Here is a 55,570-nt window from a genome sequence, read left to right as displayed (position 1 = left end):
ACGCGGATGCCAGAAGTCAGGAACTGCCCTCATCGGCGGTGAAACCGCTGAACACCCTGGCCTACTTGATGAAGATGAGTTTGATATTGCAGGCGCGGCAACCGGTGTGGTCGATGCCGAGAAACAATTAAGTGCCGAGCGAGTTAAAAGTGGAGATTTGATTATCGCAATGCCGGCAAGTGGCTTTCATGCAAATGGGTATTCACTGATTCGCCACATTCTGAGCTCACAGAAACTTGATCTCAATAAGAAATATGAAGGATTACCTGCCACGCTAGGAGAAGTCCTGCTGAATCCTACTGAAATTTACACACTTGATTGTTTAGCGCTGATTAAGGCTCAAGGAGAAAAGCTACGCACTTTTAGCCACATCACTGGTGGGGGAATAGCCGATAACACTGCGCGCGTTATTCCGGCTGGGTTACGTGCGCGATATGACCGTTCTACTTGGTCGCTACCGATAGCAACACGGTTTTTAGCAGAATCTGCATCGGTGCCCCAAGCAGATATGGAACGCACCTGGAATTGTGGCATTGGCATGAGCGCCATCGTTGATCCAACCATTGGTGACCTGGTTATTCGCTCGCTCGCAGCTCGTGGAATGTCGGCCTGGATTGCGGGAATCGTTGAGCCTGCTCAAGATAATGATGCCCCACGTTCATACTTGGTCTCTGAGTACAAAGGATAAATTCAATGGCAAGTAAGTCAAAGATGGCCCGTCAACAACAAGTGAAGAAAAGTAAGAACGTTAATTTCTACATCATTGCGATTCCGGTTCTTGGATTTCTCATCAAGTTAATCACGATGATTAACACCCCTAATGGTGGGTGGCTTGGCGCAGATGGTGAAAATTACTTCAGCGGCGTTGATGGACTTCTTGCAGATGGTTATCTATCGGATAAGAGCATTCTTTCCTACTGGCCAGCCGGATATCCCATACTGCTGTGGGGCTTAGCGAAGATATCAGTCACACAAATAATTTGGCTCATTTCAATTACGCAGACCCTCTTCTATGCCTATGCCAGCTACTACTTTGTTAAGCAACTTCGCGATACTAAATTGCGCCCTTATCTATTTCTCATCGGAATCATTCTCGCCATTAATCCCACTCTTTCCCTAAGTTCGATGGCAGTGGGTTATGAGAGCCCTATTGCAGCATGCATGTTGATGGTTGTGGGTCTGATTATCAAATCTTTGCAGAGTCCTAATGATCGCCGTTTGGTAATTCGAGTTCTAGGCGTGGGTGGCTTTTCAGCCCTTGCAACATTTATGCAACCGCGTTGGCTTCTGACCTCAATTGTTATCGCAGTGGTGTGGGCGCTGATGTCTAAGAGCCGCAAAGTGCAGGCCCTAATTCTTGTGGGCGTTATTGGAGTAATGGCAATTGCGCCAGCAATCCTTATTCAACGCAACATTGCATCTATTGATAAAGCTGTCATCTCAACAAACTTAGGTGTGACCATGAGGATTGGTGCTGGTCCACAAACAACGGGTGGATATTCCCATACTGGCCCAGATGTGCCATGTGATCCAGTTCCACCGGCAACAACGGTTTCAGATAACGATGTCGTTAAGTGTGTGATCAAGTGGTATGCCGCAAATCCAGTAAAGGCTGGAAAGCTATTTGTGAAGAAGGGTTGGTACTACTGGACTCCGTGGTCTGGTCCACTTGGAAATGGAACGATGGCGCGCAACCCTTGGCTCAAGGTCAATCCAATTATGGATATCGCACGCGGTAGCCAATCGGGAAATGATCTGGTCTACAAATCTGTCGGCAAAGGTATTTCATTCTTCTGGGTAGTCGGCTGCATCTCACTCTTCTTTATTGGTTTCTTCTGGCTGCGTTCCATGAAGGGCATCTATGCCAATATCGCCTGGCTCACCGGTATCCCGGTCGTCATCTCTTGGCTCATCTCCATGGGCACCATTGGAGATCACCGTTTCCGTATCCCGACAATGTCTTTGAGCCTGTTCTTACAGGTAATGGGCTACTTCGCCCTGCGCCACAAGGCTAAAACGCGCTCATTTGCGGTGGCTTTGGAGTCAAGTGCCAAGGCGCGATAACCTACGCGTCTGACACGCTAGATATTCGTAAGGAGGTCGCCCATGGGTCGCGGCCGTGCAAAAGCAAAGCAGACCAAAGTCGCTCGCGATTTAAAGTACAACTCTCAGGAGATGGACCTCGATCGCCTTGCCAAAGAACTTCATGGCGATACTCCGAGCCAGCAAAATCAAGAGGATGACGATCCGTTTGCTGAAGGAAATTACATCCCTCGCGCATAAGTAGTTTTTCTACATAGACTCTTCTATGTGAGACCAACACCGTATGTCGCATCCCTGCGCATCTACGAACCTCTTTCCGCATTTGATTCCCTCGACCGTCTTCGTTGGCAGAGCATTGATGCAAATACCGATACTCGCAAAGAAGAGCAAGCGCTCGCACTTCGCCGACTAGTATTTCCAGAACCACCAGCAGGTCGCCCCGATGGTGCGCATGTATTAGATATCAAAGACATTCGATATGTATCACCATGGTCAACTGCAACCCGTTGCTGGGCAGCACTTGATGACTTTAAAGAATCACTGCCATCCTCAATTACTCCATTTTTTATCTCATCGGCCCTGGAAGAAGTAATCACAACAGGTGTAGATCTCATTGAAGATCGAGTTCCGCATATCATCACCGAGACATGGGTAATCCCACCGCGCTGGTTCTCACTTTTTACGCCAGAAGAACGGGTGCGCGGGGAAGATGATGATGGACCATTCTCATTTGCGCGAACAACAATGGCTAAAGCTCGCGAACGCGCAATGAGTTCGCATGAAATTGTCTTGGGTGCATTTGGCCAAGGCCCAGTTGAAGGAGAGATAGAGAATTTACTCGATTGGCTCGAACTCTTTCACCCAGAGTCACTGGTGGAGTTAGATTACGGAGGCTTGGCCGCATACCTTGATACTTCACTTCGAGCACAAGGTAAAGATGGTCTTGATGACGATACTTCGATCGAAGATGTTGCGCACAGTTTGTCTGGATTGGCAGCAGCCGACGGCTCCATCGCCGGACAAGGCTATGAAAAGCTTGTTTCGCGCTGGAGATTGGTGCAAGGGTTCGAATCAGCAACCTAATCTTCATATTTCGGTAAGAAGTTCGGTATTGCCACCAGCGTGGTGGTGGGGAATACTTCGCGACATAACGGCCCAAATCGGACACTCGAATAAGGCCAAGTTTTTTGGAGGAAATACATGAGTCGTCTGCCTGATGCAGAAGTGCTTCTGACTCCGCGCGAGGTTGCCGACTTATTTGGCGTTGATCCCAAGACCGTTACTCGTTGGGCGAAAGCCGGAAAACTCACTTCGATTCGCACGCTAGGTGGACATCGCAGATATCGTAAATCTGAAGTCGATGATCTTCGCCAAAATTACTTCAAGGCACAGAATTAGCTAACCATTTACTTTATGAGTTATTCAATCGCGCAATTTTTCTTATTAGGTTTTCTCACCTTCGCACTCGTTGGTCTGATTACGCCACCAATCAGATATCTTGCGCTGCGCTTTGATGCCGTTGATGCACCGACACTTGAACGTAAGGCGCAGAAAGAACCCGTTCCATATTTAGGTGGAGTAGCCATTGCTATTGGAATTATTTCTGCATCCTACGGTGCTCTCATTGCAACTGATTTCTCACTGGCAGCTCTCAAACTGGCTAGCTCGGTATTAGTTCCAGCAATTGCAATTTCAGCGATGGGTTTATGGGATGACTTACGTGGTTTAGCTCCATGGCCACGGCTAGTTGCGCAGACATTTACCGGAATCATCGTTGCCGTCATTCTTACCGTCACCGACACGATGGGTTTTGCCTTCAGTAATCACATCGTCAATTACGCAATCACAGTGCTCTGGATAGTTGGCGTCTGTAACTCCATTAATTTCTTTGATAATCATGATGGCGGGGCCGCCGGCACAGTTGCCGTCATTACCTTCTTCCTCTTCTTTATCGCCTATGACCGCCAGCAGGTGCTGGTGAGCGCCCTTGCGATTGTGACCGCCGGTGCCACAGCTGGATTTCTCATCTGGAATCGCACTCCAGCAAAGATTTATATGGGCGACGCCGGCTCACTCTTTCTAGGCATCATCGTTTCGGTGTTAACAATTCGTTTAAGCCCAGGAGTTATTCCTACCTATAAGTCACTCGCTATTCCGCTATTTCTTATGGCAACGCCCATTCTTGATACAACAGTGGCAGTAACATCGCGTCTTTATCGCGGCATCTCACCTTTCCAAGGAGGCCGTGATCACCTTTCTCATCGCCTAATGCGCGTCGGCCTTAATCGTCGCATCACCGCATTTACCTTGTGGGCCTTTGCTGGCTTTTATGGATTTGTTGCTCTCGCGATCTATATCTGGCCCGATACGTGGGGCACGCAAGTGATTGTCCTAGGCGCCATTGCATGGGTGGCACAGTTGATTTATTTCTTAAGAATTCCTTCTGAGGGGTAGACTGCGAACATGTCAGATAAAAACGAAGATATGAAAGCAAAAATGCTTGCTGCCCTAGAAGCGAAGAAGAATAAGAAGGGCGCACCTGGTTCCCAGACTCACTCTGAATCAGGATCAAAGATTCGCGGTGGACAACGCAGTGGTGGGGCACCTCAGGTGCAACGAAAAGCAGGCCCTTCTGGTTCAGGTTCTGCAGGTTAATAAAGAAAAATAGAAGTGGCTCGGGACAGGATCGAACTGTCGACCTCACGATTTTCAGTCGCGCGCTCGTACCAACTGAGCTACCGAGCCATTATTTAGTTTTAGTTATCACGTTGCGGCAGTACTTTAAAAAAAGAAGAGAGCGTGTGGACACTCTCTTCTTTCGCGACCCGGACGGGACTTGAACCCGCGACCTCCGCCGTGACAGGGCGGCGCGCTAACCAACTGCGCTACCGGGCCTTGATAAATCAAAGCCTTTACTTCGTACTGCTTCTTGCCTCTTGTGCCCCCAACGGGATTCGAACCCGTGTTACCGCCGTGAAAGGGCGATGTCCTAGGCCCCTAGACGATGGGGACGTTTGAGGCTCGCAAATCGTACCGGCTTACGGGTGCACGACCAAACTCGATTAAAAAGCCCCTATAAATATGGGATTTAGAGCAGTGACCACTGCACTGTGACAGAGACAGTGACATCTTGTTCGCCAAGATCAACGACTGTCGCATCTGATTCTGCTTTTGCAACTGCCATCACTGGAATGTAAGGAGTTGGCGCAGAGTTTTCTACCAGGTAATTAACTTTCCCAAGTTTTACACCTAGAAGTGATGCATATGATGCTGCTTTTGCACGAGCATTTTTGACTGCAACTGTGCGAGCCGCCGTTGCCGCCTTTGTGTTATCTAGCACAAAAGGAGTAGCGCCATTGAGTTGAAGGCTATCGCCACCAGCGGAAACTATTGCATCAATGACATCGCCGGCAGTAGCTGCCGCTCGCACAGTAATTGTCAATGATTGCGATGCACGGTATCCCACGAGAACAGTGGTGTTGTTATCGTATTTGTATTCTGGATATACCGAAACACTTGTACTTGCAATGTCTTTCTTATCAATTTTGGCCAAAGTCAGAGCAGCGCGGACCGCAGCAGAAGTCTTCGCTGTTGCCGCCAGAGCTTCTTTGCTAGTCGTAGCAATATTTGTAGAAGTCGCGTTGATGCGCACTGCATCGGGAACAACCTTGACACTGCCTTGTGAACTAATGGTGATATATCGAGTGGCGGCGGCATTGGCAGATGGAACTACTAAAGCTGCAATGGCTAGTGTTAACACGGCAAGAGTTGAGATACGGCTACGAGTTGTCATGACTCTATTATCCCTTACTTCTTGTGGGGTGCGTTATAGATTCCTGTGTGATCTCGGAGCATTCGCTCTAATGAGAAGTATGTATGTGCTCGCTCTCTGCCTGCGGCGCCCAACTGATTTCGTAACTGCGAATCAGCGGCTAATTCAATGACACGCGCTGCCATAGCGCTAGCAGTGGGGGCGGTAAGAAAGCCTGTCTTTGAATCTTCGACGATATCTGAAATAGAACCGACAGCTGGAGCAACAATTGGTAACCCAGCTTGTGCCCCTTGGATCAGTGTCAGTGGGATTCCCTCGTTGTCACTTGTCAGAATTGCAATATCACTAGCTGCAAATAGTTGGTCAATATCTTTGCGCCACCCTAAGAAAGTTATCGGTAGTTTCTTCGCAGTAGCTCGCGCACGAGAGCTTTCAAATAACTCTCCCTCACCGGCCACCAAAAAGTGCACGGCCACGTTCTGTTTTGCAATCTCGGCGGCAACATCGACTAGCCGGTCAGGTCTTTTAATCTGTGTGAGTCGACCGACAAATGTGCAATAAATAGTTGCGGGATCAAGTTCTAACTCTTTACGTAGTTCGGCCCTTTCGAACCTCTTTGGCTCCGGTAATCCAGGAAAGAAGACGCTGTATTGCGCTGGCTTGCCAATACCGGCAGCTAGCAGGTCGTTCTTCACCACCGTGCCGATTGCTATTAAGTGGTGGGTGCGCCCAGCAAGTGCTTTCTCGATTGCAATAACTAATTGGGTTTTCCATCCAGAAAAATATCCGTGCAGTAGGTGGCCATGAAATGTGTGAATTCGTATTGCGCCTTGGCCCGCAATCATTGAGGCAAGCCGGCCCAGGACGCCAGCTTTCGCAGTATGAGTATGAATTACATCAGGCTGAATTTTCTTGATCATTGCAACCAGACCGATAAATGCTCTGAGGTCAGTCACTAGTGATATTGATCTACCAAGGCCGGCAATCCGAGTTGCCTTGATATCTGTGGCTACTTCTTCCAAATAATCTGCTTCATTGACATCGCAATAGCCGGTGACAAGCACTTGCTCAAACTTGGATGCATCAAGGCCTCGCATTAATTCGGCCACGATGACGGCAGGTCCACCCACATTCATGCGGGCGATAATCTGCATCACTTTTATGCGCTCGGCCATGTGGTTATCTTCTCGCAAAAAGGCTGGATAATTGAACTCATGAGCAGCGGGCAATTCGTATCTGAGTGCACAGCAGATGCAATTACGCGCGCTGCCCAGCAACTCAAAGCGGGTTCACTGGTCGCACTACCGACAGAGACTGTCTATGGGCTGGGCGCCGATGCTACAAATGCTGCTGCCGTTGCCAGAATTTATGAAGCAAAGGGACGTCCTGCCGATCACCCGCTGATTGTGCATGTGAGTGAAATGGCAGATATCTCTGAATGGGCCGATGAAATCCCGGAATATGCAATTTCACTGGGACGTAAATATTGGCCAGGACCCATGACACTTATCTTCATACGTTCATCACTAGCGCAGGATTTTATTACTGGGGGACAAGACAGCATCGGGCTACGCGTCCCAGACCATGTTGTGGCACTTGCGCTGCTTGCAGAATTTAAGGAGCTTGGCGGTAAAGGTATTGCCGCCCCGAGCGCTAATCGCTTTGGACATGTCTCACCAACATCTGCAGCAGCTGTCAACGCCGAACTTGCAGACTATCTAGTTGACGGTGATCTCATTCTTGATGGCGGCCCATCGCAGGTCGGCGTTGAATCAACAATCATTGATTGCACGGGTATTGCTCCAAGAATTTTAAGACCTGGTGCAATCACGGCAGAGATGATTGAGCAGGTAACTGGATTACACCTTGAAGAATCCGAGACAGATATTCGAGTAAGTGGATCACTTGAAAATCATTACTCACCGGAAGCCAGAGTGGCACTTGATTGCCAGCCACAACCAGGTGATGGATTTATTGCACTTGCAAGTGTTCACACACCGCAGGGTGTTGTTCGCTTGGCATCACCTGCAAACAATGAAGAGTTTGCGCGCGTTCTTTATGCCGCGCTACGAAGTGCAGATGAGCGCTCATTAACCCGTGTTGTTGTGCACCAGCCAGCAGGAGATGACATCTCAGTAGCCATCCGCGACCGATTACTGCGTGCCAGCCGCGGTCGCTAAGGTGATAAAGTTCAGCTTCTAGCGCGCAGTTGGCGCTAGTTGTATGTGGGGCCTATAGCTCAGCCGGTAGAGCAACGGACTTTTAATCCGTGGGTCGACAGTTCGAGCCTGTCTGGGCCCACTCTTAAGTAAAGTCACACCATGAACACCCCCGTGCAGCGTCAGAGTTCTTGGATCCCTGCATACATCACACTAGGAATTGTCTGGGGCTGTTCCTTTATCTTCATCAAGTTAGGTCTTGAATTCTTGACACCCTTCGGAGTCGCCTTTGTGCGCTGCGCACTAGGCGCACTGGCACTTCTCACCTATGCAAAGTTAAGAGGAATCTCCCTACCTAAAGATCGCATGGTGCGATTTCATCTGTGGGTTGTTGCAATCTTTATTAACGTCATTCCTGGAATTTTCTTTGCACTTGCTGAAACCGCAGTGACCTCAATTTTGGCAGGAATCATCAATGCCGTGACACCATTGATGACAATCATTGCAATTTTGGTTATCAACCGAGAGGAAAAACCGAAGCCATCACAACTGCTGGGTCTATTACTTGGATTTCTTGGAGTCCTTACCGTTCTGGGTGCATGGAGAGGCCTCGGTGATAATCCGCTCTGGGCAATACTTGCCTTACTCCTTGCCGTCAGTTGCTATGGAATTTCATTTCCTTACACCCGCAAATATGTAATTCCACTTAAGATTCAAACCGAGTCCCTCATGGCTATGCAGCTCACGTTGGCTGCCTTCACACTCTTACCTTTCTTTCTTTTCGATGGAATTTCTAAGTACGAATATCGAATTGGACCAGTACTGGCAATGATTGGCCTGGGTGTCTTTGGCAGTGGCTTTGCCTACTTATGGAACTACAAAGTAATGCAACTAGCTGGTAGCGCGATTGCAAGCTCAGTTACTTACCTGACTCCACTAGTTGCAATTATCGTGGGAATCATCTTTCTCAACGAATCAATTACCTGGAATGAGCCGGTGGGCGCGCTCATTGTTTTGTTTGGTGCAGCAATTGCGCAGGAGAGAATTTCGTTAGGAAAGCGTAAAACCGACCGGTAATTCAAGGCGATGAGTCGCAAGCAACACTTCATTTTTTAAAATCGATTCAGTTTTGTCATCAGCCACAATAATTCCACCAGAGAGAATGACTGCCCGCTCACAGAGTTCGTGGGCATAGGGAAGATCGTGGGTCACCATCACGATAGTGACATCGAGTGAGCGCAAGATGTCTGCAAGTTCACGGCGACTAGCTGGGTCAAGATTTGAAGATGGTTCATCCATCACCAAGATTTCTGGTTTCATGGCGAGCACCGTGGCAACAGCAACTCGTCTGCGTTGTCCAAAGGAGAGATGGTGTGGTGGGCGATCTTTAAATTCGCTCATACCGACTAAATTCAGCGCATAGTCAACTACTGCATCAAGTTCGGCTCCGCGCACGCCCATGTTGTAGGGACCAAAAGCAACATCTTCACCGACGGTAGGCATAAATAATTGGTCATCTGGATCTTGAAAAACAATCCCTACTTTTGAGCGGACTGCCCGGATGGATTCCTTATTTTTTGAATCTACTTTCTCACCTGCGATAAATACTTCGCCCTGCATTGTCTGGTGGATGCCATTCATATGCAGAACAAGGGTTGTCTTTCCGGCGCCATTAGGACCAAGTAGAGCTACCCGCTCACCCTTTTCAACGCGGAGATTTACACCATAGAGAGCCTGATTGCCATCAGGGTAAGCAAATGCCAAATTGTTAATCAATAAACTTGGTTGATTGCTCATGTTTTAACCAATCATCCTGACAAAGATAGATGTAATTAAGGCGAAGGTAGGAATAGTAAGGGCTGTTAACCATGCTCGGGCACCGACAGATTTCACTTCCGTATGTGGTAGCTCGCCATCAAATCCACGAGAGAGCATGGCAAGGTGTACTCGTTCTCCTCGTTCATAGGAACGAATAAAGAGCGCAGCAGCCGAAGTGGCGATTACTTTCCAATGTTTCACGCCAGTTGCATCAAAGCCGCGTGATTGACGAGCGATTTTCATCCGCTCCATCTCGTCGCTGATCACATTTACATATCGCAACATGAAGGAAGCAATCTGAACCATGATTGTTGGCAGGCGAAGTCGCTCGAGCCCTCGTAAAATCTCGCGAGCTGTTGTGGTCGTAGAGAGAATGACGGCACTTAAAACACCTAAAGTTCCCTTGGCAACGATTGAGAGACCGGCAAGTAGCCCTTCACGATAGAGATTAAATGGACCTAATTCAAAGCGTTCGCCGGTGCCGAAGAAGGGCATGAGCACGGCAAAGAATATAAATGGGACTTCGATTAGTGCGCGCTTGGAGAGAGTGAAGATTGAGATCTTCCCAGCTGTTGCCGCCGCAATAACCAACGCTAAGAAGATAACAAAAGCGGGCCAGTAGGTAATGGGGGTGGATACAACAACTAGAACGAAGAGAAGTACTGCAATTATTTTTAGATGTGACGGCAGCGAGTGAGCCACAGAGTGACGGTGAATATAAAGGCGCTCACCTACATCATGGCCGTGGTGATGGCCGTGTGAGTGAACCTGACTTTTTTCGGAAGTTGAAGTGTTTATCTACTCGCGCCGTTCTTGCGTCGCAAGACCAAGAAAAGTCCAGTTGAAACTCCAGCAGTGGCGATTACGCCAATTACTCCTGCGGCACCAGTTGAAAGGCGTTCATTTTCAATACCTTTGACGCCGTAGTCAGCTAGCAGCCCATCTGCATTCGTATGCTCCTTAGCGCTATCCAGGAATCCGATATCTTCAGCAACCTTTTCAAGCCCATCTGGGTTCGAGGAGGCATAGTTTGAAACGACGCCTGCTAAAAAGAGTGAGAGCACAAATCCAGCGATGAGGAATTTACTTTGTTTATTCATTCTTTCACTCTCGTTTCTAGAAGTTGAGTGGATCCTTTATATCCGTAGACCAAGTCAGAGCGACTTGCCATAACGGCTCCGACGGCGAGTGCGGAGATAACGCCTTCGCCAATTCCAATCAGAACATGGGTACCAATCATTGCGGTAAGGACTTGTGTGATTGAAAACGTTGCTGTTCCGCCAATTGCATACTGAAGAACAAATCCGGCGGCAGCACATGGCACCGAGATCAATCCGGCGACAAAGGCTGCAATTGAAATCGATGATTTATTTTTTGGAAGAATTTTCTTCACCAGAACGAAGATTGCGTAGCCAACCCAGACTCCGATGAGTGACATGTTAAAGACGCTCAAACCAAGTGCGGTCAGCCCGCCGTCTGCGAAGAGCAGAGCTTGCATCACCAGCACGACTGTCAGCGCGAGCGAGGCAACCCAAGGTCCGACCAGAATCGCAGCCAGTGCGCCTCCGAGTAAGTGGCCACTTGTTCCAGCAGCAACGGGAAAATTGAGCATCTGTACGGCGAAGATAAAGGTCGCGGTAAGGCCAGCAAGTGGCGCAGTCTTCTCATCAAGGCTTGACTTGGCGCCTTTGAGGGAGAGTGCCACTCCGGCGGCGGCGATGCCGGCAAAAGCAACAGAGGTAGGGATATCGATGAATCCATCAGGGATATGCATGGGTTGAGCCTCCTAGATGCAAACGATTTGCAACAGGAAAAGGTTAATGGAGAATTTACCGTTGTGCCAGTCGAAATAACCGCGGGGCGGCCAGCGTTAGGTCTAAAGTGCAGGAATCTGCCAAGCACGGCGCAAGCCACCGGGAGGTCACATATGAGCGAAGATTACGGCCAGGAAGAGCTCGTCACTGAGGAAATGCTCTGGGATCGAATCCCTGAGGTTCAAGGTGAAGAACGTGCCAACACTTTCTACGAACTCTCCGCTCGCATCTTTGCTCGTGGCCAATATGACGAAGCGTTAGCGCTCGCCGAAACTGCGCGAGATATTTTCTCAGAACTTGGCGCATCGGCACCCAGTGAAGGTTTAGCCCAGGCATATTCTGCAATTGGTTACAACCTTAATCAATTAAAGCGCATGGATGAAGCTGCAACTGCCATGAGCAAGGCCGTTGCCATTTTGCGCGATAACAAATCTCCGATTGCACTTGAACTTGCTTGCACCTTGGGCGAGTGGTGGTACTCATCTAAGAATTACGAAAAAGTCATTGAGACCATGTATGAGTGCTCGCAAGAACACCTCGTCGATGGAAACACAATTGGCGCGGCAAATGACATGCACCTCATCGGATGTGCTCATCGCGAGCTAAAGAACTTTAATGAAGCAATAATTTGTTTCCAAGAAGCGCGCAAGATGTTTAAAATTGAAAAGGAAGTAATCAACGTTGCTCGTTGTGATCAGAAAATTGCATCGTGCTATGTTGAAATTGGCGAAGGCGAAAAAGCGCTAGATGCGGCACGTAAATCAATCGATGTCTTTGAAACTGCCCATGATCATCGCCGGGAAACCTTTGCCCTCTTTGAATACGGCAAGGCCGAAATTCTGCTTGGAAAGCTAGAAGATGGGCTTTCTACACTTGATAACGTGCTTCAAATCATTGCTGAAGATGAGCCAAAAGACTTTGAATTCATTCTAGATATTGAAACTCGGATGGTGGCTGTCATGCGCCAACTTGGGCGAATGGAAGAAGCCGATGAAGTTGATCGTCGTCTTGCCACAGTAAGAGAAGCGCTAGAAAGTGAAGAAGCTCCGAAAGAAGACGGCTTCTAAAACAACTCTAAGTCTTACGCGGTAAGTGCTGCAGGGCCCAGTGATACATCGCAATAGCACCGGCGGCAGATGCGTTCATAGAACGCGTTGATCCGTATTGTTCAATGGCGTAAAGCACTTCACATACTGCAATGCCCTCATCTGACATTCCAGCGCCTTCTTGCCCAAAGAGCAGGACGCACCTTTCGGGAAGTGCTGAACCCTCTAGATGTTTTGAAGAAGGAACGTTATCGATTCCAATGATGGGAACTTCATTCTCCTTACACCACGTCGCAAAGTCAGCAACAGTGGGGTGATGCATGACTGTCAGGTAGCGATCGGTGACCATTGCTCCGCGTTTATTCCAATCGCGCTTGCCGATGATGTGGACCAATGAAACATTAAAAGCATTAGCGGTGCGCACAACGGATCCAATGTTTAAATCATGTTGCCAGTTCTCGATCGCAATTTGTAGCTTATGACGTTTACTGTCGAGGTCAGCAACAATGGCTGCAACCGACCAATACCTGTAATGATCGAGGACATTCCTGCGGTCGCCGTTTTCCAGTAACTCCGGGTCGTATTGAGCACCCGTTGGCCATGGCTTCTCATGTGGGCCAACGCCAACAACTGGGAAGAATTCACCCGGTCCGATGACGGCAGGTGTGTTGATTTCCATGGATGCACTCTAAACTTACTTTACGGCTAATACCAAGGAGCATCATGAATATCGTCTACCAGATTGCATTTGGGATACATCTACTCTGCATCGTTGCCATTTTGGTGCTGCTTCTTCTGCAAGTAAATAAGAGCCCACGCACTCTCAACCCTGGTGTAGTTCACGCAACACTGACTGCACTTATTGCTGGAGTTGTCATGGTGGGGCTATATGAAACGGTAAAAGTTGATGAGGTTGCCAATCACACAAAGTTTGGCGTTAAAGGATTGATTATTGCGGTGTTATTGACCTTGGGCTACAAGAATTTCAAGAAAGCTGAACTCAAGAGTTCTGTCTGGGCGGCTATGTTGGTGCTCACGCTTTCTAATGTGCTCATTGCATATATCTGGTAACCAATTTAGTAATGAAACGTAAAGTTAGCCTATTCTGCAGCGCCCTGCTCCTACTTACCTTTCTTAGCCCTGCTTCTGCAACAGCGCTGGAGCCAAACTCTGTGGCATCTGTATTTAGTAGATATATTGAAAATAAGTACCTAGCAAACCCTTCTGTTGTTGTGATTGACCAGCAAGATGGTGCTGTTGTCTATGAGAAGGGTGCGAATTCACTACGCAAGCCAGCATCTATTCAAAAGATTTTCATGGGTGTAGCAGCGGTCATGCATCTGCCCATGGATCAGGTCTTTCCCACTTCGCTCTGGGTTGGCACAGAACCAAATAGTTTGGTGATTCAAGGGAGTTACGACCCATGGATTAGTACTAGTGCCAAGCTTGCCGAAAAGATGGGCCGAACATCTTTACCGCGGATTGAATTCAACTCACTCAAAGCACTTAAGGACCTAAACCCAGATTTAAATTCGAACTTCACCCTTTTCTATTCAAGTCTTTTTACTCCCGAAACTGAACATATTAAGAAGTTTTTTCGAACCAAGGGCTTAAATGTAAAAATGAAGAGAGTGAGCAACCAGACTGCTCTTGATTTTTCAGGCACACGAATTCTTGGCTCAGAGTCTCCCGTACTTGAGGAAATGCTTGCTTATGCAATTGCATGGAGTGATAACACGCTCTCGGAGCGGATAGCCCGACTTGCCTCTGTAGCCGCAGGCAATACCTTTGATCAAGCTGGTGTTGCAGATACTTTCTCAAATGCATTGGCAGAACTTGGAATCGAATCTTCAAAGATGATTATCAAAGATGCCAGCGGGTTATCTAAAGAAAATCGCGTCACCGCAAATCTGGTCGGTCAATTACTTGTGAAAATTAGAACAGATGAACGATTCGTGCCACTAATAAACGGTTTTCCGATAAGTGGTATTTCTGGCACCCTACGAAACCGATTTACTGAAACTGCCCCAGATGCAGTCGGTTTAGTTAAAGCAAAGACTGGAACGCTGAGCAATACAACTAATTTAGCGGGGTATGTTGAATCCGGAGACCGCGAATATGCATTTGTCATCATTTCCGATAGACATGTAAAGACTTATTCTGTCGCTAGCCGAATACGAGATCTAGTTGATCGGATTCTGGGAAAGATTGCGGCGCCCTTCATGCCTCGCGTTCAACCAGAACCAGAACCGGTACCAGCGTCAGAACTAGAACCAGAATTAGAGATTGCTAGTTCTGAAATACCTTTATAGAACCTTCATAACAAGCAACCCAGGCTTGTTCAGTTTCATTATCGTAGGTAACACCGATAGGTTCTTTGCATACCTTAACGTTTTGGATAATCGAAAGATCGGCAGCCCGCAACTTCGTCATGGTTCCGCTTCTGAAATTGACTACGAAGAGCGCCGTTCCATCACCATTAAGTGCCAGGCTGCGTGCAGAAAGTCCAGTCTTTACACTTTTGATGACCTTGTTCCGCTCTAAATTCCAAGCTATAACTTTTCCTGAGATATTAAGGGTGGCGTAGAGAGTTTTGTCATCTGGCGATAATTGAATAGCACGCGGGTTAGATCCAATTGGAATCGATGACTTAGTAAAGTCAGTTAAATCAATTCGATGAATACTATTCCCACCCATCTCAGCGACGTAGGCATATCTACTATCTGATGAGATTGCTATACCTCTGGGATATCGACCAATTTTCATGGTCTTGATTACTTTTTGTTTTTCAACCGAGATTACCGAAACTGTATATGAACACCAGTTACTGACTAGAACATATTTGTTATCAGGTGTAACACTTACTACTTTGGGAACTGAACCCACTGGATACACAGCATCGATCTCATAGTTCTCTAGATTGATTCGAGAAACAAAACTGGTATCAAAGCCAGATGATGGCGAACACACATCGTGTCCCTCTTTAGTAAACCCTTTTCCATACATCGCATAGTTAGTGAAGTAGAGATACTGTGAATCTGGCGAGAATGCCCCTTCTACTGGAGCACCTCGATAAGTGCCCGAAAATCCTGGAATCCCTAGCGATGAAAGTGAGACTGAATCTTTGACTGTCGTAATCAATTCAAGAGAACGGGAATCAAAGATGGTGACGCTATGTTGATACATCATGTTATGCGCACTGACCAAACCGCTCTGTGATGCAGCTACCGACTTAGGGCTCAAGGATCCAGTGAAAGTCTTAACCAACTGCATCTTGGATTCAGCTGGCTCACTTGCTTGTAATGGGCTGGCAAAAACCAGGGGAGTTAAAGCGGCAATACAGAGGGCAACTGTGACTTTGATCTTACGCATGCCGGCAAGAGTACTAGTGCAAAAAGGTAGGCTATCCATATGAAGTCGGTGCGCGCATATGTAGACCTGATGAAATTACGCGTGGTTGAACTCTTGATTATTACAACTCTGCCAGCGATGGTTCTAGCAGAGAAAGGGTTACCAAGTTTTGGCTTAGTTGCGGCAACGCTGATTGGTGGCACGTTAGCTGCAGGTGCATCTAACGCCTTTAACATGGTGCTTGAAGCTGAAACCGATAAGTTAATGGCTCGAACTTCACAGCGTCCTTTGGTAACAGGATCCATTACTCGAACCCAAGCAATTATCTTCGCTTCTATATTGACAGTTCTATCTCTCCTCATTTTTGAAATCTTTACCACCGAGCTGGCAACACTTCTCGCAGCGCTAGCAATTTTCTACTACGTGGTCATTTACACAATCATTCTTAAGCCCAACACTTCACAGAATATTGTTTGGGGTGGTGCAGCTGGTTGCATGCCAGTTCTAATTGGTTGGGCTGCTGTCACAGGATCACTGACTCTCGTTCCGGTTGCGTTCTTTCTAGTTGTATTCTTTTGGACGCCACCACATTTCTGGGCTCTTGCAATTAAATATAAAGATGATTATTCGGCGGCTGGAATTCCAATGTTGCCTTCGGTTTCAACACAATCTAACGTCATTAACCAGATGTGGTTTCACACAATTGCCATGGTCGTTTCTTCTGCAGCCATGATTCAATTGGCAGGGCTACCCGTGTGGGTTCTATGCGCCACAGTATTTCTTGGAGCAGTATTTACATTCCAACTATTTGCACTCAAAGAGAATTCAGATAACTACAACAAGGTTGCTGCTGGAATTTTCCATTGGTCAATCACTTATTTGAGTTTATTCTCTGTATTACTGGTTGTGGCTCAGTTACTCAGTGCTTGATCTAGATCTTTAATTAAATCGCCAACGTGTTCTAAACCGACGGAAAGTCTGAGTACCGAAGGAGTAATACCCATCTTGAGCTGATCTTCAGGGCTCAGGCGTCGCTGGGTAGTAGAAGCAGGATGAGTAATGAGTGATTTGCTATCCCCGAGATTATTTGAAATATCAATGACGCAGAGTGCATCCATAAAGGTAAAGGCTTCCCGTCGTGAGCCGGCGAATTCAATACCTATAGTTGTTCCACCTGCACTCATTTGCTTCTTAGCTAATTCAAAATCCGGATGCGAAGGCAAGCCTGGATAGCGAACACTCTTAATCTTTGGATGCCCTTCAAGAAATTCCGCAATAGCCTGCGCACTTTCTGACATACGAGAAACTCGAAGTTCCATAGTTTCAAGTGATTTCACAAGAACCCACGCGTTAAATGCACTCAGTGTTGGTCCGGTATGTCGAACAAAAGGAATCAATTTTCCATAGATATACGAGAACGATCCAAGAATTGCACCGGCAAGGACGCGACCTTGACCATCAATGTGTTTTGTTGCTGAATACATCACCACATCTGCGCCCAGCTCGAGCGGTTTTTGCAATACCGGCGATGCCATCACGTTATCAACAATCACCGTTGCACCAACTTTGTGAGCTAAATCGGAGACAAATCTGATATCAACAATTTCAAGAAGTGGATTACTTGGTGTTTCAATAAATACTGCCTTTACTTTCTTAGACAGTGCTTTTTCCCAGCCAGCTTTATCATTTGCTTTAACTAACTCGTAGGTCACGCCCCACTTAGGCAAGATTTCGGTAATAACAACATGGCATGAGCTAAACATCGCAGCTGAGGCAACAATGTGGTCACCAGCTTCAAGAATGCAAGCCAAGGATGCAAACATTGCCGCCATTCCAGATGCGGTTGCTACGCAGTGCTCTGCTCCTTCTATGGCTGCCAAACGCTTTTCAAACATGGCAACAGTTGGATTATGAAAGCGGCTATAGAGAAAATGATCAGTTTGGTCGGTAAATGCATCGGCTGCTTCTTGTGAATCGGTGTAGGTAAATCCGCTGTTGAGATAGAGCGCTTCAGATGTCTCACCGAATCCAGAACGAGCGAGTCCTTCGCGAACTGCTGAAGTTTGTGGATGAACTACCCACTCGGGCTCGCGACGTTTTGGGTGTTCGTGATAACCCCAGACCTCTTTACTCATAAGAGCATTCTAAGGTTTGCGTGGTATTTTGCACATATGACGACTATCGCGATATCTGTCAAAGATCTCAGCAAGAAATACGATTCTGGCTTTGCAGTCTCGCACGCAAATTTTGAAGTTCCCTTAGGCACCATCTGTGGGTTCGTTGGTCCTAATGGAGCGGGTAAGACAACAACTATTCGTATGCTGCTCGGCTTGATCTCACCTACGGGTGGAACTGCGGAAATTCTTGGGCAATCCATTAGCCACCCAGATAAATACCTCTCACAAGTGGGCGCGATGATTGAAGGCCCTGCCTTCTATCCGGCGCTGTCAGGTGCGGAAAATCTTAAAGTCCTGGCAACCCTGGGCGGCTTTCCTATCGAACGTGTGGAAGAACTTATTCGCACAGTAGGACTCGAGGGACGAGGCCAATCGAAATATAAAACATATTCACTCGGCATGAAGCAGCGACTGGGTATTGCAGCAGCCCTGCTGCCGAATCCAAAGATTTTGATACTAGATGAACCAACCAATGGATTAGATCCAGAAGGTATTCAAGAAGTTCGCGACTTACTAAAAAAGCTAGCTTCACAGGGCACCACGGTTTTCGTCTCATCACATTTGCTTTCAGAGCTAGAACTCATTAGTGAATACATTGTCATGTTACGAAAAGGTGAAGTTGTATTTGCAGGCCCACTTCTAGAACTTATGCAAGCGCAACAGCCACTGATTTTGGTGAAGACACAAAATCCTTCGGACTTACAGAAGATTATTGAGATTGCCGAGCAAGATGGACATAAGGCCTCAATCCGCTCTGAAGTTGCACATATTGAAGGTCCAGAGGAGTGGGCTGGAACTCTTAATAAAAAAGCATTTGAAGCAGGCATTGTTCTTACCCAACTTGCTCCGCAACTTCCTAACCTAGAAGAGACATTCTTTGAAATGACTGGAGATCGTTCATGATTCGCGTGATTATGGCCGAGTGGCGCAAGCTGCGCAGACCAACTCTCTTCCTTGGCACTTTAGGTGCTGCTCTTTTTTTCACTGGCCTAACGAGCATTTTTCTCTACCTCATGATTGATTCTGAAAGAGGAAACTCAGATCGTGGTCGCCAGGTGAGTCGAGAAGTTCTGGAATTAGCCGGGGGCTCTGTTTTTGGATTTGCCTCAGTGGGTGGGTTACTCGGAGTTATTGCACTCTGTGTTTTTGCCGCACAGACCGCGCAGGAGTACACCTACGGAACTTTAAGAAATCTCCTTGTGCGCCAACCTGGGCGGCTTCGGATTTTGGCCGGCAAATTAATTGCCATGAAACTCTTTGCACTTGTATTAGTGATTATCTCGGCAGTCGTGAGCATCGGGATTTCCGTTGCTTTATCTGGGCGCGCCAAAGTTGCGACAGATTTATGGTTCACAGCATCGGGCTTCCACGCAATTGGTCAAACGCTGCTCAATGTCAGCATCTCAGTCATTTACTTTGGCATCGTAGGAATGGTGTTAGGACTGCTCTTTCGCTCGCCAATTTCTGCGATCTCTATCGGGGTTTTGTGGCTTCTTATTATTGAAAACCTCATCGGCGCTGTGAAGCCAGTGACGCTGGATTGGATGCCTGGAAATCAACTATCAGTAATTGCCCAAGGTGGTAGCTCAGATGTTTCATATTTGCATGCGTTAATTCTGGGAACTCTCTATGTATTTGTTGGATCGATAGTTGCCGCAACACTTTTCTCTCGAAGAGATGTGGCTAACTAACGACACAGGGCCAATAGCCCCAACTAATAACTGTCTCTGATTTATTCTTCTTCAATGCGCCGCAGAAATCGCCTACTTAGCCTTGCAATTATTGCCGGGCTGACTTTGGCATCTACACCTGCTGTGGCAAAACCCAAGCCGACTTTGGCCGAAATTGAAGCCGCCAAGAAAGCAGAAGCGGCGAAGAAGGCGATCGCCGATGCAGCAGCAAAGAAATTATCGGCTGCAAATACAACTCTCAAAGAATTGACGGCAAAGGCAAGTGTTGCGCGAGCTCTCTATCTCAAGGCGCAGAATGAGCTGAATATCGCTACCGCGCAAGCAGTTGCTGCCGCCAAGTATGCAGCTGAGACTGCAGCAGCAGTGCAAGAAGCACATCGCGTGATTGGCAAGTTAGCAGTTGATGCTTACATGCTTGGTGGTGCGATGAGTGATATCGAACCACTGCTCAGTGCAAACGGCCCACAAGATCTGATTGATCAACTTTCAACACTAAATACCTTAGGTGCACAAAACAGCACTGCGTTAGATAGATATAAAGAAGCAGAGATTGTTGCTCGTGCGGCCAAGAAAAAAGCGGAAGAGGCGAAAGCAGTGCAAGAAGTAGCAACTGCAAAAGTTGCAGCAGCTAAGAAAGTTGCCGATGATGCACAAGCACTGCAACAAAAAGAGGTAGATAAACTTCGCGCAGTGCAAGATAAGTTGATTAAAGAACTTGCTACTGCACGAAATGTTCGCATCACACTTGAACAACAGCGACAGCTCGCTCTCCTGGAAGAGAGCCAGGCAGGAACTGCAGCGAACACCATCAACCAAGCAAAAGTTTGGCCAGATATAGGATTTAAAGGAAGATCAACCATTCGCACCACTGAAGCACAACGTGCAGCTGCAGTTGCATTTGCAAAGAAGCAGGTCCTCGCGCGCAAACCATATATTTGGGGTTCAGAGGGTCCTAACTCATTCGACTGTTCCGGGTTGGTTTATGCAGCTTACAAATCTGCTGGCCTTGGATGGCCTAACTGGGATCGCCTTAACTCAGCGCTCTATTCAGGTTATACAAAGCATGTGTCTCTCAATGAGTTGGTACCGGGTGATCTTCTCTTTTACTCATATAAAGGAACCATCTCAACAATTCACCACATCACAATTTATGCAGGTGGCGGCATGATGTGGGAAGCGAATTCCAAGGGCAAAGGCCTGCTCTATTCAAATATTTATAGCGTAAAGGGACTTATGCCATTTGGTGGTCGGGTCTAACCTAGACCCATGGCGCAGGCATCAGTTGCAATTCGTAACGCGGTAAGAGAGCAACTCGAAAGATGTGAAGCTGGCGACTGCATTCTTGTTGCAGTCTCTGGCGGAGCAGATTCACTCGCTCTAGCCCAAGCAACACTTGTTGAGTGCGCCCCGCTAGCAATCAAGGCCGTTGCAGTCACTATCGATCATCAACTGCAAGAGAAATCAGCCGACCAGGCAGCGAAAGTCGAAAAACAATTGAGAGCAATGGGCTTTCAAGATGTGGTGGTTGCCAAAGTAAATGTCTCACTTGAATCTGGATTAGAAGCTGGCGCGCGAAGTGCTCGATACGAAGCGCTACAAAGAATTGCAGCAGAAAAAAATGCGGTCAGGGTTTTACTGGGGCACACCCGAGATGATCAAGCAGAAAGCGTTCTACTCGGATTAGCTCGTGGTTCAGGAACTCGTTCACTTTCCGGGATGGCAATTGAAAATGGAATTTATCTGAGGCCACTTCTCTCACTTACTCGCACGCAGACCGAAGAAGCCTGCACGGAAGCAGGTATCGAATTTTGGAATGATCCTCATAACGAAAACCATGAGTTTTCTAGAGTGAGAGTTCGCCGTGAAGTTCTGCCGGTAATGGAAGAACAGATTGGCCCTGGAATTGCAGCAGCTCTGGCCCGCAGTGCTGCTTTACTTCGAGATGATGCCGATGCCCTCGATGCAATTGCCAGCGCTGAAATTTCAAGTCATAACCTCAAAGATTTGGATTGCTCAGCCCTTGAGCTTTTGCCTCGAGCGATCAGAACTCGCATCCTGCGCAGCGCAATCTATGCAGCGGGTGCACCTTCAGGCTCAATTTCAGCCGACCATATCGGGTCAGTTGAGGCGCTGGTCACTTCTTGGCACGGTCAGGGGCTGGTGAGCCTGCCGGGTGGTGTGAAGGTTGAGCGAATTTCGGGCAGACTTTCGCTCTCAAACCAGTAAGTTCGATTCGAACACATAAGGAGCACACCCGGTGGATCTCGCAGCAGTCGGCACAGATGTTGAAAAAGTAATTGCAACGGAAGCAGAACTGGCTGCAAAGATTAAAGAACTTGCAGCGCTCGTTGATGCCGATTACAAAGATAAGCAAGTTCTTCTTGTCGGAGTTCTTAAAGGTGCGATCATGGCGATGGCAGACCTCACTCGTGCGATGCAAACACATATTGAAATGGACTGGATGGCTGTTTCTTCCTACGGCTCTGGCACAAAATCAAGTGGCGTAGTCCGCATCCTTAAAGATTTAGATCGCGATATCACTGGTCGCCATGTGCTGATTGTGGAAGACATTGTTGATTCTGGTTTGACGCTGTCATGGCTTAAATCAAACTTACTGTCTCGCGGCGCGGCATCTGTTGAAATTCTGGCAATTCTCCGTAAGCCTGAAGCTGCCAAAGTCGACGTTAACGTTAAATACGTCGGCTTTGATATTCCGACAGAGTTCGTTGTCGGATATGGACTCGACTTCGATGAGAAGTATCGCAACCTTTCATTTATTGGTGTGCTTGCCAAGCACATGTACTCATAAGGAGCTCCATGTCTTCCCAAGCACCCCAAACTAAGTCCCCATTGGATAGATTCAAAAAGTCCAAGGAGAAAAGCGCTGCGAAAAAGAATGTGAAAGCGACGCCGCAAACTCGCGCACAGAAACTTTTCCGAGGACCCCTCTTTTGGATCATCGTCGCCATCATTGGTGTGACTATTTTTGGGCAGATCTCCAGCGCCTCGAATAGGTATACCGAGATTAAGACTTCACAAGCAATTGCTGCCATCTCACAATCTGAAGTTGAGTCAGCCGTGCTTATTGATAAGAGTCAGAAGATTCGCCTGATATTAAGTAATGGAAAGACAATTAAAGGTGCAACAAAAGTTGAAGCTTCTTACATTGCGCGCCAAGAACCCACACTTATCGATGAACTCACAGCTAATCCGCCAATAAAAGGCTGGACGGTAGATGTTCCAAAGACATCAGTACTAACGACTATTCTCTTTAGCTTCGGTCCAATACTTATTATCGGTCTGCTCTTCTTCCTGTTGATGAGCCAAGCACAAGGTGGAAATAGAGTATTTTCCTTTGGTAAATCACGGGCAAAGCTGCAAGATAACGATGTACCGCAGAATACTTTTGATGACGTTGCAGGTGCTGATGAAGCAATCGCTGAGCTAGAAGAAATAAAAGATTTCCTGGCAGATCCCGCTAAGTACGCGCTACTCGGTGCCAAGATTCCTAAGGGAGTACTTCTCTACGGCCCGCCAGGAACAGGAAAGACTCTTCTTGCTCGCGCCGTTGCTGGTGAAGCGAAAGTTCCTTTCTACTCAATTTCTGGCTCTGACTTTGTAGAAATGTTTGTGGGAGTTGGCGCCGCCCGAGTTCGTGACTTGTTTAACCAAGCGAAAGCGAACGCACCCGCAATTGTTTTCGTAGATGAAATCGATGCAGTTGGACGCCAGCGTGGTGCTGGTATGGGTGGCGGCCATGATGAACGCGAACAAACTCTGAATCAGCTTCTGGTAGAGATGGATGGCTTTGAAGCTAATGGCCAAGTAATTCTCATTGCTGCCACAAACCGTCCAGATGTTCTTGATCCAGCACTTCTTCGTCCAGGGCGTTTTGATCGTCAGATTCCAGTCGAGCGCCCAGATCTCAAGGGCCGGGGAGATATTCTGAAAGTGCATGCAAAGAACAAGCCAATTTCAAAGGAAGTTGAACTCGTTGCATATGCCCGCAGAACACCAGGATTCACTGGAGCCGATCTAGCAAATGTGCTTAATGAAGCAGCGTTGCTATCTGCGCGCGAAGGCCAAAAGACAATTGGCAATACGCAGATAGATGAAGCCATTGATCGTGTCATGGCCGGACCACAACGCAAGTCACGGTTGATGTCTGAAGAAGAGCGTCGCGTTACTGCATATCACGAAGCAGGTCACGCACTTGTTGCGCATGCTCTTCCGCATACTGATCCAGTTCATAAAATAACTATCATGCCGCGCGGGCGAGCACTTGGTTACACCATGGTTTTGCCTGATGAAGATAGATACTCAACTACACGTAACCAACTTCTTGATCAGTTGGCGTATTCACTGGGTGGTCGCGCCGCCGAAGAACTTATCTTCCATGACCCATCCACTGGTGCCTCAAATGACATTGAAAAGGCAACCGCGCTTGCTCGCGCAATGGTGACCCAATATGGAATGACTGAGGCAATTGGCGCAATTAAATTAGGAACCGATGCATCAGAACCATTTATGGGCCGTGACTATGGACATCAACGAGATTATTCAGAGAACGTTGCTGCAGTAGTCGATGCTGAAATCCGTAAATTAATTGAAACTGCCCACCAAGAGGCTTATGACATTCTTGAAGCAAATAGAACCATTCTTGATGAAATGGTAATTAAACTTCTTGAGATTGAAACGCTCAATAAAGAAGAGATTGCGCAGATATTTGCCAAGGTGAGGTCATGGCCTAATCGTCCGGCATGGACAGGATCAGAAACACGCACACCTTCAGCTACTCCACCGGTTGATATTCCAGAGCGCATCATCACCGCAACACCTGATGCATCGAAAAAAGCACGGCGCGTGAAGAAAGCAACTTCCGAGTGAGTGATATTTCTTCAGTATCAATGGGGCCACATGATGGAGGCGCATCGCATCCATATGATCATGAGCGCGCAGAAAAGGCTGTCCGCGAACTCTTATTGGCCCTTGGTGAAGATCCCGATCGTGAAGGATTAAAGGACACACCAGCTCGCGTTGCTCGTGCATTTGCCGAAAACTTTGAGGGACTCTGGCAGAAGCCAGAAGATGTATTGACAACAACTTTTGATATTGGACATGAAGAGTTAGTCATCATTCGCGATATCGAGGTATTTTCTCATTGCGAGCACCACCTCACTCCATTTCATGGTGTTGCTCACGTTGGATATATCCCCAGTGGAAAAATTACCGGACTTTCTAAAGTTGCTCGGTTAGTTGATCTCTTTGCACATAGACCACAGGTGCAGGAGCGATTAACAACTCAGATTGCCGACGCCCTTGTTGAAATACTTAAGCCAATGGGCGTAATTGTGATTATTGATTGCGAGCACCTATGTATGTCAATGCGTGGGGTGCGTAAGTCTCAAGCGCGAACAACGACATCAGCTGTGCGCGGAGTTCTGCGCGACCCAACAACTCGCGCTGAAGCAATTAGTCTTATTACGAATCGATAAATCTCAATGCTTGTGATGGGAATTCTCAATGTCACACCGGATTCCTTTGCCGATGGTGGAGTAAATTTTGAGACACACATTGCAATCACCCGTGGCTTAGAGATGATTGAAGAAGGTGTCGACATCATCGATATCGGCGGAGAATCAACACGGCCAGGTGCGAAGCGAGTATCGGCAGAAGAAGAACAAGCGCGTGTTATTCCTGTGATTCAAGGACTTGCTGGCCAGGGCGTCACATTGAGCGTTGACACTATGCGAGCAGAGACTGCGCGATTGGCTGTGCAGGCAGGTGCGAGCATTGTTAATGATGTCAGTGGCGGGGCAGCAGATCCAGATATGTTTGCAACTGTTGCCGAATTGGGTTGCAAGTACACGATTATGCATTGGCGAGGTCATTCAGCAGATATGAATTCAAAGGCTATCTATGGTGATGTGGTCAGTGAGGTAATCGAGGAAGTAACGCTGCAACTAGATAAGGCACTCGCTGCTGGCATTAAGCGTGAGAACATTATTCTCGATCCAGGTATTGGTTTTGCAAAAGATGCCGAACATAACTGGGAGATATTAAATCGCATCGATGAATTCATTGCCCTGGGATATCCAGTCCTTATTGGGCATTCTCGTAAGAGGTTCCTTGGCGGTGACACTCCAGACTCACGCGAAGCAGCAACCGTTGCCGTTACTCAATCACTTGTGGGTAAAGGCATTTGGGCAGTTAGAGTTCACGGTGTGAAGGTGAATAAGGATGCGATCAGCGCATGAGTGATGTAATTTCGATTAAGGGCATTCACGGATTTGGCTATCACGGAGTCTTTGACCATGAAGCAAAAAATGGACAAGATTTCTATGTTGATCTCGAGATTGCGTTAGATTTATCAAAGGCGAGCACATCCGATGATTTAAAAGACACCATCGATTACGGTGCTCTCGCTGATCTTGTAGTGGAAGAAATTACTGGCGCTCGAGTGCAATTGATTGAAAAACTCGCTGGAAGAATTGCAGATCGAATTAAGGCATCTCATCAGCAGATTGAACGCGTGAGCGTAACCGTGCATAAGCCTAAAGCGCCTGTTTCGGCAGAGGTTGCAGATATCGCAGTAACGATCTCGCGATGAAAGCAGTCGTTGCACTCGGTGCCAATATTGGTAATCCCCACGAACAGATTGAGTTAGCGCTGACTATGTTGCGAGCTGCAACCGAAGTTATTGCCGTCTCTTCCTTGCACACCACTAAACCTGTGGGGGGTCCAGAGCAACCCGACTACATCAATGCAGTCTGTATTCTAGAAAGTGAATTACCTGCGACAGATCTACTCTCACTCTTACATGGCATTGAAAAAACTCTTGGTCGAGAGCGCCAGGAGCGATGGGGCCCCAGAACTATTGACCTAGATCTCATTCAATATGGCAGTCTGCTCAGCAGCGCCGAAGAGTTAGAACTTCCACATCCACGGGCACATGAAAGACGCTTTGTATTACAACCTTGGAGTGAGATTGAACCCGATGCAATTTTGCTCACCCACGGGAAGATCTCTCACCTTTTGGAGCAATTGCCATAACGCTTTAGACTTAAGTCACTGCCTGCCCGGTACCTGAAAGGACTGGAGCCATGAAAGTAGTAACAGATGTTGGCCAACTTCCTTCAGGCTGCGCATTTGTTCCCACGATGGGCGCACTTCATGCAGGACATGCTTCACTGATGTCTATTGCTAAAGAGCACAGCGAGAACGTGGTGGTCAGTATTTTTGTGAATCCACTTCAATTTGAGAGTGCAGAAGATTTAGCAAAGTACCCAAGAACTCCGGATGCCGACATTGAATTAGCCGCAATGCACGGTGTGACACATGTGTGGTTACCGCCGCACGCAGATATTTATCCGAAAGATCACCCTGTTCTTACCGCTGGTCAAATTTCACAGCTATACGAAGGTAAATCAAGACCAGGGCACTTCGATGGTGTGGTCACCGTAGTTCGTAGATTTTTTGATTTACTCAAACCAGGTACTGCAATATTTGGCGAGAAAGATTTTCAACAACTAAAGCTTGTTGAGGAGATTGCGGGTGATGTAAAAATCATTAGAGCACCCATTATTCGTGAAGCTGATGGCTTGGCGATGTCATCCCGAAATATCCGATTAACCCCCGAAGGCAGAGCAGCAGCGGCAGTGATCTCACAAGCCCTATTTGCATCTGAGACTGAGAGTGAATTACGTAAAGCTCTGGCATCACAGCCACTTCTTACCGTTGATTACGCCGATTTCATCGATGAAGAAAGCTTTCTCCCAGCAGGTGGAGATACAGCACACACTCGTGCAATTGTTGCCGGGTGGATAAATGGGGTCCGTTTGATTGACAATAGGCAGATGGTGCAGCGCTCATGAGATTACTAGCCCCCGCACCTGGCTGGACTGCGCAAGCCGATGTCATAGTCGTTGGCTCTGGTATCGCTGGCCTAACTACGGCGTTGCAATGTCGAACATTTGGTTTATCCGTTCTACTTGTTACGAAAGCAAGCGTTGATGAAGGTTCGACAAAGTGGGCACAAGGTGGAATTGCTGCTGCCCTTGGTGATGGTGATTCACCTGAAGCGCACGAAAAAGACACTTTAGTTGCTGGTGCTGGGCTATGTGATGTCGATGCTGTTCGAGTATTAGTCACAGAAGGACCGGAGGCGGTACGAAAACTTATTGAACGTGGCGCTATTTTTGATAAAGAGGCAAGTGGTGAGATCGCACTTACTCGCGAAGGCGGACATTTACGTAATCGAATTATCCATGCAGGGGGTGATGCAACGGGAGCTGAAGTTTCACGCGCCCTGCTTGCAGCTGTTCACAACGATCCTGAAATCGAAGTTGTTGAGAACGCACTTGTTTTAGACGCGCTTAAAAACGATATTGGAGATATCTGCGGCGTGACTTTGCACGTGATTGGTGCTGGTAGTCGCGATGGAGTTGGTCGCGCAATTGCTAAGGCTGTTGTCTTGGCAACCGGTGGATTAGGACAAGTCTTTGCTCAAACTACCAACCCTTCTGTTTCAACTGGAGATGGCGTTGCCCTAGCACTTCGCGCCGGTGCCAAAGTTGCTGATGTGGAATTTATTCAATTCCACCCCACCGTTTTATGGCTAGGAAATAACTCCGAAGGCCAGCAACCTTTGATTAGCGAAGCAGTACGAGGTGAAGGTGCCTATCTCCTTGATGACCAAGGGAATAGATTTATGAAAGAGATTCATCCACTTGCTGAGCTAGCGCCACGCGATGTTGTGGCAATTTCAATTATGCGAGTAATGAATAAGAATCATGCACAGCATGTGTGGCTTGATGTGCGCCACCTGGAAGGATTTGAGAAGAGATTTCCAACCATTTATACATCCTGTATTGCACATGGAATAAATCCACTCACAGAGTTAATTCCGGTGGCACCGGCTTCTCACTATGCATCCGGTGGCGTGCGCGTGGATCTCAATGGCAGGACGAGTGTCAATGGTCTCTATGCGTGCGGTGAAACAGCATGTTCTGGAGTGCATGGAGCCAATCGATTGGCTTCCAATTCCTTACTCGAGGGCCTTGTTTTCAGTGCGCGTATCGCATCAGATATTGCAGCGAACCTTCCTGAATTTACTGAGCCGGTAGAAAATGTCTCACGAGCCATACTTCTTGACCCATCAGTACGTCACGATATTCAGGTGAGTATGAGCCGAGGTGCTGGCGTATTGCGCTCCTCGGATTCATTAGTGCGCACAAGTTCAGATCTCACACGTATTGAAGATAGAACTAGCGCGCAGCCATGTGTAGAGGCGTGGGAGACAACCAACCTCTTTCAATTAGCGCAAGCTATTCTTAAAGCAGCACTCATTCGCCAAGAGACACGTGGCTCACACTGGCGGGAAGATTTCCCAGAAACAAGTGATCAATGGCGAAAGCGTATTGTGCAACAACTTGATCAAACTGGATACTGGACAACGGGTTATCAGGAGGTAGGCAATCAATGATTGATCGCGAACTCATTAAACGTGCACTTGCTGAAGATCTAGATGGCGGGCAAGACATCACTTCAGTTGCCACAGTTTCTGGAAATGAACGAGTCGTTGCAGATTTTGTCTCCCGTAGTGCGGGTGTTATTGCTGGCATTGATATGGCGCGCGCAGTTCTGGAAGAAGTGGGCCTGAGCGAAATCGCGGTATTGGTTGCCGATGGCGCAAAGGTCGCTAAGGGAACTGTTCTCATGAGCGTTCGCGGAGATACTCGAGCAATCTTGCTGGCAGAACGTACCGCGCTTAATTTTCTCGGACATCTGGGCGGCATTGCCACACTGACCCGCACTTGGGTAGAAACAATTGCAGGAACTACTTGTGCAATCAGAGATACACGAAAGACAACGCCTGGAATGCGAGTCTTGGAAAAGTACGCAGTTCGTATGGGCGGCGGAACCAATCATCGGATGAATTTAAGTGCGGGCGCGCTCATTAAAGATAATCACATTGCCGCAGCTGGCGGAGTCACAGCAGCTTTTAATCGGGTGCGCGAGAAGAACCCGACAGCTGAGATCGAAATTGAAGTCGATACGCTGGATCAATTAGCAGAAGTAATTTCACTGAAACCTGATTGCGTGCTGCTCGATAACATGAGTCCAGAGCTTTGCGCAAAGGCGGTTGCACTAGTAGCGGGTGCATTTAAACTCGAAGCATCTGGTGGAATCTCACTGACGAATGCACGTGCATATGCCGAAACTGGCGTTGACTACTTAGCAATTGGTGCACTAACTCATAGCGCACCTGTTTTAGATATTGGCCTAGATCTGAGAGCGGAGTAATTATGTTGTTAACAATCGATGTCGGAAATACAAATACAGTTCTAGGAATATTTGAGAAAGAAACTCTCATTAGGTCCTGGCGGGTAAAGACTGATCCCCGCACAACAGCTGATGAACTATGGTTGCAATACAGTGCACTTGTTACCGGTTATGAAGTCGCTGCACTTTCCATCTGTTCCTCTGTCCCGGCTACCCTTCGCGAATTGCGGACCATGATTGATACATATTTCAGTGATACCCCCGTGACAATCGTGGAACCAGGAACTAAGACTGGCGTGCAGTTGTTGGTGGATAATCCCAAAGAGATAGGTGCAGACCGAATAGTTAATACGCTAGCTGCCCACACTCTCTATGGTGGACCTGCAATTGTTGTTGATTTTGGAACCTCCACAAATCTTGATGTTGTTTCTCCGAAAGGTGAGTTTTTAGGTGGCGCACTTGCACCCGGTATTGAAATCTCTGTCGATGCACTAGCTGCACGAGCTGCGCAATTACGAAAAGTTGAATTAATCAGACCAAAGAATGTTATTGGCAAGAACACCGTAGAAGCTTTGCAATCAGGAACGATCTATGGATTTGCGGGACAGGTTGATGGCCTTGTCGAACGCATTACTGATGAACTTGCGCAAAGTTATGAGAAAGCACCGATAGTTATTGCAACGGGTGGATTAGCCCCGCTCATTATTGGAGTTTCAGAAACCATTGATGAGCATGAGCCAGACCTGACTTTGATTGGACTTCGCCTTATCCACGAGAAGAACTCTCACTAGTTCTACTGCCAAAAACGATAGACTGTGCGCCACCATGACCACCGATAACTCACCCGCACAAGAGGACGATCTACCGGAGCAACTTCGGATTCGTCGCGAGAAGCGCGCCAGCCTGCTTGAGCGTGGAATTGAGCCATATCCGGTGGCAGTTGCTCGCACAAAATCATTGTCAGAGATTCGTGAAAAATACGTGGGTCTTGAAACCGATATCGCTACCGGAGATATTGAAAGCCTTACCGGGCGAATAATTTTTAAGCGTGACACTGGAAAACTTTGCTTTGCAACGCTGCGCGAAGGTGATGGAACAGAGCTGCAAGCGATGTTATCCCTGGATAAAGTCGGCGAAGTGCAACTCGATGCCTGGAAATCAGATATTGATCTAGGTGACATTGTTTCAGTCACCGGTGAAATCATTACCTCTAAACGAGGTGAGCTATCTATTCTTGCTAATTCTTGGACACTTGCATCAAAATCGCTACGACCACTACCAAATGATCACAAGCCGATGTCGGAAGAGACGCGCGTTCGTATGCGCTATGTCGATCTTATTGTTCGCCCAGAAGCGCGCAGCGCTGCTCGCATGCGCCCCAATGTCATGCGCTCACTTCGCGAAACTTTTCACTCACAGAGCTTTATCGAAGTAGAGACACCCATGCTGCAAGTCATGCATGGTGGGGCAACGGCGCGTCCATTTAAAACATTCAGCAACGCTTATGACATGGATTTATATATGCGTATTGCCCCTGAACTCTTCTTAAAGCGTTGCGTTGTGGGCGGTATTGAACGCGTCTTTGAAATTAATCGAAATTTCCGCAATGAGGGCGCCGACTCTTCTCACTCACCAGAGTTTGCAATGGTCGAGTCATATATGGCATACGGTGATTGGCGCACAATCGCTGATCTCACTCGTTCGCTGGTTCAAAATGCAGCCGTTGCTGTGTCGGGTTCTCACGTTGTTACCCATCACGATGGACGTCAAGCAGACCTTGGCGGCACATGGAAAGAGATTTCGCTCTACGACGCAATTTCGCAAGGTGTTGGCGAGACGGTAACGGCATTGACTTCTATCGATGAGCTAAAGAAATATGCGACAAAACTTGGCATGAAGATTGACCCGAAGTGGGTAACAGGCAAGCTCGCCGAAGAGATCTTTGAACATGTAGCAAAAGATAAGTTAGTTGAGCCAACCTTTGTGATGGGCTATCCAGTAGATACCTCACCTTTGGTGCGTGCTCACCGCGAGTTGCCAGGCATGGTTGAAAAATGGGATCTCTATGTCGATGGATTTGAGTTAGCAACCGGGTACTCAGAACTTATTGACCCAGTCATTCAACGTAATCGCTTAGTGGAGCAGGCTCAGCTTGGAGCTAAAGGTGATTTGGAAGCAATGCAAGTAGATGAAGATTTCTTACGCGCAATGGAGTTTGGCATGCCTCCCATGGGTGGAATGGGAATGGGCGTCGATCGTTTACTCATGGCGCTCACAGGTCTTGGCATTCGTGAAACTATTTTGTTCCCGCTAGTAAAACCGGAAGTTGATTAGCCATGACAATTATTCGTTCGGCAAAGACTTCTGATGTTAAGGCAATTCGTGAACTTGTAGATTCATATGCGGCGCCTGGGCAAATGCTGGCAAAAGAAACTGTCACGCTCTATGAAAGCGTTCAAGAATTTATTGTTGCTGAAGACGATGGTGTCATTATTGGTTGCGGGGCACTGCACGTGCTCTGGGAAGATTTAGCAGAAGTGCGAACAGTTGCGGTTGACAAGAATTGGCATAAAAAAGGTGTCGGACATCTAATTATGGAAGCAATCATTGATAGAGCTCGCAACGTCGGAGTCCAGCGAATTTTCTGTCTCACATTTCAAACTGAATTCTTTGGCCGACATGGTTTTGAAGTGATTCAAGGAACGCCAGTTGATCATGATGTCTACCAACAGCTACTTCGTTCCTACGATGCTGGCGTTGCCGAATTCCTGGATCTCGAATCGGTCAAGCCAAATACCCTGGGCAACACCCGGATGCTGCGCACTCTCTAGAGCCGGCCACCGCTAGTAATCCGAGGGAATATTCACCCCATATTTAGGGTTCTATGAGGCAAGTAGCTTTCTACCTCGCGCCTTGCCCGGGCGGGGTTATAGGCTTACCGCCAGCACATCGAAAGTTAGAAATAAAGGAGTCCGCCAATGTTTGAGCGCTTTACCGATCGAGCTCGACGAGTAGTTGTCCTAGCTCAAGAAGAAGCACGCATGCTCAATCACAATTACATCGGCACTGAACATATCCTCCTTGGCCTGATCCATGAAGGTGAAGGCGTTGCTGCTAAAGGTCTGGAATCACTCGGCATCTCACTCGAAGGTGTTCGCGCGCAGGTAGAAGAAATTATTGGTCAAGGTCAACAAGCACCAAGTGGTCATATTCCATTTACACCTCGTGCAAAGAAAGTTCTTGAGCTCTCACTTCGGGAAGCACTCCAGCTCGGACACAACTACATTGGTACCGAACATATTTTGCTCGGGCTCATTCGCGAAGGCGAAGGCGTTGCCGCACAAGTTCTCGTAAAGCTTGGCGCAGATCTCAACCGAGTCCGCCAACAAGTAATCCAACTTCTCTCCGGCTATCAAGGCAAAGAGACTGTTGCCCAAGGTGGTCCGGCTGAAGGAACACCTTCAACTTCACTTGTACTTGATCAATTTGGTCGCAATCTCACAGCAGCAGCGCGTGAAGGCAAACTCGATCCTGTTATCGGGCGCGAATTAGAAATTGAACGTGTGATGCAGATTCTCTCTCGCCGCACAAAAAATAACCCTGTTCTTATTGGTGAACCTGGAGTTGGAAAGACTGCAGTAGTTGAAGGCCTTGCTCAGGCAATTGCCAAGAACGATGTTCCTGAAACTTTGAAAGATAAGCAGCTCTACTCACTAGATCTTGGTGCACTCGTTGCGGGTTCTCGCTACCGTGGTGATTTCGAAGAACGCCTGAAGAAAGTTCTGAAAGAGATCAAGACACGTGGCGACATCATTATCTTTATCGATGAGATTCATACTCTTGTCGGCGCAGGTGCGGCTGAAGGTGCTATCGATGCCGCAAGTATTTTAAAGCCGATGCTGGCACGTGGTGAGCTCCAGACAATCGGTGCAACCACACTTGATGAATATCGTAAGCACATCGAAAAAGATGCAGCGCTAGAACGCCGCTTCCAACCTATCCAGGTGAAAGAGCCATCAGTTGCGCACACCATCGAAATTCTTAAAGGTCTTCGCGATCGCTATGAAACACACCACCGTGTCTCAATTACTGATGGCGCACTAGCTGCCGCTGCAAATATGGCAGATCGTTATGTTTCAGATCGCTTCCTTCCTGATAAAGCAATTGACCTTATTGATGAGGCGGGATCACGTCTTCGCATCAAGCGCATGACAGCTCCAGCTGAACTTCGCGAATTTGATGACAAGATTGCCGAGGCTCGCAAAGCCAAAGAGTCAGCTATTGATGCGCAAGACTTTGAAGGCGCCGCATCTTTCCGCGATAACGAGAAGACACTTCTGCAAGAGAAGCAAGAAGCGGAAAAGAATTGGAAGGCCACAGACCTCGATAAGGTCACTGAAGTTGATGAAGAGCTGATTGCTCAAGTTCTTTCAGCATCGACTGGTATCCCAGTCTTTAAGTTAACTGAAGAAGAGACTGCTCGCTTGCTTCGCATGGAAGATGAACTCCATCGCCGTGTGATCGGTCAAGATCAAGCAATCAAGGCGCTTTCACAAGCAATCCGCCGCACACGTGCTGGTCTTAAAGATCCAAAGCGCCCGGGTGGATCATTTATCTTCGCTGGACCTTCTGGAGTTGGTAAGACAGAACTTTCTCGCACCCTGGCATCATTTTTGTTCGGTGATGAAACAGCGTTGATTCAACTTGATATGTCTGAATATTCAGAACGTCACACTGCATCACGTTTATTTGGCTCCCCTCCGGGATATGTGGGTTATGACGAAGGCGGTCAGCTCACTGAGAAGGTGCGTCGTCGTCCGTTCTCAGTTGTGCTCTTTGATGAAATCGAAAAGGCACATCCAGATATCTTCAACTCTCTCCTACAAGTCCTTGAAGATGGTCGCCTCACTGATGCGCAAGGTCGCACTGTTGACTTTAAAAACACAGTCATCATCATGACTACCAACCTTGGAACACGTGATATCTCCAAATCACTCGGACTTGGTTTTGCTAATGCCGATGATGACCTCACAAATTACGATCGCATGAAGGGCAAGGTTCAAGACGAACTCAAGAACCATTTCCGCCCAGAGTTCCTTAACCGCATCGATGATGTCATCGTCTTCCACCAGCTCACTAGGGAGCAGATCATTCAGATTGTTGATCTCATGATTGCCAACCTTGATGAGCGCTTGAAGGCAAAAGATATGGGTATCGAACTCACTCAGGCTGCCAAAGACCTCCTTGCAGCTCGAGGTTATGACCCACTTCTCGGTGCACGTCCACTTCGTCGAGTTATTCAACGAGAGATCGAAGATTCACTCTCTGAGCGAATTCTCTTCGGTGAACTTAAAGCTGGCGAGATCATTGTGGTCGATGTTGAAGGCGTTGATGCTGATGCGAAGTTCACTTTCAAGGGTTCGCCAAAGGTATTAATGCCAGATAGCCCAGAGGATTTAGCACAGACACCTACTGCTTAGTTGCACGTGCTTAATTGCGGGGAAGTGAGTAACTACTCTTTCCACGTGCTTCAATCAAGCCATCATCTAATAGCGTAAGAAGCGCCTTCTCTAATTGTGAGGGCACATCCCACAACTGCGCAATCTCGCTCTTCTTTAAGACTTGGTTTTCACGCAGTGCTTGAACAATCGCGCCTCGGCACTGTCTATCTGTGCCATGCCATGTTTGTCGTCTTTTAACGATATCTGATTTTGGGTAATCCAAACTTCGCCAAGTGCAATCCTTTGCCACCGGACAGATTCCACACTTCGGAGTCTGCGATGTGCAGATAAGAGCGCCTAGCTCCATCGTTGCCGCCGCCCACACGTGCGCCTCATTCTTTGGGATTAACTCTTCATAGCGAGATTTCTCAGCCCTGGTTGCCGAAGCTTTGGGAGTTTCTACTCCGTCATAAAGCCTGGCAAAGAGTCTGCGGATATTGATATCAAGAACAAGTGAGCGATCGTTAAATGCGAAGGCAACCATGGCAGCGGCTGTGTATTCACCGATTCCGGGCAAGGCACGTAGCTCTGCCTCCTCGCGCGGAATACGTCCTTTGTATTGACTTGTAATTACCTTGGCACACTCATGTAAACGCAGAGCGCGACGCGGATAGCCAAGTCGTCCCCAGGCAGTAATGACTTCTGCAGGTTTGGCCTTGGCAAGGGATTCGGCAGTGGGCCAGCGCTTAATCCATTCGGTATAGACAGGAAGTACGCGAGTGACTGGAGTTTGCTGCAACATAAATTCAGAAACTAGTACACCCCAGGCATCTGTCTTTCGCCAGGGGAGATCACGCTTATTGCTCTTAAACCAGGAGATGATTTCTTTCTCGTACATTAATCACCAGTGATTTTTACGCGCGCCAGAGCTTGATCAAGACGAGAAACTTCGACAATCTCCATTCCATCAATCTTCACATCAGAGCCAGCTGGAACCAAAGCGCGTTTGAAACCTAGGCGATATGCCTCGGCTAATCTGCGAGAAACACCGCTTACTTTACGAATCTCACCCGCCAGCCCCACTTCGCCAATGGCAACCAGATCAGCGGGCAGTGCTAAGCCTTTAGCAGCTGAAGCAACTGCAAGTGCGAGAGCTAAATCGGCGGCAGGTTCGGACATCTTCATACCGCCAACAGTTGCCGCATAAACATCGCGTCCACCTACTCGAACGTGGGCACGTAACTCAAGAACTGCAAGTGTCATTGAGGTGCGGGCTGCATCGAGTCCACTTGTTACCCGCCGTGCATTTCCAAAATCATTCTCACGCCCAGCACTTACTAGTGCTTGAATCTCGGCAAGAAGTGGGCGACGACCCTCGAGGGTTACGGTGACACACGTTCCAGGTACTGGTTCGGTGTGACGACATGTAAATAGCCCCGTGGGGTCTAGCACGCTCTCTATTCCGGTATCACTGAGATCAAAACAACCAACTTCATCGCTAGCGCCAAAACGATTCTTAATTGCACGAATAAGGCGAAGTCGTGAATGACGCTCGCCTTCGAATTGAAGAACTACATCGACGATATGTTCAAGTAAACGCGGACCAGCAATAGAACCATCTTTTGTCACATGGCCAACTAATAGCAGAGTGATATCTCGATCTTTGCAGATGCGAATGAGCGCCCCTGCTACTTCTCGCACCTGTGTTACCCCACCCGGTGAGCCATCGGCAGTTGATGAACCGATAGTTTGAACCGAGTCGATGATGAGTAATTCAGGCTTGACTGCATCGATATGTGCAATGACGGCACCTAAATCTGTTTCGGACGCCAGAAATAATTGTGGGTCAATCGCGTTGATGCGCTCTGCACGTAAGCGAACTTGGGATGCAGATTCTTCACCGGAAATATAGAGCGCCGGAATTCCTTTTGCCGCACTTTGGGCGGCTACGGAAAGCAGGAGAGTTGATTTGCCAACACCTGGTTCACCGGCAAGCAATATGGCTGCACCCGGTACAAGTCCGCCACCGAGAACTCGATCTAACTCTGATACTCCGGTTGGTCTTGCGTGCGCGGCAGATAGGTCGACATCGCCAATAGCTGTTGCTTTATTTGTTACCGAACCTGCAACGAGAGAGAGCTTCTTTGGTGCAGCAAGTTCTTCAACTGTGCCCCACGCCTGGCATTCTCCGCAGCGACCAACCCACTTCTGTGAACTCCAACCGCATTCAAAACAGCGAAATGGGTCCTTCTCAACTTTGGCCATAGTCCTAGATTAGACCAGAGAACTGACTACTTACCGGCTGCGATTGTTGCTGGGTGTTGAATAACGAAGAGCGGTAGCGAGCGAGCTTGAGCATCTTTAATGCCGGCGATGCGCTTATCGCAATGCTGGGCAAGAACTGCGTATGCATCTTTACCCATGAGTTGTTGCAATTCGGCCTTGTTGGAGATGTAGACAGGTTCACTACCGACATGAGCATCGGTATTACTTGTGCAATACCAATCAAAGTCATCTCCACCATCGCCCCATGCAAGACGTTCATATTCGCCAATGACGGTGATTTGGTATTCACGTTCGCCAACTTCGCGAGTTTCAAAACTACGACGTAAGGGAAGTTGCCAACAGACATCAGGTTTTGTATCTACAAAGTGAATTTCACGCTGCTGTGCCAGGTGATGAAGCACGCAACCAAATGATCCGGTAAATCCTGGTGCTTCATGACCTTTGCGGTTAAGGAATATGCAGGCATTATTGACGGTGCGAGTCTTGCGTTCTTTATCTTCATCTAAATCGGTAATGCGAAGTTTGCCGCCAGGTTTCTTTGGGCGAGCCTCTTCATAGAATTGCCACATTTCAGGAGTCAGATATTCAGCTGCCTTACGAACGCGTTCTTCATCATCCTCATCTGAATACATCGCACCTTCGGTGCAGCATCCATCATTGGGGCGATCCTTAAATACACCTTGGCAGCCATCGCCATAGATACAGGTCCAGAATGAGGTCAACCATGTGAGGTCGCACTTGAATATTTCTTCTTCATCATTTGGATCTGCAAATTCGACCCAATCACGTGCGAAACCTGGCTTTATCTCTGACATAGTCGCAGAGCCTACGCGTACTCTTTCGCCATGGCTAATTACAAAGGCATCTCCAGAGTTGGCATCATCGGTGCCGGAACTATGGGAGAAGCATTTATTGCAGCCCTTATTCGATCTGGATTGCAACCCTCTTCAATTGCCATTGTTGTACGCAGACAAGAGCGCGGCCAAGAGCTGGCAAAGAAGTACGGTGTCACAGTTGTTGGCTTAGCTGAAACCATCTCTTCATCTGATGTTCTGCTTCTAGGAATAAAGCCCCAGGGTCTCTCAGAGTTATTGCCTGCAATTGCGCCGCATCTGCGTCCCCAAACTCTGGTGATCTCCCTCCTTGCTGGTAAAACCATCGCCGCAATCTCAGAAGGTCTAAGTGGCCATACAGCTATCGCCCGTGTGATGCCAAACACCCCAACCCTTCTGGGCAAAGGGATGGCTGGTTACTCACTAGCTACCGGCGTCACTGAAGATCAGAAGAAATTTGTTGATCAATTACTGACCGCAACCGGCAAATCACTTCTTATTCCAGAAGAGTTACAGAATGCGCTCACCGGAACAAGTGGCTCAGGACCTGCCTACTTCTTCCGTTTTGTGGAAGCGATGATTGATGGCGCTATCGCACTGGGTCTCTCCCGTGAAGATGCAACAACACTTACCGTGCAAACAATCGTTGGGTCTGCGGCCATGTTAGAAGAATCAGGTGATAGCCCAACAGTTCTTCGTGAGAAAGTCACCAGCCTGAAAGGTGCAACTGCCGAAGCACTTGGCGTCTTTAATGAAGCAGGAATTTCGAAGATTGTTGCAGATGCGATGGCTGCCTCTGCCAAACGTGCAGCAGAGTTAGCGCAGTAATGAAAAGAATTGCACTACTTCTTGTAATATCCGTAGCGCTGGCTCCATCAGCGCAAGCCGTTCAAAAGAAAGTCGCAGTGAAGAAAGTGACGACGGTTCTTAGCGTTCCTGGCGCGGAGATGCTGGCGGTATCTGGCTCCTCCATCATCACCATTGCAACGGTAGATTCACAAACAACCGATATTGCGCTGAGCGCTGTTAATGGCGCTGGAGTCTCACTCTGGCAGAAGGTCATTGATTCAGGCGTTGATGAAGTGGCGATGGCAACAACTGTTGATGGTGCGGCAAATGTGTGGCTGGCAGGCTTTTCATCGCAAGTAAAGATTGCTTCTACAGAAACAGCATCTGTCATAGCTGAAAACCCCGATGCAATCACTTTAGAAGCCGCTGAAGAATTGCGAGGAGATCTCAACGTACTCACTGTGTGGAAGATTTCCCCCGTAGGTGAACTGCTTGCAACCTATACATCTCAATACGATCTTCCTGGCCTGATCAACTCAATTTCTGTGAACAAATCTGGGTTATCAATCGTTGGCGTTCTTTCAGAGAAACCGTTTCTGCAGAACATGAGCGCTGCTGGTGAATTCTCACAACAAGCAAGTATTGGAACATCTAAGACCACAATTAACACTGTTGTTCGAAATAGTGATGGAAGTTCATCACTATTTGGTTCCAGTACCGAAACTCTAGGCGGAAAGAAGTTAGCTGGGGTTCGAGACGGTGTACTTGTTAAAACCTCCAAGTCCGGAGCAATCGCTTCTGTGGTTCGAAGCTCTGCTATCAAAGGCGATCGCTCCTGGTTAAGTGCCGATTCAAGTTTGCTCTTAAGTGGTTACGTGAAGGTTGGAAAAACTACAGAGACTGCGATTACAAAATTCACTTCGACATTTGTACCCACTTGGACAATAAGATTTGCTTCCACCGGTCAATCACGTGCCATCACTGGGGCTGGAATAAGTTATGCCGCGATGGGTTCAAAATCTGCGATTGCATCCATTACAGGATGGAAGCCAAGTAAGGCACAGCTACTGGTTGTGGTATTTGATGCAAAAGGTGCAATGACAAGTGCATTTGGTTCTAGCGAACTAAGTGAGCCGCTGGCACTTGCGTACTCAAAAGAGTTGGGAATTGTGGGCCTTGCGCTCAACGCAGATCAATCACCGGCCGTATTTCGTATCGCTGCCCGTTAAATCTAGGGACGAAACATTGAAAGTTGGCCTTTATAGCCGGCAACTAAATATCGAACTCCATTTACGACAACCCAGGCTGAGGAAATTCCAGCTGAGTTTTCCTCGGTAGAAACTAACTTAATGGTTGGTGTGCTCTTTGAATGATCTAGAACACATAACCTCTGAGCACAATTAAAGGCCGTTGCATTGCCATCTGTATTAAGGAATTTACTTGGGGCACCAAAGTTTTCAGGGGTAACCACATTTTGTTCAGGAGTGCTCGCTAGTGTGCTCCAACGAATTCGATTAGGGCTCGGCATCGTTGCCGGACTTGCAATCATCCAACTAGCACTGATTCCCGAAAGATTCTTTGCAATAGAAATATCGTAGCCAGTCATCGGAGTAAAGGACCCGGAAGCATCGAGGTTGTAATAACTCCAAGGCACAGTGGATAGTGTGTCGCGTGATGCAACCCGCACTTCACCTGATGTTGCTTCTTTGCGCTGATTAATTGTGAGAACAGAGTCATAAACAACAAAGGTCTTCTTGCCATCAAAGATAGCCTTGAGATGGAATGCCACATCGCCTGTGCTGCGGCCATCAGTCTTACGATCACCATCGACTAACTCATAGCTCCATTTCGTTGCACTCTTTAGCTTTGATGCACCAAGGAGAATGCCTTGGCTCTCATCACGATAGAAGACTTGAATTCCGGCTGCTGTTGCAACGCAGGCGCTTGAAACGCTGACATCACTTGCAGTGCGCACACGAATTGGATCTTTGTAGTCATTTACGGCAGTGCCATTTCCATCGATGATTTCATAGGTAAATGACTTGCCGTCATAACGTGCATAGCGCAGATCTCGATCTACCTTTTCGGAGTAGAAGATATGCAGAGTTTGACTTGTTCCCGACCCATTAACACATGTGGAAATTGGGCTGGTGATTGGGTTCTTAGTGCGCGGAGTGCTTCCACCTGCGCCATCAATGGTGAGCTTCCTCCAACTCTTACCTTCCCAAGTAGCAATCTTCAGACGCCCACTATTGGAATCGGTATAGAGCAGAGTTGGCTTTCTATTGAAGTTAATGCTGGTCACATTTGTAGCATCAGATGAATCATCGATTACAAATCGCTTCCATGCTGCGGTCGGGGCAACTGGTGCGGTAATCACGGCATCAGAAGTTCCATTGGAATTTGAAGCCACAATGCTGAAGGGATAACTGGTGCCATTCTTAAGGCCAGTAAAGGTTATGGGCGATGACATTCCACTTATCACTTGATCTGTCTTGAGGTTACGGACCGAGTAACTCGTTATCTGCGCGGATCGCGCATTCGCTGGTGGGTCGAAGGTAACAATGACAGCGCCATCAGAGATCAGCGCTGTTGCATTTCTTACAGCTTGCGGAATTCCAACAGCCACACCCACCGGAGGTTTGCGACGCATATCTTCCATCATCGCAAGTAGAAGCGGGCCTGGTTCGCGGAAGACTTCACCGGCATCAAGATTCGGTGTCATGATGCGATTGAGTTCAGATTTTGAATAAGTCTCTTCATCTAAATGGCTGACAGAAGATCCTTCTTCATATCGCGCAGGTGTATAAAGAAGTGGTTTCACACCGCCGTTGGCTGCTATTCCCAGAGCTCCAGACCACACAAGAGTTGATGTCAGAGCTTTGCCGAGTTCAAGTGATGGAGATGGAAGGTCGGCAAGTCTTCGACCATCTGGTAACTGTGCATATGCATCGTACGGTGTGGGTTGTTCAATAGTTCCATATCCAAAGAAATTGTCGTAGGAATCAGTTGAGAGAAAACCGAGGCCATGTCCCATTTCGTGCAAGAAGACAGATTGGAGATCATATTCATTAACGCGCGGAGCCCCGTCGTTGCGCGTATTCCAACCTGCAGTTGAATTAACCTGGATAACCATCTCTGGATTCTCAGAATCTAAATCTTTGCCAGCCAGAGCATTGGCAAGAGCCGATGGATACCAAAGACTGGGATCAGGTGCACCATCAAAGCCGGAATAGAAATTTCCTGGTCGTGCGCTACCCAGAACGCTATAGGCAGCTACCCGGCTCCACGTTGCCTCGATAGTAATTGGAACACTCGACTTAAAATTAGCACCCCATATATCTACCGCTGCTTGGAAATCTTTCTTCGCCCATTCTGGAAAATTCTTATAGTTAACGACAAACTTTGATTTCTGTTCTAGATACGCAACCTTTGGCGAACGAGTCTGCGCCTTAGCAAGTGAGGGCCCAGCGTAGATATATCCCCATGAAGTAGCTGGTGCGACCTTGAAATCATTAAGAGCATATGACTGGACTGGAGAGAGGAGGGAGAGAGCAAGAGTGAAGATTGTGAGAGCGCTGGCTGCTGTGCGTTTCATGCCTCTCATAGCGCCCAACGCTATCAGGATGCGAGAATGCAGTCATGGTCACAGTCACGGTTTATTCACGCCAAGGCTGTCATCTCTGTGAAATCGCTGAGAAAACACTTGAAGATTTGCGAAAAGAGTTAGTTTTTACTTTGGAAACACTTTATATCGATGGTAACGCCGAGCTTGAAAAACTATACGGAACAGAAGTTCCAGTCATTCATATCAATGGCGAGCACCACGATTTCTACAAAGTAGATCCGGTGAGATTTAGAACTTGCCTTGAAAAATATCGTCAGCATCAATAATTCGGTATGAATAACCTTGCTCCGCTAAGAAACGTTGGCGGTTTTGAGCAAAGTCTTGATCAATAGTGTCTCGTGAAACCACCGAATAAAATATTGCCCCACGACCATCTGCCTTAGGTCGCAAAATTCGCCCTAAACGTTGCGCCTCTTCTTGGCGAGAACCAAAGGCTCCGGAAACCTGAATAGCAATTGTTGCCTCTGGTAGATCAATAGAAAAGTTTGCAACCTTTGAGACAACAAGACAGGTAATTTCACCGGTGCGAAATGCTGCAAATAATCGTTCCCGTTCTTTCTGCGGCGTCTCACCTTTAATCACCGGAACTCCAAGAGTTTCTGATAAATCATCGAGTTGATCTAGATACTGACCAATAACAAGAATCTGCTCATTGGCATGGTGAGCCACAATCTCTTCGACAACATTTCGCTTGGTTCGAGTAGTTGCGCAATATCGGTAACGTTCTTCTGGCTCAGCAGTTGCATAGGCAAGGCGCTCGGCTTCGGTGAGATTTACTCGCACCTCAATACATTCAGCTGGTGCGATATATCCCTGCGCTTCAATCTCTTTCCAAGGAACATCAAAACGCTTAGGACCGATGAGTGAGAAGACTTCACCCTCCATGCCATCTTCCCGGACAAGAGTTGCAGTTAGGCCTAACCGTCTGCGAGATTGAATATCGGCTGTGAAACGAAAGATTGGCGCAGGTAATAGATGCACTTCGTCATAGATGATCAGCCCCCAGTCGTGAGTATCAAAGAGATCAAGGTGGGCATAGACGCCATTCTTCTTCTTTGTCATCACTTGGTATGTGGCAATTGTTACCGGGCGAATCTCTTTCTTTGAGCCAGAGTATTCACCGATCTCGTCATCATTAAGGGTTGTGCGCTTAAGTAATTCAGAACGCCATTGACGGGCGGCAATGGTGTTGGTGACAAGAATGAGAGTCGTAGCTTTCGCATGCGCCATCGCGGCAGCGCCCACAATTGTCTTTCCAGCTCCACACGGAAGAACTACAACACCTGAACCACCATGCCAAAATCCTTCAGCGGCATGCTCTTGGTATTGGCGAATCTTCCAGCCATCTTGCTTGAGCGCAATCTCATGTGCTTGGCCATCGACATAACCTGCAAAATCTTCGGCTGGCCAGCCAAGGCGAAGAAGTGATTGCTTAATCTGACCGCGTTGGCTGGGGTGCACTGCAATTGTTTCATTATCAATTCTTATACCAAGTAGCGGAGCGATCTTCTTCGCACGGATTACTTCTTCCAGCACTCCAACGTCAGTGGTGGCAAGGATAAGTCCATGAACAGGGTCAGCTTCTAGTCGCAGGCGACCATATCGAGACATCGTTTCGGCAACATCAACAAGTAGTGAATGAGGAACCGCATAGCGCGAAAACTTAATCAGAGTATCAATTACTAGCTCTGCATCGTGTCCAGCAGCGCGTGCATTCCAGAGTCCAAGATTGGTTAAGCGGTAGGTATGAATATGTTCAGGGGAGCGCTCTAGCTCTGCAAAGGGTGCAATTGCGCGTCTGCATTCAGTGGAAAGTATGTGGTCAACATCAAGAAGAAGTGTTTTATCGCTCTGGACGATTAATGGGCCATCGCTCATGAGAGTAAATCCTTAATAAAGGCATGCAAGAAATCGCTGCGGGGTTGCATGGAGGAAATACTGACCCATTCATGTGGTGCATGTGCTCCGCCACCGACGGCACCAAGTCCATCTAGAACTTGCGCACCAGCTGCTGCAGCAAAGTTTCCATCGCTAGCCCCACCTACTTCGACCGAACCTAAGGCAGGCATTCCCATTGCTGCCGCAACTTTCTCGGCTCGCTCATAGAGTGCTTTGGTAGAAGTGGGTTGTAGTGGGGGACGATTAAGGCCGCCAGTAACTTCAATACGAGCGTTGGGATTTTCGGCAACGAGCGTGCGAATCTCGCGATCAATTCTTTCCAGTTCTGATTGTGAAAATGAGCGGGCATCAATATCAAGTGTTGCTAAATCAGGAACGGTATTGGCTGTATTTCCAGAGCTGAGCAGGGTTGGCACAACAGTCGTTCCATGTTCAATATTTTCCAAAGCGGAAAGCTTAAGAATTATGTGAGCAATTTCAGTAGTGGAGTTGACTCCCTTTTCGGGTTCGAGGCCAGCGTGAGATGCCAGGCCATGGACTGCAATCTGATACATCGCAGTTCCTTTCCGACCTGTCTTCACCTTTCCATCAAGTGATGCTTCAAGGACTAGAACTGCCTTCGCCTTTGATGAGACTTCTTTAATCAAAGCTTTTGAGCAATGACTTCCGGTCTCTTCATCGGTAGTTGCAATGAGGGCAACAGATCCTTCAATTCCCTTAAGGGCATAGAGTGCTTGAATAAATCCAGCCTTCATATCAAATGTGCCAGGCCCGCGCAGAACATCGCCCTTGATCTCCCAGATTGGTTGATAGGAACCAATCGGCCAGACGGTGTCGAGGTGAGCAAGAATGACCACATCAGGTGATTCAGCGCCCCACCAAAAAACAGGACGGCCTTCAATCTCTTTTATCTGTGCCGGAACACCAAGTACTCGGGTGGCAATATCACTGGCAAGTGTGACAACCGACCGACATGCACCGAGATCATCGCTGGGTGATTCACAGCGAACAAGTGCTTCTAGGGCGGCCAACATAGGCTCAAGTCTGCCGTATTGGGCCACCTTCTCGCTTGTCATAGCGCAGCCACCCCTGTGATTCGAGCGATTCTAAAGGTCTGCACTTCACCGGTGGCGTGATCTCGCGCGACAAGTGAGCCGGCCGAGAGTTTTAAGGGATCAATAATGCGGTGAGAAACGAGGCCATTGTTATCGGCATAGCCAATAGAGAGCGATGTTGATGGTTGATTCTGCAAGTAATCACTTAAGAGTTCGAGGGTTTCATTTGCAGTTGTGCGAGGAAGTGAACCCAACGCCTCTGTTGCAATATTGCGCATGGTGCTCTGCTTACGACTTGATTTCTCACCGGTGCGAAGCGCTCGCAAAGCTCCTTGAATATGAATTTCATCGGGGCGATCAATTTCACCGATAATTCTTGGAGGCCGTGCCTTACTTTGGGCACGTTGAATACGAGGACCACTGAGCAACAACCCGCGAGAATCTTCTGCTGCAGGCAAGTAGCCACAACTGCGCAACACATTCATCGCCTCTGCTGCATCGTGGCCACAGATAAGCACCTCAGGTGCAATCTTGCGCAGACCCAAGATCTCAAGTCGCTTATCTCCCATGATTTGGGTAATGAGAGCTGAATCCTCACAACGGATAAATGAAGCGGTATTTCCCACACGCAATTTTCCATGTTTCTTGGCAACATCGGCGATTAAGTACTCAAGTGGTTGCGGCATAGGAGTCTTTGATGTCTTGGCTAGGAATTTAGTAATTTCTTCACCAGTGCGTCCATGATCGAGTCCTCTGCGAATCGAGCTTTCCGAGAATCGATAGACAGTTGCACCACCCCGTGATTCCACATCTGCAATCAGGGCTAAATCTTGCGCTACTTCATGTTCCAGTGGCCCTGGTGCGATTGCGGTGTTATCACTCTGAATAAGTATGTGATCAACAGGCTGTGGCAGATCTGTATTAATTGATTCGTTGTCGCCACCCTGCAAGAAATCAATACCGTATGCGGAGATAACTCCTTGGCCGGTAATTCCCAGCCATTCGGCTTCGCGCAGCGTCCATGTCACGTAATCGAGTTGCAGCCCACCAGAGCGTTTACTCGGTGCCAGCCACTGCGCAGATTGATGTAGTGAATCTAAATCTGGAGCGATAGCAGAATTTTCATTGAGCAGTTGCAGAACCAATCGTCTGGTGGCCGCAGCCATTGAACGATCTAACTCGGGCCCTAGTGGTGCAACATTCTTCTGTCCCTCTTTGCCAACAAGACCTGACATTCGCGATGAGATATACCAAGCAGATGCCAGTGATTGCCAACGCACAGAAACACTCTGGGTAAGCCAGATATCAAATTGGTGAGTAGGCAATATTTTGTCATCCGGATCAATTGTGAGCAGCCCTGCAAGATATGAAACTTCTGCAACAAATGCCGCACACGTTTCATCGACACCTAGATGAGCCGATAGCTCCTTTAGTTCTCGCACACCCAAACCACCCGAACGAAGTGCTGTGGCAGGCTCTTGCGCCCAAAAGTTCAATACTTCTTCTGTCCAGCGAAGGAAGGTGGTGATATTTGCAATCGCAGCTAGTTGCACATTACGCAGATCACGGGTTGTGCCAGTAACTGAGGGCTGAACGTTTTCAAGTTGGCGATGAACTTTATTTCCACGCAAGTACAGCGCTACCTCGCGCGGCATAACAACGGTTTGTTGATTAAATGCAATCAGAAACTTTTCATCTAGTAACCACTGAACACCAGCAGATGGCTTCTTGAGATCACTGATGGCGCCACGTGGTGGTCCCCAGAACATGGCATCAAGAACTTTTTTCGCTGCATCCGGTGCTTCTTCTAACTTCTTTAACTTCAGAGTTCCAAGAGATGCGGGGCCGAGCCCAGCAATTTCATTTCCGAGTACTTCCCGCAGCGTTGATGGCACGCGAAGACCATCTTTATCCTGATAGATCAGACCTCGTTCAATCAGCCCAGGCAGAACAAAGAGGGCAGACTTTTCTGTGACCGAAGCAATTTCCTTTTCCGTAAATGGTTCATTCATCACGGCACACGCTTCAAGAACCTGTAGCTGCCACTTGTTGAGTCCATCAACTGCGCGGGCAAGACTGGGTGCAGAAGATGCACGCACTGCCAGGCTTGCGATATCTGGTGGAACCGGAGTGATCAGATCAGGACGATATGAAAATATGGCGATGAGCGCGGCATCATCGAGTGCGCGTAGGTAATCGGCGTAAGAACGAATTTCCATAACCTGCCAACGATAGCCGTTAGTGAGGTTGATGTGCCAATCGAGTTAGCGTTTGCGAGGAGAGAGCAGGGTTGCAAGGGCAGCAAGTCTGCTGACAGCTGGCCCAAGTAAACGGTTGACGAATCGAGCTCTACGAAAATCGTGAATTGGCCATCCTTCTGCAAGTGCGCGAATACGAAGAATGGCATCAGGATTTATTGCGCAAGGGTGGCCAACCGCTTGCAACAAAGGAATGTCGTTGTGGCTATCTGAGTATGAATAGCAATCTTGGAGGATAAATCCATGTTCGTCTGAAAGTCTTTGTATTGCTTTTGCTTTCTCTATTCCGTGCAGAAGTTTTCCTTCTAGTTCACCGGTGTAGACACCATTTTTAATACTTGCCTTACTGCCAAGTGCTCCTGTTAATCCGAGACGTTGAGCGATGATGTCTGCCATATCTTGAGGAGCAGCTGTTACTAGCCAAACTTCTTCACCGCGATCTAGATGAGACTTTGCAATCTCAAATGTTCCTTGCCACAATTTTGGTGAGACGAATTCATCGTAAATCTCTTCTCCAACTTTTTTAATCTCTTCAACTTTATGGCCACCGATAAAATCAGTAGCCGCATTTTGGAACTTTTCAATTACTTCCTTCTTTTCCGTACCTGTCATGCGAAAACGTAGGTTGGCGACCACGAATCGAGAGATATCGGCTTTTGTGAAGAAGCCGCGCTGGTACATGCCTCGTCCGAGAAAGTAGAGGGTTGACCCTCGCACGAGGGTGTTATCTACATCGAAAAAGGCGGCTCGATTTGCTGTGAGTGCCATGTCACTACCCTAGCGATACGCGGTAGAAATAGACGCTTTATGATTAGGGGCATGAGTTCGATTGTCCACGTTATCCGTCATGGTGAAGTGGAGAATCCTGAAAAAATTCTCTATGGCCGCCAACCCGGATGGCGACTGTCACAGCGCGGGCAAGAGATGGCGCAGGCGATTGGTGATTGGTCTAAGTCAATTGATCTCGGTGCAGTGCATGCTTCACCCTTGCAACGTGCGCAAGAGACAGCAGCACCAATTGCGCGGGCACACTCACTTGATATCACCACAGATGAAAAATTAATCGAAGCTGCCAATATATTTGAAGGTAAGAAATTCGAACTTGGTAGCGGGGTTCTTAGACACCCATCTTCATGGAAACATCTGGTTAATCCCTGGAAACCATCATGGGGTGAACCTTATGAAGAGCAAATTTCACGGATGTTAGCTGCTGTTTTTCAAGCACGAGATGCTGCGCAAGGCAAAGATGCAATTGTTGTTTCACATCAACTACCTATCTGGATTCTCAGAAGTGCTATTGAGGGGCGAAGATTGATTCACGACCCACGCAAGCGCCAGTGCACATTGGCATCGGTGACTAGCGTTCACTTTGATGACGAGGGAATGATTTCTGGAACCTCCTACTCCGAACCAGCAAAGCATCTTTTGCCACAGAAATAAAATGAAGAAATTTATTCCGGTAGTTATGGCGCTCTTACTGTTGGTGGGATGCAGCAATGGTGGCGCATCGAAAGCGGAAGAGAGTTACATCTCTGGCGATGGAGCGGTTACATTTATCAACTCCAGTGATCGCATTCCTGCTCCAGCAATTTCAGGAATGACGCTACTTGGAACCAATTACACGTATTCAGTAGGAAAGGTCGGCATTGTTAATGTGTGGGCTTCTTGGTGCTCACCATGTAGAGCTGAAGAGCCAGCCCTCTCCGCACTTGCAACCATGTATCCAGAAGTGGCATTTATCGGGATATTAACGCGTGATAATCCAGTCAATGCTGAAGCATTTGTGCGAAAGCGAAACATTCCGTACCCCACTTTGATCGATGACTCAATTCTTATTGGGTTTAGAAAATCGCTGCCCGCCAATGCAATTCCCTCAACAGTTGTCATTGATAAGCAAGGAAATGTCGCCGCACGCATATCCGGTGCCGTCACAGTCTCATCTTTGAAGGATTTAATAGAAAAGGTTTTGGCAGAATGACCGATTTTATTGTTAACCAGATTATGAGTGGATTTTTGCTGACCGCTATGCCACTAGCAATAGTGGCAGGAGTGGTCTCATTTATATCTCCTTGCGTTCTACCTCTTGTTCCTGGCTACCTCGCCTTCGCTGCCGGCTTTTCGAATTCTCGTGGGAAAGTGCTTCTTGGCTCACTCCTATTTGTAGCTGGGTTTAGCGCACTCTTTATCTCTTACGGTGCTCTGTTCGGAGCACTTGGCTCGCGCGTTGCGACCAATGAAGAGTTAATTACCCGGGTACTTGGCATATTTACCATTCTGATGGGACTAATTTTTATTGGACTATTTCCCATGATGCCCACTCTTAAACCAAAGATTTCAACCACGGGCGGACTTATTGGCGCACCATTGCTCGGATTCCTTTTCGGTGTTGGCTGGACACCATGCATTGGTCCAGCCCTTGCCACAGTGCAGACCTTAGCTTTTCAAGAATCAAGTGCGGTGCGCGGTGCGATTCTTTCACTAGGTTATTGCCTTGGTCTTGGAATTCCGTTTATTGCCACCGGGCTGTATTTAGATAAATCTCAATCTTTGCGAAAATTCATGGTGCGAAGAGGTGACTTGATTACAAAGTTTGGTGGCTCTCTTCTTATTGTGATTGGCGTGCTGCAACTTTTGGGATTCTGGTCAGATCTCATGATTTCCCTACGTTCACTTATCTCAGATTTTAGCCCGGTGATCTAATGACAGAACAGAGAGAGTTACCAGAGTTAGGTTTTGTGGCTTTATCTAGATACGCATGGCGACAGCTGACAAGCATGCGCACCGCGTTAATACTTCTCATGCTGATGGGAATAGCGGCAATACCTGGCTCGTTAATTCCGCAAAGACCAATAAACCCAATGGCCGTCCGTGATTTCTTTAGTAGCAATCCCGAGCTCGCTCGTTGGTATGACCGAGCATCACTTTTTGAGGTCTATGCCTCACCGTGGTTTAGTGCAATTTACATCCTTCTTTTCATCTCACTCATTGGTTGCGTACTTCCACGTTCAGTTGAACACTACAAAGCAATGCTGGCAAAACCTCCTGCGACTCCTAAGAATTTAGCTCGACTTGCGCATTATGAAAACTTTTCAGCCACACCGGGCGCTCTTGAGCGTGCGAGCAGTTGGTTTAGTAAGAATAGATTTCGAGTTCGAGTTGAAGAGAATTCACTCTCAGCAGAGAAAGGTTATCTGCGAGAAACTGGAAACCTACTCTTTCATCTCTCCTTAATCTTAATCTTGATAGGAGTCAGCTTCGGTTCTCTCTTCGGCATGAATGGTTATGCCATTGTCAATGTGGGCGAAAGATTTATCAATGTGCCCACAACGTATGACTCGCTCTCATTTGGAAAACTTAAGAGCGATAACTCCTTGCAACCCTTCCAAATCAAGGTTGATAAATTCCTTGCCAAGTACGATCCGAAGACAAGTGCCCCACTTGATTACACCGCGTGGGTGACGGTCACAGACGAAGGCAAAACTCAGAAGCAGACAATTAAGGTCAATAAGCCACTCACCTTTGGAAACGCTCGTGTATATCTCCAGGCAAATGGGTATAGCCCAGTTGTCACAGTGCGCGATGAACTTAAGAACGTTGTATTTCAAGGCCCCGTGCCATTTCTGCCGCAAGATGGAAACTTACGATCTATCGGCGCAATTAAAGTTCCAGATGTGCAACCTTCCATTGGCTTCGTTGCCTCATTTGTTCCCACCAATGCCCGAACAGCTTCACAGGGTGCGGTATCAATCTATCCAGAGTTACTTGATCCGAAACTACTCTTTTCTATCTGGGAAGGTGACCTCGGACTAGATTCTGGAGTGCCTCAATCTGTTTACAAAATTGATACATCTACCTTGAAGCAGATTGGCCTTGGTTCAGTTAAGCCGGGTGATACATATAACTATCCTGGCGGCTCCATCACACTGGAGACCGTTCTTCCATGGGTCAATCTGCAGGTAGTGCAAGATCCCGGAAAGAGTTATGCGCTCATCGGCGCTATTCTTGCCATCGCAGGTCTACTTACTTCCCTTTACGGTCGTCGTCGCAGAATCTGGATTCGCGTGACAGATAGTGGAGTTGAAGTCGCAGGACTGGCAAAAAATAGTGCGCCAGGTCTTGAAGTAGAAGTTAATAAATTTATTTCATTTGTTAAGGGAGAGCGGTAATGCAGACTACGTGGGCGTATATCTCTAACTACTTCGTTTACTCTGCAATGGCAGTTTTCACCTTTTCATTTATCGCACATGCATTTGAAACTGCTTTTGCCGTGCGCACACCGGAGAATGCTGATTCAACAGCTGGAAATCTTCTGGTAAAAACTTTAGATTACAAGCGCACGGAAAAAACTGCTCGTATCGCGACAGCCCTGATGATTTTGGGATTCGTTTTATTACTCGCAGGCGTTGTCGCTCGTGGGATTTCTGCCAAGCATGTCCCATGGGGAAATATGTATGAGTTCTCAATCACCGGAGCACTTGCATTTACCGGCGCTTACTTAATTGCGTTGCGAAAGCACGATCTTCGTTGGCTCGGACTCTTTGTATCGATCTCTGTTCTTCTCACACTTGGCACAGCAGTCACGTTGTTATATCGCGATAGCTCACCACTTGTTCCTGCGTTGAAGTCACCATGGCTTGTTATCCATGTAATTGCCGCAATTGTCTCTGGTGGAGTCTTCTTACTTGCAAATGTAGTCGCAGGTGCTTATCTCTATCTTGAAAGAGTTGAAGAGAGTGGCGCACGTCCTGCTTGGCTGCAACGAGTACCGAGCCTTGAAGTTTTGGATCAACTTTCCTATCGCCTGGTTGCATTTGTATTTCCACTCTGGACTTTTTCTGTCATTGCCGGTGCCATCTGGGCAGAAGCTGCTTGGGGTCGTTACTGGGGTTGGGATCCAAAAGAAACCTGGGCATTTATCACCTGGGTTGCATATGCCGCTTACTTACATGCGCGCGTAACTGTTGGCTGGCGCGGACGCCGAGCTGCCTGGCTCTGTATTTTTGCCGGATCTACATTCTTATTTAATTACGTATATGTCAACGTGTGGGGAACCGGAAAACACACTTACTCTGGGCTGTAAAAGTTTCTATATTCTGCGCAAGAAATCTGGATCATCATCAGGAGGCAAGATTCGCTTCTGTGGCTTTCGCTTAGGCAGGTTCTTCAATGGGTTTCTTCCAATAACCAAATAGGCAATTGGACCAAAAATTCCAGTCAAGAGAATAATGATTAACCAGCCCCACTTAGGCAATTTCTGAATTTGAGTTTCATCCCGACGAGCACAATCAATAAAGGTGTAGAGAGTCAGTGCCACCGATAAAATCAGTAGTAAACCTGTCAATTTAATCATGCTCCAATTGTATTCACTTAGAGTGCTAACGAGCCAGCAAAGGTTATCGCAAAGAGAAGTTGTAACTTACCTGTGCTCCCCAGAAGCGGAATTAGCTGGCTCCCGGTAGCTCCCTGCAGCACCTTTTTGGATATGAAATACGCCATAGGAACGGTGATGAGAGTTAAAAGAACCCAGATATGTCCGGTCAGGGCGGCAAAGATATAGGCAGATACCAGCAAGAGTACAAAAAATACTCTCGAACCGCGATCACCTAAGCGCACCGCAAGCGTGCGCTTTCCAACTAGCTCGTCTTGTTGCCGGTCGCGAATGTTATTTATTGCAAGGAGTGCACACGATAGTGAGCCCATCGGAACGGAGGCGGCAAATGAAACCCAGTTAATTTCTAAGGTCTGCACGTAATAACTTCCCATCGTGGCTACAACTCCAAAGAAGATAAAGACAGACATCTCACCCAAACCTTTATAACCATAGGGATTGCTTCCACCGGTGTAACCCCATGCAGCAGCAATTGCTATGACCCCCAGAAGAATGACCCACCACGATGACAGCGCAGCTAAGGCAATACCGGCGATAGATGCGGCTGCAAATGAGAGTATCGCTGCCCGCTTCACGGATTCTGCTGGTGCTAAACCTGACGCAGTTAAACGAATGGGACCAATGCGATTGTCATCTGTTCCGCGAATACCATCGGAATAATCATTTGAGTAATTGACGGCAATTTGAAGACAGAGGCTGACAGTCAGTGCGAGAAGTGCTTGAACAGGTTTGAAATCAGTACCAGCTAAGACTGTAGCAACTAGAACTGGGGCGATAGCTGCAGGTAGCGTGCGCGGACGAGCACCTTGAATCCAGATATTAATGGGTACCCTCCTGGTGCAACTCGGCTAACTTCTTGCGATCTACCTTACCGATACCAATCAGGGGTAATTCGGCAAGAGTTAAAAACCCTCTTGGTTTCGCCTCCGGACCAAATTCCTCAACTAAAAACTCTGTCATTAATTTCTGATCTGCTGGTGTATCGCCAGCAAAAGCAAGATGTAGCGCATCGCCCCATTCGGAATTTTTCACTCCAAAGGCTGCGAGAGTAAGAGCGGGGAATCTATTCTGTAGAAAGCGTTCAACAGCGCTGATGGAGATGTTAACGCCGCCACAGATAAGAACGTCATCGACTCTACCTTCAACAATAAGTCTGCCATTTTCTAACTTTCCGAAATCAGAAGTGAAGAACCACCCATCGTGCATTTCTTGCTTCCATAATGACTCTGCTCCGATGTAGCTGGTTGCAAGTACTGACCCTTTAATTGCAATCCGGTTTCCCTCAACGATTTTTACTTCAACTCCAGCTAGCGCTTGACCGTTATAGATGCAGCCTCCGCACGTTTCAGTCATCCCGTAAGTAGTAACAATGTTGATGCCGGCAGCAGTAGCTTCTTTTCTGAGCTCATCAGATAAAGCGGCGCCACCGACGAGCACAGCTTTAGCATCTACTAGATGCTTCAGTAGATTGGAATCACCTTTGAGTGCGCGAAATAAGTGGGTGGGAACAATCGCTGTGAAATCAACTTTTGGATATGGCCCTTGCTGCTTTCGCAGATCAACAGGTTCAGTTCCGAGTTCGAGGCAGCGGATCAGCACATTAATACCTGCAATATGTGTTGCCGGCAGTAGCAGCGACCAGGTATCACCGGGGGATGCAGCTAAAAATTTATTTGACCCTTGGGCAGATGAAACAAGTGCTGCTGCCGAGAGCCCGACCTCTTTTGCTACCCCGGAACTTCCGGTCGTAGCAACTACAAGGCTGATATCGCCATCGACAATTCTGGTAGCGCTCTGCCCAAGAGAAAGTGCTGGGCCCTGTGATGCCAAAGCTTCT

At 47.8% G+C, this 55,570-nt stretch carries 58 protein-coding genes and 4 tRNA genes (2 of these 62 running past the window's edge); 39 read left to right on the top strand and 23 right to left on the bottom strand.

The window, feature by feature from the left end; genetic code table 11:
- The 7 genes from purM to A1sIA79_RS06200 all read left to right on the top strand — a co-directional run.
- Positions 1-688, top strand: the 3' portion of a protein-coding gene (gene purM, locus A1sIA79_RS06230; protein ID WP_095675324.1) for a phosphoribosylformylglycinamidine cyclo-ligase. The gene continues 371 nt to the left of window position 1, outside the view; only the last 688 of its 1,059 coding nucleotides appear in the window; its start codon lies beyond the left edge, outside the window; it ends in the stop codon at positions 686-688.
- A 5-nt stretch (positions 689-693) separates the two neighbouring features.
- Positions 694-2,064, top strand: a complete 1,371-nt coding sequence (locus A1sIA79_RS06225; RefSeq protein WP_095675323.1) for a hypothetical protein — start codon at positions 694-696, stop codon at positions 2,062-2,064.
- Positions 2,065-2,106: 42 nt separating this feature from the next.
- On the top strand, positions 2,107-2,283 hold the full coding sequence (locus tag A1sIA79_RS06220; RefSeq protein ID WP_095675322.1) for a DUF3073 domain-containing protein: 177 nt from the start codon (positions 2,107-2,109) through the stop codon (positions 2,281-2,283).
- A gap of 27 nt (positions 2,284-2,310) precedes the next feature.
- Entirely contained in the window at positions 2,311-3,126 is an 816-nt protein-coding gene (locus tag A1sIA79_RS06215; protein WP_095675321.1) for a DUF8083 family protein, read from the top strand.
- Positions 3,127-3,243: 117 nt separating this feature from the next.
- Positions 3,244-3,441, top strand: a complete 198-nt coding sequence (locus A1sIA79_RS06210) for a BldC family transcriptional regulator (protein ID WP_095675320.1) — start codon at positions 3,244-3,246, stop codon at positions 3,439-3,441.
- Positions 3,442-3,456: 15 nt separating this feature from the next.
- Positions 3,457-4,497: an MraY family glycosyltransferase gene (locus A1sIA79_RS06205; RefSeq protein WP_095675319.1), complete on the top strand. Its 1,041-nt coding sequence runs from the start codon at positions 3,457-3,459 to the stop codon at positions 4,495-4,497.
- A gap of 9 nt (positions 4,498-4,506) precedes the next feature.
- Positions 4,507-4,698: a DUF5302 family protein gene (locus tag A1sIA79_RS06200; protein WP_095675318.1), complete on the top strand. Its 192-nt coding sequence runs from the start codon at positions 4,507-4,509 to the stop codon at positions 4,696-4,698.
- A 16-nt stretch (positions 4,699-4,714) separates the two neighbouring features.
- On the opposite strand, the gene A1sIA79_RS06195 is transcribed toward A1sIA79_RS06200, so the two are convergent.
- From A1sIA79_RS06195 to A1sIA79_RS06175, 5 genes are all read right to left on the bottom strand, one after another.
- Positions 4,715-4,788 (bottom strand) — tRNA-Phe (locus A1sIA79_RS06195).
- A gap of 76 nt (positions 4,789-4,864) precedes the next feature.
- Positions 4,865-4,938: transfer RNA gene (locus A1sIA79_RS06190), tRNA-Asp, on the bottom strand.
- Between the two features lie 44 nt (positions 4,939-4,982).
- Positions 4,983-5,055 (bottom strand) — tRNA-Glu (locus tag A1sIA79_RS06185).
- A 76-nt stretch (positions 5,056-5,131) separates the two neighbouring features.
- The gene (locus A1sIA79_RS06180; RefSeq protein WP_095675317.1) at positions 5,132-5,836 is read right to left on the bottom strand and encodes an SIMPL domain-containing protein; all 705 of its coding nucleotides are present in this window, start codon (positions 5,834-5,836) and stop codon (positions 5,132-5,134) included.
- Between the two features lie 14 nt (positions 5,837-5,850).
- The gene (locus A1sIA79_RS06175; protein ID WP_095675316.1) at positions 5,851-6,990 is read right to left on the bottom strand and encodes a glycosyltransferase; all 1,140 of its coding nucleotides are present in this window, start codon (positions 6,988-6,990) and stop codon (positions 5,851-5,853) included.
- 39 nt (positions 6,991-7,029) lie between these two features.
- On the opposite strand from A1sIA79_RS06175, the gene A1sIA79_RS06170 reads away from it, so the two are divergent.
- The 3 genes from A1sIA79_RS06170 to A1sIA79_RS06160 all read left to right on the top strand — a co-directional run bounded on the left by A1sIA79_RS06170 (position 7,030) and on the right by A1sIA79_RS06160 (position 9,051).
- Complete coding sequence (locus tag A1sIA79_RS06170) at positions 7,030-7,995, top strand: L-threonylcarbamoyladenylate synthase (RefSeq protein ID WP_190277051.1); 966 nt, start codon at positions 7,030-7,032, stop codon at positions 7,993-7,995.
- A 48-nt stretch (positions 7,996-8,043) separates the two neighbouring features.
- A tRNA-Lys gene (locus tag A1sIA79_RS06165) sits at positions 8,044-8,116 on the top strand.
- Positions 8,117-8,136: 20 nt separating this feature from the next.
- On the top strand, positions 8,137-9,051 hold the full coding sequence (locus tag A1sIA79_RS06160; protein WP_095675314.1) for a DMT family transporter: 915 nt from the start codon (positions 8,137-8,139) through the stop codon (positions 9,049-9,051).
- Here A1sIA79_RS06160 and A1sIA79_RS06155 read toward each other — a convergent pair.
- The 4 genes from A1sIA79_RS06155 to A1sIA79_RS06140 all read right to left on the bottom strand — a co-directional run bounded on the left by A1sIA79_RS06155 (position 9,025) and on the right by A1sIA79_RS06140 (position 11,566).
- Positions 9,025-9,771, bottom strand: a complete 747-nt coding sequence (locus tag A1sIA79_RS06155) for an energy-coupling factor ABC transporter ATP-binding protein (RefSeq protein ID WP_095675313.1) — start codon at positions 9,769-9,771, stop codon at positions 9,025-9,027. The two genes, A1sIA79_RS06160 and A1sIA79_RS06155, sit on opposite strands and share 27 nt — an antisense overlap.
- A gap of 3 nt (positions 9,772-9,774) precedes the next feature.
- Positions 9,775-10,494: a cobalt ECF transporter T component CbiQ gene (cbiQ, locus tag A1sIA79_RS06150; RefSeq protein WP_190277050.1), complete on the bottom strand. Its 720-nt coding sequence runs from the start codon at positions 10,492-10,494 to the stop codon at positions 9,775-9,777.
- Positions 10,495-10,586: 92 nt separating this feature from the next.
- Complete coding sequence (locus A1sIA79_RS06145; protein ID WP_095675312.1) at positions 10,587-10,892, bottom strand: PDGLE domain-containing protein; 306 nt, start codon at positions 10,890-10,892, stop codon at positions 10,587-10,589.
- On the bottom strand, positions 10,889-11,566 hold the full coding sequence (locus tag A1sIA79_RS06140; protein ID WP_095675311.1) for an energy-coupling factor ABC transporter permease: 678 nt from the start codon (positions 11,564-11,566) through the stop codon (positions 10,889-10,891). The genes A1sIA79_RS06145 and A1sIA79_RS06140 overlap by 4 nt, the downstream gene beginning before the upstream one ends.
- 153 nt (positions 11,567-11,719) lie before the next feature.
- Here A1sIA79_RS06140 and A1sIA79_RS06135 point away from each other — a divergent pair, with 153 nt between their 5' ends.
- Positions 11,720-12,673 carry a tetratricopeptide repeat protein gene (locus A1sIA79_RS06135; protein WP_095675310.1) on the top strand — a complete coding sequence of 318 codons (954 nt, stop codon included), beginning with the start codon at positions 11,720-11,722 and terminating at the stop codon, positions 12,671-12,673.
- Between the two features lie 7 nt (positions 12,674-12,680).
- On the opposite strand, the gene A1sIA79_RS06130 is transcribed toward A1sIA79_RS06135, so the two are convergent.
- A complete protein-coding gene (locus A1sIA79_RS06130) occupies positions 12,681-13,331 on the bottom strand; it encodes a TrmH family RNA methyltransferase (protein ID WP_095675309.1) in 651 nt (216 codons plus the stop codon).
- A 44-nt stretch (positions 13,332-13,375) separates the two neighbouring features.
- Here A1sIA79_RS06130 and A1sIA79_RS06125 point away from each other — a divergent pair, with 44 nt between their 5' ends.
- Both A1sIA79_RS06125 and A1sIA79_RS06120 read left to right on the top strand, forming a co-directional pair.
- The gene (locus A1sIA79_RS06125) at positions 13,376-13,723 is read left to right on the top strand and encodes a hypothetical protein (RefSeq protein WP_095675308.1); all 348 of its coding nucleotides are present in this window, start codon (positions 13,376-13,378) and stop codon (positions 13,721-13,723) included.
- A gap of 11 nt (positions 13,724-13,734) precedes the next feature.
- Entirely contained in the window at positions 13,735-14,964 is a 1,230-nt protein-coding gene (locus A1sIA79_RS06120; protein WP_095675307.1) for a D-alanyl-D-alanine carboxypeptidase, read from the top strand.
- Here A1sIA79_RS06120 and A1sIA79_RS06115 read toward each other — a convergent pair.
- Positions 14,942-16,024 carry a YncE family protein gene (locus A1sIA79_RS06115; protein ID WP_095675306.1) on the bottom strand — a complete coding sequence of 361 codons (1,083 nt, stop codon included), beginning with the start codon at positions 16,022-16,024 and terminating at the stop codon, positions 14,942-14,944. The two genes, A1sIA79_RS06120 and A1sIA79_RS06115, sit on opposite strands and share 23 nt — an antisense overlap.
- Positions 16,025-16,063: 39 nt before the next feature.
- On the opposite strand from A1sIA79_RS06115, the gene A1sIA79_RS06110 reads away from it, so the two are divergent.
- Entirely contained in the window at positions 16,064-16,933 is an 870-nt protein-coding gene (locus tag A1sIA79_RS06110) for a heme o synthase (RefSeq protein WP_095675305.1), read from the top strand.
- Here the strand turns inward: A1sIA79_RS06110 and metZ are convergent.
- A complete protein-coding gene (metZ, locus tag A1sIA79_RS06105; RefSeq protein ID WP_095675304.1) occupies positions 16,915-18,138 on the bottom strand; it encodes an O-succinylhomoserine sulfhydrylase in 1,224 nt (407 codons plus the stop codon). The genes A1sIA79_RS06110 and metZ overlap by 19 nt on opposite strands.
- Before the next feature lie 36 nt (positions 18,139-18,174).
- Between metZ and A1sIA79_RS06100 the strand changes: the two genes are divergently transcribed.
- The 17 genes from A1sIA79_RS06100 (at position 18,175) to A1sIA79_RS06020 (ending at position 35,635) form a co-directional block, all read left to right on the top strand.
- A complete protein-coding gene (locus A1sIA79_RS06100; RefSeq protein WP_095675303.1) occupies positions 18,175-19,083 on the top strand; it encodes an ABC transporter ATP-binding protein in 909 nt (302 codons plus the stop codon).
- Entirely contained in the window at positions 19,080-19,871 is a 792-nt protein-coding gene (locus A1sIA79_RS06095) for an ABC transporter permease (protein ID WP_095675302.1), read from the top strand. The genes A1sIA79_RS06100 and A1sIA79_RS06095 overlap by 4 nt, the downstream gene beginning before the upstream one ends.
- A 54-nt stretch (positions 19,872-19,925) precedes the next feature.
- The gene (locus A1sIA79_RS06090; RefSeq protein WP_095675301.1) at positions 19,926-21,128 is read left to right on the top strand and encodes a C40 family peptidase; all 1,203 of its coding nucleotides are present in this window, start codon (positions 19,926-19,928) and stop codon (positions 21,126-21,128) included.
- A gap of 9 nt (positions 21,129-21,137) precedes the next feature.
- On the top strand, positions 21,138-22,097 hold the full coding sequence (gene tilS, locus A1sIA79_RS06085) for a tRNA lysidine(34) synthetase TilS (RefSeq protein WP_095675300.1): 960 nt from the start codon (positions 21,138-21,140) through the stop codon (positions 22,095-22,097).
- A gap of 31 nt (positions 22,098-22,128) precedes the next feature.
- Complete coding sequence (gene hpt / locus A1sIA79_RS06080) at positions 22,129-22,680, top strand: hypoxanthine phosphoribosyltransferase (protein ID WP_095675299.1); 552 nt, start codon at positions 22,129-22,131, stop codon at positions 22,678-22,680.
- Between the two features lie 8 nt (positions 22,681-22,688).
- Positions 22,689-24,758: an ATP-dependent zinc metalloprotease FtsH gene (ftsH, locus tag A1sIA79_RS06075; RefSeq protein ID WP_095675298.1), complete on the top strand. Its 2,070-nt coding sequence runs from the start codon at positions 22,689-22,691 to the stop codon at positions 24,756-24,758.
- Entirely contained in the window at positions 24,755-25,366 is a 612-nt protein-coding gene (folE, locus tag A1sIA79_RS06070; RefSeq protein WP_241389350.1) for a GTP cyclohydrolase I FolE, read from the top strand. The genes ftsH and folE overlap by 4 nt, the downstream gene beginning before the upstream one ends.
- A 6-nt stretch (positions 25,367-25,372) precedes the next feature.
- Complete coding sequence (gene folP / locus A1sIA79_RS06065) at positions 25,373-26,128, top strand: dihydropteroate synthase (RefSeq protein ID WP_095675297.1); 756 nt, start codon at positions 25,373-25,375, stop codon at positions 26,126-26,128.
- Positions 26,125-26,481 (top strand): dihydroneopterin aldolase, encoded by a 357-nt coding sequence (gene folB, locus A1sIA79_RS06060; protein ID WP_095675296.1) that lies wholly within the window; start codon positions 26,125-26,127, stop codon positions 26,479-26,481. The genes folP and folB overlap by 4 nt, the downstream gene beginning before the upstream one ends.
- Positions 26,478-26,924 carry a 2-amino-4-hydroxy-6-hydroxymethyldihydropteridine diphosphokinase gene (folK, locus tag A1sIA79_RS06055; protein ID WP_095675295.1) on the top strand — a complete coding sequence of 149 codons (447 nt, stop codon included), beginning with the start codon at positions 26,478-26,480 and terminating at the stop codon, positions 26,922-26,924. The genes folB and folK overlap by 4 nt, the downstream gene beginning before the upstream one ends.
- 50 nt (positions 26,925-26,974) lie before the next feature.
- Positions 26,975-27,745: a 4-phosphopantoate--beta-alanine ligase gene (locus A1sIA79_RS06050; RefSeq protein ID WP_095675294.1), complete on the top strand. Its 771-nt coding sequence runs from the start codon at positions 26,975-26,977 to the stop codon at positions 27,743-27,745.
- On the top strand, positions 27,742-29,355 hold the full coding sequence (locus A1sIA79_RS06045) for an L-aspartate oxidase (RefSeq protein WP_095675293.1): 1,614 nt from the start codon (positions 27,742-27,744) through the stop codon (positions 29,353-29,355). The genes A1sIA79_RS06050 and A1sIA79_RS06045 overlap by 4 nt, the downstream gene beginning before the upstream one ends.
- Positions 29,352-30,176, top strand: coding sequence for a carboxylating nicotinate-nucleotide diphosphorylase (gene nadC / locus A1sIA79_RS06040; protein WP_095675292.1), 825 nt, complete (start codon positions 29,352-29,354; stop codon positions 30,174-30,176). Before A1sIA79_RS06045 ends, nadC begins: the two co-directional genes overlap by 4 nt.
- 2 nt (positions 30,177-30,178) lie before the next feature.
- The gene (locus tag A1sIA79_RS06035) at positions 30,179-30,946 is read left to right on the top strand and encodes a type III pantothenate kinase (protein WP_095675291.1); all 768 of its coding nucleotides are present in this window, start codon (positions 30,179-30,181) and stop codon (positions 30,944-30,946) included.
- A 34-nt stretch (positions 30,947-30,980) separates the two neighbouring features.
- Entirely contained in the window at positions 30,981-32,489 is a 1,509-nt protein-coding gene (gene lysS / locus A1sIA79_RS06030; RefSeq protein WP_095675290.1) for a lysine--tRNA ligase, read from the top strand.
- 2 nt (positions 32,490-32,491) lie between these two features.
- Positions 32,492-32,986, top strand: coding sequence for an amino-acid N-acetyltransferase (locus tag A1sIA79_RS06025; protein WP_095675289.1), 495 nt, complete (start codon positions 32,492-32,494; stop codon positions 32,984-32,986).
- A 147-nt stretch (positions 32,987-33,133) separates the two neighbouring features.
- Complete coding sequence (locus A1sIA79_RS06020; protein ID WP_095675288.1) at positions 33,134-35,635, top strand: ATP-dependent Clp protease ATP-binding subunit; 2,502 nt, start codon at positions 33,134-33,136, stop codon at positions 35,633-35,635.
- 10 nt (positions 35,636-35,645) lie between these two features.
- Here the strand turns inward: A1sIA79_RS06020 and A1sIA79_RS06015 are convergent, their stop codons facing one another.
- Genes A1sIA79_RS06015 through A1sIA79_RS06005 form a run of 3 tightly spaced genes read right to left on the bottom strand, consistent with a single transcriptional unit; the run spans position 35,646 to position 38,697 of the window.
- Positions 35,646-36,494 (bottom strand): HhH-GPD family protein, encoded by an 849-nt coding sequence (locus A1sIA79_RS06015; protein WP_095675287.1) that lies wholly within the window; start codon positions 36,492-36,494, stop codon positions 35,646-35,648.
- Positions 36,494-37,861 (bottom strand): DNA repair protein RadA, encoded by a 1,368-nt coding sequence (gene radA / locus A1sIA79_RS06010; RefSeq protein WP_095675286.1) that lies wholly within the window; start codon positions 37,859-37,861, stop codon positions 36,494-36,496. Before radA ends, A1sIA79_RS06015 begins: the two co-directional genes overlap by 1 nt.
- Before the next feature lie 26 nt (positions 37,862-37,887).
- Positions 37,888-38,697, bottom strand: a complete 810-nt coding sequence (locus A1sIA79_RS06005; RefSeq protein ID WP_095675285.1) for a DUF3109 family protein — start codon at positions 38,695-38,697, stop codon at positions 37,888-37,890.
- Positions 38,698-38,727: 30 nt separating this feature from the next.
- On the opposite strand from A1sIA79_RS06005, the gene proC reads away from it, so the two are divergent.
- Positions 38,728-39,543 (top strand): pyrroline-5-carboxylate reductase, encoded by an 816-nt coding sequence (gene proC / locus A1sIA79_RS06000; RefSeq protein ID WP_190277049.1) that lies wholly within the window; start codon positions 38,728-38,730, stop codon positions 39,541-39,543.
- Positions 39,543-40,733: a hypothetical protein gene (locus A1sIA79_RS05995; protein WP_095675284.1), complete on the top strand. Its 1,191-nt coding sequence runs from the start codon at positions 39,543-39,545 to the stop codon at positions 40,731-40,733. The genes proC and A1sIA79_RS05995 overlap by 1 nt, the downstream gene beginning before the upstream one ends.
- Before the next feature lie 2 nt (positions 40,734-40,735).
- Here A1sIA79_RS05995 and A1sIA79_RS05990 read toward each other — a convergent pair whose 3' ends face one another.
- Complete coding sequence (locus A1sIA79_RS05990; protein ID WP_223298346.1) at positions 40,736-43,102, bottom strand: fibronectin type III domain-containing protein; 2,367 nt, start codon at positions 43,100-43,102, stop codon at positions 40,736-40,738.
- Between the two features lie 44 nt (positions 43,103-43,146).
- Between A1sIA79_RS05990 and A1sIA79_RS05985 the strand changes: the two genes are divergently transcribed.
- The gene (locus A1sIA79_RS05985; RefSeq protein ID WP_095675282.1) at positions 43,147-43,398 is read left to right on the top strand and encodes a glutaredoxin family protein; all 252 of its coding nucleotides are present in this window, start codon (positions 43,147-43,149) and stop codon (positions 43,396-43,398) included.
- Here A1sIA79_RS05985 and A1sIA79_RS05980 read toward each other — a convergent pair.
- From A1sIA79_RS05980 to A1sIA79_RS05965, 4 genes are read right to left on the bottom strand one after another with little or no spacing between them, the layout of a single operon-like run.
- Positions 43,361-45,010 (bottom strand): DNA repair helicase XPB, encoded by a 1,650-nt coding sequence (locus A1sIA79_RS05980; protein WP_095675281.1) that lies wholly within the window; start codon positions 45,008-45,010, stop codon positions 43,361-43,363. The two genes, A1sIA79_RS05985 and A1sIA79_RS05980, sit on opposite strands and share 38 nt — an antisense overlap.
- Positions 45,007-46,107 (bottom strand): M20/M25/M40 family metallo-hydrolase, encoded by a 1,101-nt coding sequence (locus tag A1sIA79_RS05975; protein ID WP_223298345.1) that lies wholly within the window; start codon positions 46,105-46,107, stop codon positions 45,007-45,009. The genes A1sIA79_RS05980 and A1sIA79_RS05975 overlap by 4 nt, the downstream gene beginning before the upstream one ends.
- On the bottom strand, positions 46,104-48,305 hold the full coding sequence (locus A1sIA79_RS05970) for a helicase-associated domain-containing protein (protein ID WP_095675280.1): 2,202 nt from the start codon (positions 48,303-48,305) through the stop codon (positions 46,104-46,106). Before A1sIA79_RS05970 ends, A1sIA79_RS05975 begins: the two co-directional genes overlap by 4 nt.
- A gap of 45 nt (positions 48,306-48,350) precedes the next feature.
- On the bottom strand, positions 48,351-49,112 hold the full coding sequence (locus A1sIA79_RS05965; protein ID WP_095675279.1) for an HAD family hydrolase: 762 nt from the start codon (positions 49,110-49,112) through the stop codon (positions 48,351-48,353).
- A 51-nt stretch (positions 49,113-49,163) separates the two neighbouring features.
- On the opposite strand from A1sIA79_RS05965, the gene A1sIA79_RS05960 reads away from it, so the two are divergent.
- The 5 genes from A1sIA79_RS05960 to ccsB are packed head-to-tail and all read left to right on the top strand — an operon-like array spanning position 49,164 to position 53,424.
- Positions 49,164-49,784: a histidine phosphatase family protein gene (locus tag A1sIA79_RS05960; protein ID WP_095675278.1), complete on the top strand. Its 621-nt coding sequence runs from the start codon at positions 49,164-49,166 to the stop codon at positions 49,782-49,784.
- A 1-nt stretch (position 49,785) separates the two neighbouring features.
- Entirely contained in the window at positions 49,786-50,322 is a 537-nt protein-coding gene (locus tag A1sIA79_RS05955) for a TlpA family protein disulfide reductase (RefSeq protein WP_095675277.1), read from the top strand.
- A complete protein-coding gene (locus A1sIA79_RS05950) occupies positions 50,319-51,044 on the top strand; it encodes a cytochrome c biogenesis CcdA family protein (RefSeq protein ID WP_095675276.1) in 726 nt (241 codons plus the stop codon). Before A1sIA79_RS05955 ends, A1sIA79_RS05950 begins: the two co-directional genes overlap by 4 nt.
- Positions 51,044-52,510 (top strand): cytochrome c biogenesis protein ResB, encoded by a 1,467-nt coding sequence (gene resB / locus A1sIA79_RS05945; protein WP_095675275.1) that lies wholly within the window; start codon positions 51,044-51,046, stop codon positions 52,508-52,510. Before A1sIA79_RS05950 ends, resB begins: the two co-directional genes overlap by 1 nt.
- Entirely contained in the window at positions 52,510-53,424 is a 915-nt protein-coding gene (gene ccsB, locus A1sIA79_RS05940) for a c-type cytochrome biogenesis protein CcsB (protein ID WP_095675274.1), read from the top strand. The genes resB and ccsB overlap by 1 nt, the downstream gene beginning before the upstream one ends.
- Positions 53,425-53,430: 6 nt before the next feature.
- On the opposite strand, the gene A1sIA79_RS05935 is transcribed toward ccsB, so the two are convergent.
- The 3 genes in view from A1sIA79_RS05935 to A1sIA79_RS05925 are tightly spaced (at most 17 nt apart) and all read right to left on the bottom strand, a layout consistent with a single transcriptional unit that may run on beyond the window.
- The gene (locus tag A1sIA79_RS05935; protein ID WP_095675273.1) at positions 53,431-53,694 is read right to left on the bottom strand and encodes a PLD nuclease N-terminal domain-containing protein; all 264 of its coding nucleotides are present in this window, start codon (positions 53,692-53,694) and stop codon (positions 53,431-53,433) included.
- 17 nt (positions 53,695-53,711) lie between these two features.
- A complete protein-coding gene (locus tag A1sIA79_RS05930) occupies positions 53,712-54,557 on the bottom strand; it encodes a 1,4-dihydroxy-2-naphthoate polyprenyltransferase (RefSeq protein WP_095675272.1) in 846 nt (281 codons plus the stop codon).
- Positions 54,553-55,570 carry the 3' portion of an AMP-binding protein gene (locus A1sIA79_RS05925; protein WP_095675271.1) on the bottom strand. It continues 77 nt past the right edge of the window, so the window shows 1,018 of its 1,095 coding nt (coding positions 78-1,095); its start codon lies beyond the right edge, outside the window; it ends in the stop codon at positions 54,553-54,555. Before A1sIA79_RS05925 ends, A1sIA79_RS05930 begins: the two co-directional genes overlap by 5 nt.

This window comes from Candidatus Planktophila versatilis (genome assembly GCF_002288105.1).
In the GTDB taxonomy this organism is placed as follows: domain Bacteria; phylum Actinomycetota; class Actinomycetes; order Nanopelagicales; family Nanopelagicaceae; genus Planktophila; species Planktophila versatilis.
This window is presented reverse-complemented; position numbering and strand designations above follow the sequence as displayed.

Bases quoted from the DNA above. Each gene is read 5' to 3' on its own strand.
- lysS (WP_095675290.1), top strand. From the start codon at position 30,981: ATGACCACCGATAACTCACCCGCACAAGAGGACGATCTACCGGAGCAA.
- A1sIA79_RS06100 (WP_095675303.1), top strand. From the start codon at position 18,175: ATGACGACTATCGCGATATCTGTCAAAGATCTCAGCAAGAAATACGAT.
- A1sIA79_RS06130 (WP_095675309.1), bottom strand. From the start codon at position 13,331: ATGGAAATCAACACACCTGCCGTCATCGGACCGGGTGAATTCTTCCCA.
- A1sIA79_RS06035 (WP_095675291.1), top strand. From the start codon at position 30,179: ATGTTGTTAACAATCGATGTCGGAAATACAAATACAGTTCTAGGAATA.
- A1sIA79_RS06045 (WP_095675293.1), top strand. From the start codon at position 27,742: ATGAGATTACTAGCCCCCGCACCTGGCTGGACTGCGCAAGCCGATGTC.
- A1sIA79_RS06140 (WP_095675311.1), bottom strand. From the start codon at position 11,566: ATGCATATCCCTGATGGATTCATCGATATCCCTACCTCTGTTGCTTTT.
- folP (WP_095675297.1), top strand. From the start codon at position 25,373: ATGCTTGTGATGGGAATTCTCAATGTCACACCGGATTCCTTTGCCGAT.
- A1sIA79_RS05990 (WP_223298346.1), bottom strand. From the start codon at position 43,102: ATGAAACGCACAGCAGCCAGCGCTCTCACAATCTTCACTCTTGCTCTC.
- A1sIA79_RS06020 (WP_095675288.1), top strand. From the start codon at position 33,134: ATGTTTGAGCGCTTTACCGATCGAGCTCGACGAGTAGTTGTCCTAGCT.
- A1sIA79_RS06200 (WP_095675318.1), top strand. From the start codon at position 4,507: ATGTCAGATAAAAACGAAGATATGAAAGCAAAAATGCTTGCTGCCCTA.
- tilS (WP_095675300.1), top strand. From the start codon at position 21,138: ATGGCGCAGGCATCAGTTGCAATTCGTAACGCGGTAAGAGAGCAACTC.
- A1sIA79_RS05970 (WP_095675280.1), bottom strand. From the start codon at position 48,305: ATGGAAATTCGTTCTTACGCCGATTACCTACGCGCACTCGATGATGCC.
- A1sIA79_RS06050 (WP_095675294.1), top strand. From the start codon at position 26,975: ATGAAAGTAGTAACAGATGTTGGCCAACTTCCTTCAGGCTGCGCATTT.
- nadC (WP_095675292.1), top strand. From the start codon at position 29,352: ATGATTGATCGCGAACTCATTAAACGTGCACTTGCTGAAGATCTAGAT.
- A1sIA79_RS06175 (WP_095675316.1), bottom strand. From the start codon at position 6,990: ATGGCCGAGCGCATAAAAGTGATGCAGATTATCGCCCGCATGAATGTG.
- A1sIA79_RS06135 (WP_095675310.1), top strand. From the start codon at position 11,720: ATGAGCGAAGATTACGGCCAGGAAGAGCTCGTCACTGAGGAAATGCTC.
- A1sIA79_RS06095 (WP_095675302.1), top strand. From the start codon at position 19,080: ATGATTCGCGTGATTATGGCCGAGTGGCGCAAGCTGCGCAGACCAACT.
- ftsH (WP_095675298.1), top strand. From the start codon at position 22,689: ATGTCTTCCCAAGCACCCCAAACTAAGTCCCCATTGGATAGATTCAAA.
- A1sIA79_RS05955 (WP_095675277.1), top strand. From the start codon at position 49,786: ATGAAGAAATTTATTCCGGTAGTTATGGCGCTCTTACTGTTGGTGGGA.
- A1sIA79_RS06025 (WP_095675289.1), top strand. From the start codon at position 32,492: ATGACAATTATTCGTTCGGCAAAGACTTCTGATGTTAAGGCAATTCGT.
- A1sIA79_RS05995 (WP_095675284.1), top strand. From the start codon at position 39,543: ATGAAAAGAATTGCACTACTTCTTGTAATATCCGTAGCGCTGGCTCCA.
- A1sIA79_RS05935 (WP_095675273.1), bottom strand. From the start codon at position 53,694: ATGATTAAATTGACAGGTTTACTACTGATTTTATCGGTGGCACTGACT.
- A1sIA79_RS06210 (WP_095675320.1), top strand. From the start codon at position 3,244: ATGAGTCGTCTGCCTGATGCAGAAGTGCTTCTGACTCCGCGCGAGGTT.
- folK (WP_095675295.1), top strand. From the start codon at position 26,478: ATGAAAGCAGTCGTTGCACTCGGTGCCAATATTGGTAATCCCCACGAA.
- A1sIA79_RS06115 (WP_095675306.1), bottom strand. From the start codon at position 16,024: ATGCGTAAGATCAAAGTCACAGTTGCCCTCTGTATTGCCGCTTTAACT.
- A1sIA79_RS05985 (WP_095675282.1), top strand. From the start codon at position 43,147: ATGGTCACAGTCACGGTTTATTCACGCCAAGGCTGTCATCTCTGTGAA.
- resB (WP_095675275.1), top strand. From the start codon at position 51,044: ATGACAGAACAGAGAGAGTTACCAGAGTTAGGTTTTGTGGCTTTATCT.
- A1sIA79_RS05980 (WP_095675281.1), bottom strand. From the start codon at position 45,010: ATGAGCGATGGCCCATTAATCGTCCAGAGCGATAAAACACTTCTTCTT.
- A1sIA79_RS06220 (WP_095675322.1), top strand. From the start codon at position 2,107: ATGGGTCGCGGCCGTGCAAAAGCAAAGCAGACCAAAGTCGCTCGCGAT.
- metZ (WP_095675304.1), bottom strand. From the start codon at position 18,138: ATGAGTAAAGAGGTCTGGGGTTATCACGAACACCCAAAACGTCGCGAG.
- A1sIA79_RS05950 (WP_095675276.1), top strand. From the start codon at position 50,319: ATGACCGATTTTATTGTTAACCAGATTATGAGTGGATTTTTGCTGACC.
- A1sIA79_RS06120 (WP_095675307.1), top strand. From the start codon at position 13,735: ATGAAACGTAAAGTTAGCCTATTCTGCAGCGCCCTGCTCCTACTTACC.
- ccsB (WP_095675274.1), top strand. From the start codon at position 52,510: ATGCAGACTACGTGGGCGTATATCTCTAACTACTTCGTTTACTCTGCA.
- proC (WP_190277049.1), top strand. From the start codon at position 38,728: ATGGCTAATTACAAAGGCATCTCCAGAGTTGGCATCATCGGTGCCGGA.
- A1sIA79_RS06180 (WP_095675317.1), bottom strand. From the start codon at position 5,836: ATGACAACTCGTAGCCGTATCTCAACTCTTGCCGTGTTAACACTAGCC.
- A1sIA79_RS05975 (WP_223298345.1), bottom strand. From the start codon at position 46,107: ATGACAAGCGAGAAGGTGGCCCAATACGGCAGACTTGAGCCTATGTTG.
- A1sIA79_RS06110 (WP_095675305.1), top strand. From the start codon at position 16,064: ATGAAGTCGGTGCGCGCATATGTAGACCTGATGAAATTACGCGTGGTT.
- A1sIA79_RS06145 (WP_095675312.1), bottom strand. From the start codon at position 10,892: ATGAATAAACAAAGTAAATTCCTCATCGCTGGATTTGTGCTCTCACTC.
- A1sIA79_RS06090 (WP_095675301.1), top strand. From the start codon at position 19,926: ATGCGCCGCAGAAATCGCCTACTTAGCCTTGCAATTATTGCCGGGCTG.
- A1sIA79_RS06015 (WP_095675287.1), bottom strand. From the start codon at position 36,494: ATGTACGAGAAAGAAATCATCTCCTGGTTTAAGAGCAATAAGCGTGAT.
- A1sIA79_RS05965 (WP_095675279.1), bottom strand. From the start codon at position 49,112: ATGGCACTCACAGCAAATCGAGCCGCCTTTTTCGATGTAGATAACACC.
- A1sIA79_RS06160 (WP_095675314.1), top strand. From the start codon at position 8,137: ATGAACACCCCCGTGCAGCGTCAGAGTTCTTGGATCCCTGCATACATC.
- A1sIA79_RS06125 (WP_095675308.1), top strand. From the start codon at position 13,376: ATGAATATCGTCTACCAGATTGCATTTGGGATACATCTACTCTGCATC.
- A1sIA79_RS05960 (WP_095675278.1), top strand. From the start codon at position 49,164: ATGAGTTCGATTGTCCACGTTATCCGTCATGGTGAAGTGGAGAATCCT.
- A1sIA79_RS06155 (WP_095675313.1), bottom strand. From the start codon at position 9,771: ATGAGCAATCAACCAAGTTTATTGATTAACAATTTGGCATTTGCTTAC.
- A1sIA79_RS06205 (WP_095675319.1), top strand. From the start codon at position 3,457: ATGAGTTATTCAATCGCGCAATTTTTCTTATTAGGTTTTCTCACCTTC.
- A1sIA79_RS06005 (WP_095675285.1), bottom strand. From the start codon at position 38,697: ATGTCAGAGATAAAGCCAGGTTTCGCACGTGATTGGGTCGAATTTGCA.
- A1sIA79_RS06170 (WP_190277051.1), top strand. From the start codon at position 7,030: ATGAGCAGCGGGCAATTCGTATCTGAGTGCACAGCAGATGCAATTACG.
- folB (WP_095675296.1), top strand. From the start codon at position 26,125: ATGAGTGATGTAATTTCGATTAAGGGCATTCACGGATTTGGCTATCAC.
- A1sIA79_RS06225 (WP_095675323.1), top strand. From the start codon at position 694: ATGGCAAGTAAGTCAAAGATGGCCCGTCAACAACAAGTGAAGAAAAGT.
- radA (WP_095675286.1), bottom strand. From the start codon at position 37,861: ATGGCCAAAGTTGAGAAGGACCCATTTCGCTGTTTTGAATGCGGTTGG.